Source organism: Catonella sp. (assembly GCF_057250765.1).
Genome location: NZ_DBHIEC010000023.1, coordinates 1 through 41,621, shown reverse-complemented (window position 1 = coordinate 41,621; position 41,621 = coordinate 1). Strand labels below are relative to the sequence as shown.

Sequence of the window (41,621 nt, the reverse complement as noted above, 5' to 3'; positions counted from 1 at the left end):
CACGGTGGTGTGGGAGGTCGGTAGATAAAATAATTATCTACCTCCTACCCGATTATCACAATAAAAATAAACCACTGGCTATGCCGGTGAGTTCCCAAATAGCTTTAGCTTCAAGAAAAGACCTCCTGTGGTTTGATAGGAATTTCGGGGAAATTACCTGCCAAATAAAAATCGCTCCGAGGAATCGCACTGCGGTGGATAAGCAAATGTCGATTAAACTGTAACAAAAGATAATCAATTCTCCAGTAGGTAAGCTATAATATAAATTTTTTAAACTGATGCTTGTTCATTTAATTTAAGGATAGGGGATATAGATGAGAATATTAAATATAATTGCGCAAAAGCCTATGTCTACAGGGAGCGGTATATATCTGACCGAACTGGTGAGAGTAATGGCTGAACAGGGACATACTCAGGGGGTGGTTGCAGGAGTATATAAGGAGGATGTTGTAAATCTTCCTGATTCTGCGAAGTTTTACCCTGTATATTACAATTCGCCTGAACTTCCCTTTAATATATTCGGAATGTCGGATGAGATGCCTTACGAGAGTAGCCGTTATTGTGACATGACTCGCGACATGGAAGATAAGTTCAAGAAGGCATTTTTAACGGTAATTGAAAGGGCTGTGGAGGAGATAAAACCTGATGTTATCTTATGCCACCATCTCTATCTCCTTACAAGTCTTGTGAGGGAGCGCTATCCTAAGGCAAAGGTATATGGCTTTTGCCACAATACTGATATCAGGCAGATGGGCAAACATAATCTTGAAAGAGAGTATATCATTGAAAATGTGAGAAAGCTTGATAGGATATTTGCTCCGCAAAAGGCGCAGGCAGATGAGGTTGTAAGAGCTTACGGAGTCGAGGAAGATAAGATTACTCTCGTGGGAATTGGCTACAATCAGGACATATTTAACGCTGTAGGACGCACAGAAGAAAAGTCTGTTAAACGCCTCCTGTTCACAGGAAAGGTAGCAGAAAAAAAGGGGGTAATGAGTCTTTTAAGATGTCTTAATAAACTTGATATTCCTGAAGATAAACTGGAGCTTACTTTGGTAGGTGGAGTAGGGAATGAAGAAGAGTATGGGATAATAAAAGAATTAGCAAAGAGCTGTAAATATAAGGTGGAGTTCACAGGAAGGCTAACCCCTCTTCAAGTTGCAGACCGATATAGAAGCAGTGATATCTTTGTCCTGCCATCATTTTTTGATGCAATACCTCTTGTTGTTATAGAGGCTCTTGCCTGCGGTATGAAGGTTGTAGTGACAACCCTTCCGGGAGTTCCTGAATTCTTTGGGGATAATGCTCCTGAGGCAAATATAAGATATGTCAAACTTCCAACTCTCGTAAATGTGGATGAGCCGGTTGCGAGTGAGCTTCCTGAGTTTGAAGATAGACTTGCAAAGGCTATTGCAGAATGTGTGAATGATAAAAGCGAGGTTAACCCTGACTGTGTGGCAAATCTCTCTTGGGAGAATATTTTGAATAAGGTGTTAAACTAAGACCAGAAAAAGTAGTTTTGTAAGTGCAAGAAGCTCAGTTTAGTAATTTGTATAATAGGGTGTCAATTTTTTGGCACTCTAATTTTATGTGATGAGGAAAAATTATATTCAATAATAGAAAAATTTAAAAAAAAGAAAGCAGGTTCCCAGATTCCTGCTTTCCCTTATTCACATATGATGGTATTGTGTGAACCAAAGATGATATTATAATATAATATATCCTGTTATTTGTAAAATTGTATTATATGATATCAATGCAGTGTTTATAGATAAAATACTATGAATGAGTATTGTTTTTCACACCTTTTGAAATTATATATTCTGTATAACCATTCCAGCCTCGGCTTATCATCAATTTTAGTTTATTATGTCCTAGTCCACTTTAATTATGAATTCTAAGGTATTCATAAATTTAGAGGTTAATTCATTGATATCTATCTCTTTTTTATCTTTTCTTAAGGCAAGCACCTCTTCTAAAAGGCTCTTAAAATAAGATATGATTAAACAGTTGGCAATAGTAACGTTTTCTTCGTTTAATCTATTACCCTCTATACCTACCAGTGGTTGTAATATATCAAGACATCTGACATTGATGTTTTTCCCAACATACATGCTGTGGATTTTTGAAGAGTGCTTGTACTCTTCATCAGGAAATATACTGTAGTATTCTTCAAATATAGCAGTTAAGTCATCACTGTGCTTGCCAAAGAAAAAGTTGTAGTATATCTCCGGAAACTTAAAAGCATTTAAGCAGAAGAAACGCCATATCTCATAAAAATTATCCTGCTCGCTTAAGTTTTTGTCACTCAAGTCAGCTAAAGAATGGCTGTATTGTTCAAAAAACTTAACAGAAGCCAGAGATATGAGGTATTCTGCATCCTTAAAGTACGAATATATAGTGGAGTTGTGAAAACCTGCTTTCTCCGCTATTTTTCTGATATGGATACTGGAAAAATCATCCTGTTCAATCATTTCCCTAGTTGCAACCACAAAGGAACGAAGTCTCTCATTTCTCTGTTCAGGAGTAGCTTTATGTGCCATATTGTACACCCTCTCTTAACTATGTTATAATTTTAGTTGATAAAATTGGTTTTTGTTTGATTTTATTTTTTTCAATGCGGTGACAAAAGTATAGAAAAAGACCGGCAGCCTTTTGCAAGAAAATGCATTATATTTTTCTCACCACATCATTTTATTATACTAGAAAAAATGCAAATTTCAAATATTAATTATGCTGTTGCTGGCATTGATCGCGATAAAAATCTTAAAAGCCTGAAAAGTATAGTGGTAAGGCACTAAAACAAAAATAGCAGTTTTTGAAAGAAATTGCAAAAAGGAGTCAACATGAACTTAATGGGGATTAGTGAAGAAGAGTATGTAACCCTGTGGACTAGGCAGGTGTCGGAGATATTGGATGAAATAGAGGAAAAGGGAGCTTATAGGGTTAAGGAAGAGTATATAAGGAAAAAGAATGATACTATCTCTGACTATTACCTGAAATTATACAAGTGGTTCACAAAAGAAGCGGGTAAGTACATCGATGTCAATGGGGATTATCCTATTTGGCTAAGTGTGGCGGATGAATTCAGACTAAGGCCTGTTGAAGGAACAGTTACCCTTAGGCTTAGAGTTCCAAGTAAAGAGGTGCTTCTTTGTAACTACGATGCCTGGGGATATATGGTAAATTATTTCTATGTGCCTCTTGATGAGCTTGACAAGGAAAGACATAGAGAAGAACTCACAAAAAACGGGCTTACATCAGATGATGAACTGTTTTTGACCTCGAAGGGAAACTTCTATCCTCTGCTTAAAAGAGAGATTGTAAAAAGCTGGGAAAGAACATTTACACTCAGGCCTACTGATCTAAAGACCTGTCTGGTTGCAACAACCTGGGAGATTAAGAAAGAGTGGATTGAGGAGGTGGAATATTATGAGGGATGATGAGAATATGGCGACGGTATGGACTGCTAAAGAAGCTGTAGTGATGGAAGCTATAGAGAGAGATGGAGTAAGCTATGTAAAGAAAGAGTACCTTGATAAAAAATACGGTGAAACTGCTTGGATATTTAAGACAGCTTATGAGTTTTTTGTTAAAGAGGCAAAAAAGCGTGTAAATAAGCCTGATGAAGCGGAAAGCCCGATATGGGTATTTAAGGATGAGGCAGCTGTATTTAAGAGTAGCGGGACAACGCTTTTGAAGCTTTGTGTACCTAAAGAGGAGGTAATCTTTTTTGATTTAAGGGATTGGAATAAGATACTTAACCTCGGTTATCTGGGTACGGAGGAGGAGACGGCGAGATTTGTGGAGAAAACAAAGGCTCAAGGTGTGAAAGATGTACTGGAGATATTCAAGTCGCCGTTTTATCCTCTGTTAAAGAGAGAGCTTGTGGAAAGCTGGAATAAGCTCTTTGACAGGGAGAAGCTATGTGATAAATATGTAGAAGGTGCACTATGGATGATTAAAAAAGAGTGGATAGTTGAAACTTATGTATTATAAATATAACAAAGACGCTGAGTGCGTCTTTTTTTATTTATCATTTTTTACAATAAATGACAAGATTATATTGACAAAACAGTATAAAATGTTGTATATTAGGTGTTAGTTAATAAGCGCGCTTAATAAAGCTTTTTATTGTAAAAAATTGCAAATGACAACCAAAATGAAAGGAGGATGAAATTCGTGAAACTAGAGATTGGAAATTTTCAAGTAAAAGATATTCAGTTTGGTAGCGAATTATCCTACAAAGATGGTGTTCTCACCATCAACAAAGAAGAAGCACTTAAGATGGTGCGTGAAGATGAGAGAATTACTGAGGCAGAGCTTTATATAGCTAAGCCTGGCGACAAGATTCGTCTTTGTCCTGTAAAAGAGGCTATTGAGCCTCGTGTACGTCTTGATGGAAAGGGACTTTTCCCAGGATACACAAGTCCTTTAAGACAGTCCGGAGAGGGCGCTCTTCATGCTCTTAAGAATTGTAGTGTGCTTGTTGTTGGAAGACATTGGGGCGGTTTCCAGGATGGTCTTATTGATATGAGCGGTCCGGGACAGAAGCTTACATATTTTGGTGGACTTAACAATATCGTGCTTGTTGCTGATACAAATGAAGAATTTGAGAGACACGAGCAGCAGAAGAAAAACGATGCACTCAGACGTGCAGGACATAAGCTCGCAGAGTTTATCGGAAAATGCGTGAAGGATTTAACTCCTGAAAGCAAGGATGTATATGAGACAACTCCTATTACAAAGCGCAGCACTGAGATAAATAAGCTTCCTTCAGTTGTAGCTGTTCTTCAGCCACAGTCACAGATGGAAGCACTTGGATACAATGACCTTATTTACGGATGGGATATGAACAAGTATCTTCCTACTCTTATGAGCCCACAGGAAGTACTTGACGGAGCTTTAGTTTCAGGTTCTTTCATGCCTTGCTCATCAAAGTGGTCAACCTATGATTTCCAGAACTTCCCTATTCTTAGAAGGCTTATGGAAGAAGATGGAAAGGACTATAACTTCTTAGGTGTTATTATGTCTAACTTAAACGTGGCTATGGATCAGAAAGAAAGAGCTATCCAGATGCTTGTTCAGCAGGCTGTTGAACTTGGTGCTGATTTTGCCCTTGTTACAGAAGAAGGTTATGGTAACCCGGATGCTGACTATGTAGGAGCTATTGCTGCTCTTGAGACAGCAGGTATTAAGGTAGTTGGTGTTGCTAATGAGTGTACAGGACGTGACGGTGCTTCTCAGCCTCTTGTTACACTTGATGAGAAGATAGTAGCTATGGTTTCCACAGGTAATGTATCAGAGCTTATTGAACTTCCTCCAATGGAAACAGTCCTTGGGGAGCTTGAGGCACTTGGCAGAGACGGTAACTCAGGTGGCTGGGAAGGTGATGAGGTACTCGGACCTTCAGTAAGACCTGATGGTTCAATCATTATGGAAGACAACGGTCTTTTCTGTGGTGATATGATAGTAGGTTGGTCAACCAAGACAATGAAAGATTTTTAAGGAGGAAACATAGATGAAAAAGGCGATTGTATATATCAATCAGTTCTTCGGTCAGTTAGGTGGAGAAGATACTGCTGATGTAGCACCTGAGCTTCGTGTAGGACAGGTTGGTCCTGCGGTAGAATTTGATAAAGAATTGGAAGATTGTGAAGTAACACATACAATTATTTGTGGTGACAATTTCATGGGTTCAAATACAGAAGAAGCAGTTAAGATCATCTTGGATATGTTAAAGGATCTTGAATTCGATATATTTATAGCTGGTCCTGCATTCCAGGCAGGTCGTTACGGTGTAGCCTGCGGTACTATCTGCAAGGCTGTTAAGGAGAAATTCAATGTACCTGTAATTACTTCAATGAATGTTGAAAACCCTGGTGTTGAAATGTTCAGAAAAGATATGATCATCATGGAGGGTGGCAACATCGCTTCCAAGATGAGGCATGATATCAAGGCTCTTGTAGCTGTTGCCAACAAGATGCTTAAGGGTGAGCCTGTAGGACCTGCTGCAGAAGAGGGATATTTCCCTACCGGTCATCGTCATCAGGTATTCCTTGAGAGCGGCGAGACAGCAGCAGACAGATTTATGAAGATGCTCCACGCGAGAATACATAATGAGCCATATACATCAGAGCTTATTATTCCTAAGCTTGACAGAGTACCTATAGCTGCTCCTGTGAAGGATCTTAAGACAGCTAAAATTGCACTTCTTAATACAGGTGGTATAGTTCCTGTAGATAACCCTGACCGCATCCAGTCAGCTTCCGCTACAAGATGGGGAAGATATGATATCTCCAATATGGACAGGCTTGAGGGTGGCGTATTTAAGACAGTTCACGCAGGTTTTGATCCTGCTGCTGCTGACGCAGATCCTAACGTAATTATGCCTGTAGATGCAATGAAGGTATTGCTTAAGGAAGGCGTATACGGAAGTCTTCACAATTATTTCTATACCACAGTAGGTACAGGTACGACAGAAAAAGAAGCTTCAAGGATGGCAAAGGAGATAATTCCATTATTACAGGAAGATCATGTTGACGCCTGCATTATGGTCAGCACGTGAGGTACCTGTACACGTTGCGCTGCAACGATGGTTAAAGAAATTGAACGTACGGGTATGCCTATTGTACAGATGTGTAACCTTATTCCTGTAGCCAAGACAGTTGGTGCCAATAGAATTGTTCCTACAATCTCTATTCCTTACCCACTGGGAGATCCTGCTACTTCCAAGGAAGATCAGTGGAAGCTTCGTTACCACAGAGTAAAGGTTGCTGTTGAAGCACTTGCTACTCCAATTGAAGAGCAGACAGTTTTTGATGTATAAAAGATAAATATTTTGAGGCGTAGCCACCCCTGCCCCTACGGGATAAACGGGGGTGGCTTTTTCATCTAAAAAAAATAATGGTTGATAGAATCAACGGAGGGATAACTAATGGGGACAAATAAAAAAGACAATACAGTTTTTATATTTTCAATTGTTCTTGCAGTAGTAGTTGCCGGTTGGGCGGTTAAATTCAATGAAAATTTTAAAGAGGTTTCAGGTGCGGCTTTTGCATTCTTAACCAATGACTTTGCTTGGCTTTATCTTTTTGTAGTCTTGGCGTTTGTAGCTTTTTTACTTTTTATAGCTTTCAGTAAGTATGGAAATATTAAACTTGGTGCAGACGATTCCAAACCTGATTATTCAACACTTTCTTGGTTTGCAATGCTATTTGGCTGTGGTATGGGTGTCGGTCTTGTGTTCTACGGAGTGGCAGAACCTGTATCTCATTTTGTAAGTCCTCCTGCAGGAGCCGGCATAGAAGCAGGTACACAGGAAGCTGCAGAATTTGCTATGCGTTCTTCCTTTATGCACTGGGGTTTTGAGCCTTGGGCATGTTATGCGATAGTTGGTCTTGCGCTTGCTTACTTTATGTTCAGAAGAAATAAAGAAGGTCTGCTAAGTACGGTTTTAGAGCCGCTTATTGGTGAAAAGCGAGTAAATGGTACATCGGGAAAGATAGTTGATATACTTGCCACCTTTGCTACGCTTGCCGGTGTGGTTACTTCTCTCGGTCTTGGAACTATGCAGATCAGCAGTGGTCTTAACTACTTATTCGGCATTCCTGCCAATATGATTGTATACATTATCATAATAGTTGCTATCACTGTTATAGTGGTGTGGTCAGCTATGTCAGGACTTGGCAAGGGTATTAAGATAATATCAGATGCAAACCTTTATATAGCTATTGCTTTTATGATTCTTGCATTTATCGTAGGACCTAAGGTGCCTATCTTAAATGACCTTGTTAACGGTCTCGGACAGTATTTACAGAACTTCATACAGGATAGCCTTACAGTTCATCCTTTTGGCGACAATAGCTGGGTAGCGGGCTGGAGAGTGTATTATTGGGCATGGTTTATAGCTTGGGGACCATTTGTAGGTGTATTTATCGCACGTATTTCGAAGGGAAGAACTATACGAGAGTTTATTATGGGTGTTATGCTCGCTCCTGCCCTTGCATCGTTTGTGTGGTTCTCTATTTTTGGAACGCTCGGACTTAATCTTGGAATTAACGGAACACTTTCGATGGAAGAAATGGGTAAGATAGCAGCAGATCCATCAGTTGGGCTTTTCGTAGTATTTAACAAATATCCTATCGGATTTGTACTTTCAATAATTGCGATTGTACTTCTTTGCACCTTCTTCATTACATCTGCAAACTCAGGTACATTTGTATTGTCAATGCTTACATCAAATGGTAACTTGAATCCGCCACAGCGCAATAAGATAATATGGGGTGTACTTCAGGCAGCTACAGCCATAGGGCTCCTTAGAGCGGGTGGTCTCAAACCGTTACAGACAATATCCATCGTTGCAGCCTTCCCGTTCATTTTCATTATGGTAATGACGGCAATTTCTACAATAAAAGCACTTAAAAATGATGAAAAATTACAAAAGTAGAGAATGCGTTTAAAAAGTATTTTACAAATATGGTAGATGTGTTGTATAATAGAATGTGCATGATATTGTAAATCAAATTATTGAATAAAATTTGTGAGATTTTGCAATTTAATGCAAAATCTTGCAATTTTTTGCAAGAAGTTTGGTTTTATCCATTTAACTTGGATTGAAAATGAAAAAAAGGAGTGTGAACTATGAGTAAGCTGTATGATGTAATTATTCTTGGGGCAGGACCGGGTGGTCTTGCAGCAGGTCTTTACAGTGGAAGAGCCAGACTTTCTACTCTTATCATTGAAAAAGGTAGCGATGGTGGACAGATAGCAATCACAGATGAGATTGAGAACTACCCTGGACAGGTGCTTGAAGGAGAGAGCGGTCCTAGTCTTATTGCAAGAATGACAAAACAGTGTGAGCACTTTGGATGTGAACGTGTAAGTGACACAGTTGTTTCTGTTGAACTTAAAGGTGATGTTAAGAAGGTTACCTGTAATAATGGTTCTTATGAAGGAAAGACAGTTATTATTGCAACAGGAGCTTATCCAAGGCCAATTGGCTGTGAGGGAGAGAAAGAATTCGCAAGTAAGGGTGTATCTTACTGTGCTACCTGCGATGCTAACTTCTTCGAAGGATTTGATGTATATGTAGTTGGTGGCGGAGACTCAGCTGTTGAGGAAGCTATGTATCTTACAAAGTTTGCAAGAAATGTTACTATCATTCATAGAAGAGATGAGCTTAGAGCGGCTAAGTCCATTCAGGAGAAGGCTTTCAAGATTGAGAATCTTCACTTTATGTGGGATAGCGCTGTTACAAAGCTTTATGGAGACGGTATCCTCTCAGAGATGGATGTTAAGAATGTAAAGACCGGTGAGGTTACTCATATTGTAGCAAATGAAGAAGACGGCATGTTCGGTCTCTTCGGCTTTATCGGAAGAATTCCTAACTCAGATCTTTTCAAAGATACAGGCCTTGAGCTTGATGAGAGAGGTTACTTCATTACTGATGAAAATATGTGCACCAACATCCCTGGTGTATATGTAGTTGGTGATATCAGAGTGAAAGAGCTTCGCCAGGTTGTAACTGCTGCAGCAGATGGTGCTATTGCAGCAACAATGTGCGATAAGTATGTAAACGGACTTATCTAATGATACAATTGTCAAAAGTGTGAATATTGTTTCAAGGAATGCGAGAGGCATAAGCCATAGCAATTCTGCGTCAATGTTTAATAATTATAAAAAAAATTTTAGGAGGACAGAGATATGTTAGAGGTTAATAAGGACACATTTGGACCAGAGGTACTTGAGGCTGACGGATATGTATTCGTTGATTTTTACGGCGATGGCTGTGTACCATGTCAGGCACTTATGCCATTCGTACACGGACTTGCTGATGAGTTTGAAGGAAAGCTCAAATTCTGTGCACTCAACACAACTCAGGCTCGTCGTCTTGCAATTGGACAGAAGATTTTAGGACTTCCTGTTATGGCTATCTACAAGGGTGGTGAAAAGGTTGAAGAGCTTGCTAAAGAAGATTGTACAGAGCCAGCTATTAGAGCTATGGTTGAGAAGTACGCGAAGTAATTAAAGTTTTTGTAAAAAAGTCTAAAATTAATAGGTTTTTTACATGAATTTTTACAATAAATGTAGTGTATTCCCAGAGTATTGAAATTTTATTGCAACTGTGATAAACTATGAGTTGTATTAAAATGCGTTTAAAGCATGTGCTTTAACGATATATTGAAACACTTTTGAAAGGAGAATATGATGGCTATCTTAAAAGACAAAAAGGTAGTAATCATCGGCGATCGTGACGGTGTACCGGGCCCAGCTATTAGTGCCTGTGTAGAGTCAGCCGGTGGTGAAGTAATTTTTGCATCTACTGAGTGCTTCGTTTGAACGAGCGCAGGTGCAATGGATCTTGAAAACCAGAAAAGAGTAAAGGAATTTTCAGAGAAGTACGGTCCTGAGAACGTAGTAGTAGTTCTTGGTGCAGCAGAGGGTGAGGCAGCAGGCCTTGCAGCTGAGACTGTTACAGCTGGAGATCCTACTTTTGCAGGTCCATTGACAGGAGTTCAGCTTGGACTCACAGTATACCATATTTGCGAACCAGAGATAAAAGCAGAAGTTGATGCAAGCGTTTATGATGACCAGGTTAGTATGATGGAGATGGTTCTTGATGTTGACGGAATCATTGAAGAGATGACTAACATCAGAAACGAGTATTGCAAATATCTATAAATAAGCTTTGCAATTTAAGAGTTAAGAGGTGGCGATGAGGTTTAACTGCCTCATCGCCATTTTTGTGGTTGTAGTTTTTAATGATTCAATTATCATCCATTGAGTATCAAAAATTACTTCAAAAGTATTCTTACAAGAAAAAGAAATTAACATTTGGGGGATATAATTTATATAACCAAGTGCTTAGAAGGTAAAAAACTAATAAAACGAGGTGGAAAGTATGAACAGTATTATTAAAGGAACAGGTTATGCACTTGCGCATACACCAAGCATGATAATTCACAATGGTTCTACAGCTGTAACTGAGAAGATTGTTAACCCTGATTCAGAATTCTTAAAGGGTGTACCAAGTCATCTCAGAAGCTATCAGGATGTTGTTGATTATTGGCCAAATCAGGTTTACATTGGCAATGCTACTCCTGCTCAGTTTAGGGAGGTAGAATTTCCTTACTTTGACAAGAAGATGGCAGGAGCTGAGAGATACGGTAAGTTTGGTGAGATTATGCCAGAGGCAGAGTTCCTTCTCTTAGTTCAGGCTAGTGATGTATTTGAAGTTGTTATGCTTGAAAAAGGCTTTGTAGCAGCTCATAAGGCCGAGCTTGCAGCAGATCCTGTTATCACAGAAGATATAATGGCAAGAGTTCACGAAGGTTTCGAGATTTCAGAAATCGAGCAGTTCGTTAATAATGACGGTGCAGAAGGTCTTTATTATGGGGAGACACTTGTAGGCTGCGTTAAGCGTGCTCACGATATCGACGTTAACCTTTCAGCAGAAGTTATGCACGAGAACCTTGTAAACAAGGCTTCAAGCGTACTTGCAGTTCTTCACTCACTTAAGAGTACAGGAGTAGCTAAAGAAGATGTTGAGTATGTACTTGACTGTTCAGAAGAGGCTTGTGGTGATGTTAACCAGCGTGGTGGCGGTAACTTTGCAAAGGCTGTTGCTGAGATTGCAGGTCTTGTAAATGCTACAGGTTCAGATTCAAGAGGTTTCTGTGCAGGTCCTGCACACGCACTTATTGAGGCTGCCGCTCTTGTTAAGTCAGGTGCTTATAAGACAGTAGCTGTAATCGGTGGTGGCTGCGTACCTAAGCTTGGTATGAATGGTAAGGATCATATTAAGAAAGATGTTCCTCTTCTTGAGGATTGTATTGCTTCTTTCTGTATCCTCATTGCTGAGAATGACGGAGTAAGCCCTGAGATTAACCTTGACATCATCGGACGTCATACTGTTGGTACAGGTTCAGCTCCTCAGAACGTAATCGGAAGCCTTGTAGCTGATCCTCTTGAAAGAGTAGGACTTAAGATTACAGATATAGATAAGTATTCAACAGAGATGCAGAACCCTGATATTACTAAGCCTGCAGGTGCAGGAGATGTTCCTGAGGCTAACTATAAGATGATAGCTGCTCTTGCTGTAAAGAAGGGACAGATTGAAAGAACTGAAATCCCTGCTTTCATTGAGAAGCACGGTCTTGTAGGTTTCGCTCCTACACAGGGACACATCCCTTCAGGTGCTCCATATATCGGATTTGCAAGAGAAGATATCTTAGCCGGCAATATCAAGAAGGCTATGATAGTAGGTAAGGGTTCACTCTTCCTTGGAAGAATGACAAACCTTTTTGACGGTGTATCCTTTGTAATTCAGGCTAATACTTCTGCTGACAGCAAAGAAAGCGGAGTATCAGAGGAAGAAGTAAAGGGACTTATAGCTAAGGCTATGAAAGAGTTTGCAGCATCTTTGGTAACAGAATAATCTGAGGAAGGTGGAAATGTAATGGGAAAAGGAATTGAAAAGATAATTGCCGATACCTTCCTTGAAATGGCTGAAGGCCTTGAAACAGGAAGCTTCGGTAAGAGACCTAAGATTGCACTTACAGGTATGGGTTCTGAGCATGGCGAAGAGACTACAATGAAAGCTGCGATTGAGGCTGCAAGAGACGGAATTGATGTATATTACATCGGTACTCTTGAGGCAGAAGGTGTTACTACTGTAAAGGTTAGTAACGATGAAGAAGGACATGATAAAATGGATGAAATGCTTGCATCAGGTGAGATTGATGGTGCAGTTACCATGCATTATCCATTTCCAATAGGTGTATCTACAGTGGGACGTGCAGTAACTCCTGGCGTTGGTAAGGAATTATTCATTGCCAATACAACTGGTACTTCAAGTACTGACCGTATTGAAGGTATGATAAAGAACGCTATCTATGGTATCATCACAGCTAAGGCTTGTGGAGTTAAAGAGCCAACAGTAGGTATTCTTAACGTAGATGGTGCAAGACAGACCGAAAAAGAGCTTAAGAGACTTCAGGAAGGCGGCTATGACATCCGTTTCACAGAGTCAAGCAGATCTGATGGCGGCTGTGTAATGAGAGGTAACGATGTATTAAGGGCTACTCCTGATATTATGGTTATGGATTCACTTACAGGTAATGTAATGAGCAAGATGCTTTCTTCTTTCACCACAGGTGGAAGTTATGAAGCAAGCGGATTTGGATATGGTCCTGGTATTGGTGAGGGATATAAGAACTTAGTTATGATTATTTCCCGTGCTTCAGGAACTCCTGTTATAGCAAACGCTATCCGCTATGCAGCACAACTTGTAAGAGCCAAAGTTTTTGATGTTGCAGATGCTGAGTTTAAGGCAGCTAAGAAAGCCGGCCTTGATAAGATACTTTCTGAGCTTAAGGCTGCTCGTGAAAAGAGCGCTGCTCCAAGTGAAGACGTAAAAGAGCCTCCAAAGGAAATAGTAACAGCTCAGATTCCTGGTGTTGAAGTTATGGACCTTGAGGATGCTGTTAAGGTACTTTGGAAAGAGAATATCTATGCTGAGAGCGGTATGGGCTGCACAGGTCCTATCATCAGAGTATCTGATACAAACAAGGCTAAGTCAGTTGAAATACTTCAGAAGGCAGGATATGTAAGCTAAGATTAGTTTTACATAGTAAGACAATATATCGGCTGCAGTTTCTTTACCACTAAGATAAAGATGGCTGCAGCCGTAAATTTTCTGCATAAAGGTGAAAATAAATGAAAAAGCAAGAAGTTTTGATAGTTACCAATAACCCATTGGTTAAAGAAAAAATAGAAGGCAATTATAACATTGACTTTGTAGAGGGTGACATTCTAAATGTTATGGAAAAGTTAAGAGACATGATACATAAGGGTTCGGTTCTCCTTACCCATCCTCTCTCGGGAAGTGTTAAACCGGGACAGACTCCTTACAAGTCGGTTATGGTTCATATAGTTGAGGGAAATGTAGATGCAGACTCCCTGCTGATGATAGAAGACGCGATTGATAACTGCAAAAAGTTTGTAAAGAGAGCAGACGAATTTAGAGAAGGAACTGACGAGGACAAACAGTTCATAGATTTTACTTTGATTTCAAGTGGCATTGAATCATTCGAAGCGCTCAAATAGTTATATATTAAGAACCTAAGTTTTGTAAGTAGGGTGTACCTGCTTGTGAAGGGGTTCTTTTTTTTATTGATATTTTACTATAAATAACAAAAAAATATGGTTTAAGATTTAAAGCGAAACTTTAGCGGAAAAAGTTACAAAGTATAAAAAATTACAATCATAGAATTATTTTGTGCAAAAAAATACAATTATCAGAAAATAGTGCAAATAATGGGTATAGCTATAGTAAAAATATACAACGTCCCCTTTTGTGCAATATTTAAAATAAGCACGCTTATGAACGCGATTACATTCTAAAAACTATCGAAAACATAGAAAATACAGAAATAGTGCATTTTTTTGATTACAATATTAGTGAAATGTGATATAATATGGGAGGTTTCAAGTAGGAAAGTATTATTTAATTTTCCTATAAATGATTTAAGTGTTGAATCATGATTTTAGTAATAAGGATAAAAATTATGAGTGGTTGAATCATAATACAGTATCCCTATGATTAAAATAATTTTAGACATTTGAATTGTTTGAAAATAATACACATTATGATTAGGAGGTATGAGTTGTGAAACTGGAACTTGGAAAGATTTTCATCAAAGACATCCAATTTGCAACAACGTCAAAGATTGAAGGCGGAGTTCTCTATGTGAACAAAGAAGAACTTATCAAGATAGTTCTTGAGCAGGAGAAGCTTAAATGTGCTGACTTTGACATTGCTAAACCGGGCGAGTCCGTAAGAATTACTCCTGTTAAGGACGTAATCGAGCCTAGAGTAAAGGTAGAAGGAAACGGAGGCATCTTCCCTGGTGTTGTAGCCCCTGTTGACACAGTTGGTTCAGGAAAGACCTATTGCCTTAAGGATATGGCTGTAGTTACTTGTGGACCTATCGTTGGTTTCCAGGAAGGTATCATTGATATGACCGGTCTTGGAGCACAGTATACACCATATTCAAAGTTACTTAACCTTTGCCTTATCTGCGAAGGCGTTGACGGAGTTGCTCCTCACGACTATGAGCATGCAGTACGTATGGCAGGTCTTAATGTAGCTACATACATTGGTGAACTTGCAAGAAACCTCACACCAGATGAGACAGTAGTATATGAAGCTCCTACACTTAAAGAAGGCTTTGAGAAGTTCCCAGGACTTCCAAGAGTTGGTTACGTGCAGATGCTTCAGAGCCAGGGACTTCTTCACGACACCTATGTATATGGTGTTGATGCTAAGAAGATCCTCCCTACAGTACTCTATCCAACAGAGGATATGGACGGAGCTATCATCTCCGGTAACTGCGTTTCTTCTTGTGATAAGAACCAGACTTATGCACACCAGAACAACCCTGTTATCGAAGACTTATATGCAGAGCACGGAAAGACAATCAACTTTGTAGCGCATATCATTACAAACGAGAACGTATACCTTGCTGATAAGCAGCGTTCATCAAACCAGACAGCAAAGCTTTGTGAGATGCTTGGACTTGATGCTGTTATTATATCTGAGGAAGGTTTTGGTAACCCTGATACAGACCTTATTATGAACTGTACAAAGATTGAGGCTAAGGGAATTAAGACTGTTATTATTACTGATGAGTATGCAGGACGTGATGGTAAGTCACAGTCACTTGCAGATGCAAACGCAGCTGCAAATGCTCTTGTAACCGGCGGTAATGCTAACCAGGTTGTTATTCTTCCTAAGCTTGACAAGGTTATCGGTACTCTTGCTTATGTTGACAAGATTGCCGGCGCTAACGAGCATACACTTAGAGAAGATGGTACACTTGAGGTTGAGCTTCAGGTAATTACCGGAGCTACAAACGAAATGGGATTTAATACACTTAGTGCGAGATAAGGAGAAAATCATGGCAAAACTTAGAGTTGTTCATTATATCAACCAGTTCTTTGCACAGATTGGTGGCGAGGAAAAGGCTGATTATGCAGCTGAGCTCCGCGTAGGAGAAAAGGTAGGTCCTGGTGTGGCACTTGCTGCAGAGTTTGGCGAAGAAGCAGAGATAGTTGCTACTATCATCTGTGGAGATAGTTATTTCAATGAGAATCTTGATAAAGCTAAGGCTGAGATTATCGAGATGGTTAAGTCACAGAAACCTGATTTATTTATAGCAGGACCTGCATTTAACGCAGGACGTTACGGTGTTGCCTGCGCTACTATAGCAGCTGCAGTTAAAGAAGAGTTAAACATTCCTGTTGTAACAGGTATGTATGAAGAGAACCCTGGTGTAGATATGTTCAAGAACCAGGTATATATCGTATCTACCAAGAACAATGCAGCAGGTATGAGAGATGCTGTTAAGAAGATGGCTCCTCTTGCACTTAAGCTTGCTAAGGGTGAGAAGATTGGTGCATCTGTAGAAGAAGGATATTTTAACCAGAATCAGCGTGTTAACTTCTTCGAGTCTAAGAGAGGCTCAAAGAGAGCTGTAGAGATGCTCCTTAAGAAGATAGCTGACAAGCCATTTGTTACAGAGTATCCAATGCCTGTATTCGACAGAGTTGAGCCAGGTAAGGCAATCAAGGATATGAGCAAGGCTACTATAGCTGTAGTTACCTCAGGTGGTATCGTTCCAAAGGGCAACCCTGATCATATTGAAAGCTCAAATGCTTCTAAATATGGTACATACAGTATGGAAGGCCTTAACACTCTTGACAGCACAAATTCAGAGACTGCTCACGGTGGTTACGATCCAGTATATGCTAACGAGTTAGCTGACAGAGTAGTACCTCTTGATGTACTCCGTGATATGGAGAAAGAAGGAGTTATTGGCAAGCTTCACGAGTTCTATTATTCAACAGTTGGTAACGGAACAGCCGTTGCATCAGCTAAGAAATTTGGTGAGGAGATTGGACAGAAACTTCTTGCTGCCGGAGTAGACGCTGTAATTTTAACCAGCACGTGAGGCACCTGTACACGTTGCGGTGCAACGATGGTTAAAGCTATTGAAGCAACAGGTCTTCCTGTAGTTCATATCTGTACAGTAACACCTATTTCACTTACTGTTGGTGCTAACAGAATCGTACCAGCTATCGCTATTCCTCATCCACTTGGTAATCCTGCATTACCTGCAAATGAAGAAAAAGAACTTCGTCGTAGAATCGTTCAGAAGGCTCTTGATGCACTCTGCACAGAGGTTGATAAGCAGACAGTATTTGATAAATAAAGTTTAGTTTTGTATCCCTCCGCAAGACTAAACTTGCGGGGGATACATTCTAATATTAATACCCAATAAGAGTCTCGGATTTGGTTGAGGTCTGAGACAACTGATATTAGGAGGAGGGAAAGGGTATGATAGGTTTAACGAAATTTTTTGTAATGGCTCTGACAACAACAGAGTTAAGCTCTATGGACAAGGCTGCAAAGGTTGTTGATGACATTAGCGGATTTGTGTGGAATAACATTCTGCTTTTTGTTCTTCTCGGAGCAGGTCTTTACTTCACAGTAAGAACAGGTTTTGTTCAGATTCGTCATTTTGGCAGAGCTTGGAACAGAGTATTTGGTGATTTCTCACTCAGTGGCTCTAAGGCAGGTAAAGATGGTATGAGTTCTTTTCAGGCGCTCGCAACTGCTATAGCAGCACAGGTTGGAACTGGTAATATAGCCGGTTGTGCTACAGCTATAGTTGGTGGTGGTCCTGGAGCGATATTCTGGATGTGGCTTGCAGCCTTCTTTGGAATGGCTACAATCTACGGAGAAGCATGTCTAGCACAGGCAACCAAGATAGTTGATAAAGACGGAGAAGTAACAGGTGGACCTGTTTACTATATCACCAAGGCCTTTAAGGGCGGATTCGGTAAGTTCCTTGCTGGTTTCTTCTCTATAGCTATTATCCTTGCACTTGGTTTCATGGGTAACATGGTTCAGTCCAACTCTATAAGTGCTGCATTTAAGACAGCTTTTGGAATACCTACTTGGATAGTGGGTATTGCAGTGGCTATTATAGCAGCTTTCATTTTCTTGGGTGGTATCAGCCGTATCGCATCTTTTACAGAGAAGTGTGTACCTATAATGGCAGCACTCTATCTCTTAGGAGGTCTTATTATTCTTATTATCAATATTAAGAATGTACCTGGCGCATTTGCATCTATCTTTACAGGTGCATTTACACCGGAGGCAATAGTTGGTGGTACAGCAGGTATTGCAATTAGAGAAGCAATTAGAAAGGGTGTAGCAAGAGGTCTCTTCTCTAATGAAGCCGGTATGGGTTCTACACCACATGCACACGCTATAGCTAAGGTTGATAAGCCACAGGATCAGGGTGAAGTTGCTATGGTTGGTGTATTTATTGACACTTTTGTGGTACTTACAATGACAGCGATTGTAATCCTTTCGACAGGTGTACTTCAGAAAGGTACAGCTTTTGGTTTTGGTACGGATAACAAGGAATTTACCGGTACTGTAGTAGCACAGGTGGCTTTTGAGCATGGTTTTGGTAGTATCGGTCCTAAGTTCGTAGCACTTTGCTTATTGTTCTTTGCATTCTCAACAATTATAGGATGGTACTTCTTCGCAAGACAGAACATCAAGTATCTTTTTGGTGACAAAGCTATAATTCCATTTACAATTATAGTTATAGCTTGTGTTTTCTGTGGTTCACTTCTTAAGGTAGAACTTGTTTGGAACCTTTCAGACCTTTTCAACGCTCTGATGGTACTTCCAAATATCCTTGCACTCCTCTTCCTAGGAGGAAAGATTGCTAAGTTTGCTAAGGGTGACAAAGTAGAGATGTAAAACTCTAAATTAAAAATTATTACAGAGGCTAAGAAAATTGGCCTCTGTTTTTTGCTATCTACCTGTTAAAAATATAACAATAAAACAGTTGATTTATTGTAAGAAATTTGCAAAATTGCAGAATACTTGAAAATTTGTAACTTTATATAGTATAATAGTTCAGTATATATATAGACAAATTTATCACTAAGAATATTTTTAGGAGGTTATATGAGTAAAGAAAATGTAAAGCTGACTTCACTTACCAAGGCTTCAGGCTGAGCTGCTAAAATAGGTCCTGAAACCCTTGCTCAGGTTATGAGCAAGTTGCCTAAGTTAAGAAAAGATGAGAACCTTTTAGTAGGTCTTGATACTTCAGATGATGCGGCTGTATATAAAGTTAGTGACGATGTGGCTATTATTCAGACGCTCGATTTCTTCACACCTGTAGTTGATGATCCATACCTCTTTGGACAGATTGCTGCGGCCAATGCCCTTAGTGACATCTATGCTATGGGAGGAACAGCAAAGGTTGCCATGAACATAGTTGCCTTCCCTAACTGCCTGTCTCCAAGTGTACTCGGAGATATAATGAAGGGTGGTGCAGACAAGGTAGCTGAGTCAGGGGCACTCCTTATAGGTGGACATTCAATACAAAATGATGTTCCTCTCTATGGATTAAGTGTAACCGGATTTGTGCATCCGGAGAAAATACAGAAAAACTACGGAGCAAAAGAAGGTGATATCCTTATCATAACCAAGCAGGTTGGTACCGGTATAGTAAGTACCGCAGCTAAGGTAGAAATGGCTTCCGAAGAAGCTTGTGAAGAAGCAATTAAAGTTATGACTACACTTAACCGCCTGCCAAAAGAGATAATGGATAATTACCCTGTTCATGCCTGCACAGATGTAACAGGCTTTGGACTTTTGGGACATGGAATAGAGATGGCTGAGCCAAGTGAGGTTTCTTTTGAATTATATGCTGATGAGATTCCTTATGTTAAGGAGTCTATGAGCCTTGCAGAAATGGGAATGATTCCTGAAGGAGCGTATAAGAATAAAAAATACTTCGATTCAAAGGTTGACCTCAGTGGGGTTAAGGAAGTGTATGGAGACTTACTCTTTGATCCACAGACCTCAGGCGGACTTTTATATGCAGTAGAAGCTAAGTATGGAGAAGAGATTATTAAGGCACTTAAGGGTTCTTCGCTTGCAACCGAGGTAGCTATTATCGGTAAGGTTGTACCAAAGAAGGAAAAAATAATATATGTGAGATAAATCCTAGGGTTCTGGCAGAAAATGTCGGACTTGACCGGATTTTCTGCGCGGAAAGAAGGGGAAATGGATAAGAATGTATTGTATAGGAGTATACCCAAGGTGGATATACTCCTTGAGAAGGATGAGATTAAGGCAGTAATATCTGAATACGGACACGAGATAGTTATGGATATCATAAGGGAGGAGACAGACAGACTCCGCCTTTTGATATCAGAGGCAGATACAGAAACAGGTCTTAAATCTAAGATAGACAATCTTACGGAAACAATTGTAAATGAAGTTAAAAATCTTTTTAAACCAAAAGTTAGAAAAGTAATAAACGGTACAGGAACCATACTACATACCAACCTAGGTCGTGCGCCTATTACCAGGACTCAGGCAGAGATGCTAAAAGACATAGTCTGTGGTTATTCAAACCTTGAATATAACCTTGAATCAGGTAAGAGGGGAGAGCGTTATTCGCATTTTGAAAAACTCTTATGCAGAATAACAGGAGCTGAGGCGGCCATGGTTGTTAACAATAATGCAGCCGCAGTTATGCTCATCCTAAGCACAATGGCAAAAGGCGGAGAAGTAGTTGTATCCCGAGGTGAGCTTATAGAGATAGGTGGTAAGTTTAGAATACCTGATGTTATGGAGCAAAGCGGTGCGAAGCTTGTAGAAATAGGTACTACCAACAAGACACATCTTTCTGACTATGAAGAGGCTGTCACTGAGAATACTAAGGCTTTCTTAAAGGTACATACCAGTAACTACAGTATAGTAGGCTTTACTCAGAGTGTTACGGCAAGTGAGCTTAAGCCTCTTGCTGAAGATAAAGGACTTCCTATTATTGAGGACCTTGGAAGCGGTGTGCTTATCGACCTTGCAAAGTTTGGCCTTACACACGAGCCTACAGTACAGGAAGCAATAGAAGCAGGAGTGGATGTAGTTTGCTTTAGTGGAGACAAGCTTCTTGGAGGACCACAGGCGGGCATCATTATCGGCAAGAAGAAATATATCAACATGATGAAGAAGAATCAGCTGACCAGAGCGCTTAGAGTTGATAAATTCACTGTTACCGCACTTGAACTTGTATTACTTTCATACTTAAATGAAGAAAAAGCTATATCTGAGATACCTGTTCTTAAGATGATTAGCGAGACCTATGACTCGGTTAAGGAAAGAGCAGGAAGGCTTGCAGATATTCTTAGAGATAAGTGTAAATATGCAGAGATAACTATAGAAGACTGTGAATCACAGGTAGGTGGAGGTTCTCTGCCTCTTGAAAGAATAAAGAGTGTATCTGTAGTTATTAAGCCTCATAAAATAAGTGTAAGTTCTTTAGAGGAAATTATGCACCACTCCAGACCTGCAATAGTTGCAAGAACGGCAGAGGATGCTATTTGGATGGATGTACGCACCCTCCTTGATGAAGATTTTGAGACTATTGGCGGCCTTTTTGGAGGTGTGCTTTAATGAAACATATAATAATTGGAACTGCAGGACATATAGACCATGGTAAGACCACCCTCATACACGCACTTACAGGACGTAATACGGACAGACTTAAGGAAGAACAAAAGCGTGGTATTACCATTGAGCTTGGTTTTACCTGGTTTGACCTTAAAGATCATACCAGATGCGGCATCATAGATGTCCCGGGACATGAAAAGTTTATAAACAACATGGTTGCCGGAGTAGTTGGTATGGACCTTGTGCTCATGGTAGTGGCGGCAGATGAGGGAATCATGCCTCAGACTAAGGAACACCTTGACATACTTGGACTCCTTGGTATAGAAAAGACAATTCTGGTGCTTAATAAGTGCGACACTGTGGATGAAGAGTGGCTTAGCATGATGGAGGAAGATGTCAAAGAAGAGCTTAAGGGTACGATAATGGAGGGGGCTCCTGTTGCCAAGGTGTCAGCTATGAATGGCGAAGGTATTGAAGAACTTAAAGAACTTATACTCCACATGGTCAAGGACGATGTTAAGGAAAAGGATGTAAACAGCATACCTCGCCTTCCTGTAGACCGTGTGTTTTCTGTGCCAGGCTTTGGAACTGTTGTTACAGGAACCCTGCTTTCAGGCTCCATAAGTAAAAATGATACGCTTGAAGTATTTCCTGTAGGAAAAGAGTGCAAGATAAGGAATATCCAGGTACACGAGACCAATCAGGACAAATGTGAGGCAGGACAGAGAGTGGCTCTTAACATATCTAACATACACAAGGATGAGCTCCACAGGGGCTGTGTGATTGCACCTGTGGGAAGTATGGAAAATTCACGCCTTATGGATGTAAAGCTCACAGTACTAAAAGATTCCAACAGGAATATTAAAAATAGAGACAGACTCCACCTTTTTACGGGAACCAGTGAAATCCTCTGCAGGGCTATTCTTCTTGACAAGGATGAGCTAACTCCTGGAGAGACCGGGCTTGCACAGCTTCTTTTAGAAGAAGAGCTTGCAACCAAAAGAGGCGACAGGTTCATAGTCCGCTTCTACAGCCCGCTTGAGACTATCGGTGGAGGAGTGGTATTAGAGCCAAATCCTAGAAAGAAAAAGCGTTTTAATGAAGATGCCATAGAAGAATTGCTAAAGAAGGAATCAGGCTCTCTTGCGGATGTCTGTGAGCTTAATATAAGGGCTGAGACTGAGGATTTGATTACCCTTAAAGACCTGGCTAAAAATATGTCGCATTCTGTAGAAGAGCTTCGCCCATATCTGGATGAGCTAATTGCTGATGGAATTATTTATGAATTCCCTAAGAACAAGGATAATTTTTTCTGGCATAGGGACAATGCTTTTATCCTGTCTCAGGAAATAGTCAGGGATTTGAAGAAATTCTATGAAAAATATCCTTACAGGGCAGGAATAAAGAAGGCTGAGATACATTCATCCTATATGAAAAAGGTAAAATTAAATGTATTTGAAGAATGTATCAATAAGCTCGTTTCCGAGAACCTCATAGAAGTAAGAAATGAGTATGTATGCCTGCCTGGTTATGAGATAAATAAGGATGAAACCTACCTTTCTATAGAAAAGCTGCTTACGGATACTTTTGAGACTGCAGGCTATGCTTTTTTAAGATTTTCAGAAATCGACAAGAAAAAGTATAGTGATGAGGTGGCGATGGATGTACTTAGAGTGATGATGGACGAGGAAAAGGCTGTAAAAGTAGGCATCGAGCTTGAAATGTACACTATGAAACACTTTATGGATGTGGCGGAAGCAAGAGTGAGGGAACATTTTAAGACAAATGAAATTATTACTATTTCAGAAGTAAGGGAAATGTTTGAAACAAGTAGAAAATGTGCTAAGCCAATAATAGAATATATGGACGTGATAAAGGTAACAAAGAAGGTTGGCGGTGAGACGGAAAGGGTGGCGTATTAATGACATTAAAACAATTGGAAGCATTCGTAAAGATTGCCAATAATAGAAGCTTTACACTTGCTGCTAAGGAGCTGTTCATTACCCAGCCTACAGTAAGTGCCTATATCAACAACTTGGAAGAAGAGCTGGGAGTCAGGCTGTTTGACAGAACAACCAAAGAGGTTCAGCTATCGGATGAGGGAGACAGAATCTACCTATATGCCAAAGAGATACTCGAGCTTGCTGATAAGATACAGAATTCATTTTCAATGGATGAAGACAATAAGGTGAGACAGGTGGTCATATCTACCTCTTCTATACCGGGCCAGTTCCTTGTACCGGAGATACTTTCAGCATTTAAGAAGAAATTCCCTGATGTGGACTTTAGGGTAAGAGAAACTGACAGTCAGGGAGTGGTAGAGGATATTACCAACCACATGGCAGACATAGGTTTAGCTGGTACGGAAATTAACAGTAACAAGTGTAATTTTATTCCGTTTTATGATGACGAGCTAATCCTCGTAACTGAGAATTCTGAGAAATACAGGAAGATAAAGGAGAGCGAGACTGACCTGAACTGGATAAAAGATGAAGATTTCATTATGAGAGAAAGCGGCTCAGGTACAAGAAAAGAGGCTATTAAGCTTCTTGAAAGTCAGGGTATATCTCAGGATGAACTAAAGGTAAGTGCAACCTTTGGTAAGACAGTTACTGTAATCAATTCTGTTATCAACGGTCTTGGAGTAGCTATGATGTCTAGGCTTGCAGTGACAGGGGAGCTTGAAAGAGGAGAACTCCTTGAATTCAAGATAAGTAAGGAAGGCGGTTACAGAAAGCTTTATATGGTAACAGAGAAGAAGAATAGGCTTTCAGACGGCTGTAAAGACCTTATGGGAGTAATAGCCAAGCTATACAAGATTACTCTCAAAGAAATTTAATTAAATATAGCTGCTTGCTTAAGCCACATACAGGTGTTACACTTGTTATGTGGCTATTTTTGAATGGATAAATTAGGCTAAGAGTACAGCAGGTAAGTGATTAAATAAACGAGAGCTTGTATAGTAAGCTAGGCAAACGGAGGAGAAGTATGAAGAAGTGTTTATTTTACGGCGATTCCAATACCTATGGAGTAGATGTAAGGGGCGGACATAGTGGGGCAAGATATCCTGAGAATCAGAGGTTTACAGGAATCTTAGCCAATGAATTAAAGGGTGAATGGGAATTCATCATAGAAGCTAAGGTAGGCAGATGTATACCATCTATGGACTTTGAACTTGAAGAATTTGAAGAGGTTATAGAGAAGGCGGGGCGTATTGACCTTTTGGCTATTATGCTTGGAACCAATGATTATCTAAGCTATAGCAAGCCTGATGCAGATAGGGTGGCAGGGAGGATGAAGGCTCTGATAGACAGGTTATTTGAAAATGAAGCCTACAGCAGTAGAAAGACAGATATCCTGCTTATAGCTCCTCCTAAACTTGATTTTACAGGTGACAGGTACTATGAAAAGTTTAGCACCTTGGATGGAGGCTTATCTAAGGCTCTTCATAGGGTGGCGGAGGAAGAGGGAGTACATTTTGCTGATGTAGGCAGCCTTGACTTGCCACTTGAAAAGGATGGGATACATCTAACTATAGAGGCTGAGGAGCCTGTGGCTAAGTATTTTTTAGATGTATTTAGAGAATTGAAAGTGTAAAAAGCTTAGTTTACAATGAAGACAGGATAATTATAGAGAATAAAATTTGATATATTGAAGATATAAAAGAGTAGAGAAAATAGGAGATGAATATGGATAAAAAGGCTAATATTTTTTTGGCAAAAAAGCTATTTACAGAGCTGGTTTTTAATACTGCTTACATAGAGGGGGTAAATGTTACATTTCCACAGACTCAAGCAATTATTGATGGTGCAATAGTAAACAATGTACCGGTATCGGACATACAGACAGTATTAAACTTAAGGGATGCCTGGAAATCTATGCTAGATACCCTTGATGAACCACTTACATTAGAATATATATGTAAGATAAACAGCCTGGTATCCAGAAATGAAAGCTTAGAATGGGGAGTGCTTAGAAGCGGTACCGTAGGTGTAGGAGGAACGGATTATCTCCCACCGGTTCCTGATAAAGCAGAAGTAGAAAAGAGAATAGAGGAAATAAAGAATATTCCGGATATCCAAGAGAGGGCGATAGATTATTTTTGTTATTCAGTAAGAGGACAACTTTTCTGGGATGGAAATAAGAGGACTTCAACTATAGTAGCAAGTAAAATCCTGATAAGTGAGGGTAAAGGAGTGCTGACTATAGGAAAGAAAGAAGCTTTAAGCTTTAATGAAGCACTTTTACATTTTTATGATACTGCTGACAGCATTCTGTTAAAAGAATGCCTTATGGGATGTATAAAAGGAGGAAATGGTGGTTTGTAATAACAAAAGTGCCGTCTCACATAATTACAGGGGGTATTAAGTATGGTGAGTATACGAAAATGCAAATTAACAGATAATCCAAGCTACATGCTAAAAAATATAAGAGAAACACTGGGAATCGAAAGAAGTGTAGTATATGAAGGAATATGCAGTGAAGCCACTTATGAAAGATATGAAACGGGAGAAAATGAATTAAACCTTATAAGATTCTTTTTCTTTTTAGAGAGAATGGGAGTATCTAATGAGAGGTTTGAAGTTATGATTCCTGACTATATTTATGAGTTTTATAAATGGTATGGATACTGTATGAAATTAGCAGAGCGAAGAGACTGGGAAGGTTTGAAAGCAGAGAGAAGTAAATTTGATAAGCTGGAGTTAGAAGATAAAGAAATACAGCTTTCATATAGAGATTATATAGATTATATAATAGCCAGGTATGCAGACAAAGATAACGAAAAAGCACATACCTTTATTTATAATGCACTCAGCCATACAGTTAAAGATATAACAGCCATAGATAGAGAGAAAAAGAGATTATCTGTATTTGAGTGGAATATATTTATCAATCTTTATGATTTGAAATATGAAATGAAACCTGAATACAATGCTGAAATAACTGATAAGTTATATGACCTATATAATTATCATAAAGGCAATATGGAAGAAATTATTATAATGTGTAAGATACTTCCCAAACTTGGATTAAACATACTGTTAAATGAGAAAGATAGGCTCCTATCAGCCGAAAGAGTTGAGATAGAAAAAGAAATTCTGAGCATTTTGATTAAATATTATAGCTGGGTGGGAGTGCCTGAAGTGTTGAGACTGCTGTGTATGGACACCAGAACACATCATGAGAAGATACTATACAGTAAGCAGAGGGAAGCATTTGTAAGAACGATAAAAAAATATGGTTTTTCAGAAGAATATAGAATAGAAATGTTTAGAGAAGCTTATCCAATCTATACTCTTTTTAGCGACAATATAAAAGCGCACAGAGAAAAATTGGGGCTTACTACAGAGAAGGTAAGCGAGGGTATCTGTGCTTTTGAAACATATTCAAGATATGAAAGAGGTGTAAAATACCCTAAAAAGAAGAATCTAAGCAGATTAGCTGAAAAACTTGGTATGGAATGGTTTTTAATAAGGGGAGATATGGAAGTAGATGACTATGAGTCTCTGGTTTTAGCCACAGAATGTAGAAGATTAACTGCTACTAAAGAATTGGATGCATTTAGAAAGAATATTAGAGAATTAAAAGATAGGGTTGATATGGAAATTCCAAGGAATAGGCTGGCGGTGGGATTTTTCGAGCCACTCACAAAGAACAGCAGTAAAGTTACGGTAGAAGAAGTAGAGAAATTGCTTTCTATAACAGGCAGGACGTTGGGGGATGGATTATTCTTTTCGAGGATAGAAAATGATATTTTAAATTATATTTTTAGTCTGAAAAGGGAAAAAAGTGGCGAAATAGGAATAAAATTGACAAAGAGCTTAATAGATAATGAGAAAAGAAAGAAAGTAATAGATGGACGTTATACTTCTATAGCCAGAAAAAATCTCGCCTGTCTATATAATGATGTAAGCAAGTATGATAAAAGTTATAAAATATGTATAGAACTTATAAATGAATTAATGGATGGAGATAATATTTTTTTGCTTATGAATTTATTGTCTTGCTTGATAGAAGCAGATGAAGAAAAAGGAAACATAGAACAGGCAGAAGAACTCTGCCATGATTTGTTCTATATTTCCGAGTTATATGAAAGATATGACAGTGTTATGGTGAGAACCTATTATGAAAAACACTTTGATAAAAATATTAGGTGGTATTAGCCTCTTCTACTTCGAATGTCTATACTATCATTTGAAGATGGTCTTTCGCAAATGAGCGTTGGAGCAGAGTGTGAAGGTATTAAGTTTGTACAAACTGGAGCTAAGCTTAATAAAAGCATAGCTGCAAATACAAAAGATAAAACAAGCTTTTTAATAGATACTTTTTTGTTTGATTTAGTTTTCATAATGAAAAACCTCGCTTTCTTTGAATTAAAATTTAATTGCCAGTTGTAATGTGAGCTATAATATCATAATTTTTGGCAAAAGACCATGATATTTTCTGAAGAAAAATAGGCTAGATTTTTTCAGAAAATATCATGGTAATGTTAGTGGGCTTATGGTATGATGTAGGCACTTGATCAAGTATGATTCTGTTAACTATTTTTTGTTGGAGGTTAAGAATGAAAGTAAAAACTGTTAAAAGAATTTGTCTGTCTATTGTAACAGGCGTTGTTATTCTGTCAAATGCTGGTGCTATGATGACTTTTGCAAATAATCATGAAGATCACTCCTATACAGGTTATACAGGAGATGGTAGTGATCTTACCACATTAGTCAGACCAAAAACGGATAGGACAAGTGCTTATGCAAGAAATTTAAATACTAATTTGACACATAGGCTTGGGGTTGGAGGAACAAAAAAGATTTCAGGTCATGGAGATCCTTTTTTGGATGAAAATTGTACAGGAGGTACTTGGGGGTATTATGACTTAAAACCAGGTACATATAAATATCTTAGAAATTCAGTTTATGAAAAGGGTTATAGAAATGCTTTTTTGATTTTTACAGAAGCAAATCATAAATTTGGATGGATAAGAGGAGCGTGGAGTCCTGATAGTATTTAATAATCAAACGAGGTCACTTATTATAGTGACCTCAATTAGAAAGAAGGTAAGATTAGTTGAAAAAAATAAACATTATTAAAATTTCCATAATTACCATAATGGCAATAGTTTTACTCCTAAGTATAGGCAAAAACTTAAACTTAGCTGCAAACAATAATTTATTAGCTAAGTTTATTAATAATGTTTTTGGAAGTGGAGAAAATAATGAAAAAATTATTTCCGAACCTTCTACTAAAGTAGCAAATAAAAATGCAGATAATTCAGTGTCTTCGAGAAATGAAGAAGATAAAAACAGAGCATCCTCTTCACAAAATTCCAATAATGAAGAAAAACGCATGTTTGAAGAGATTAGTAGGGGATGGTACGGCACAAAGGTCATAACACAGAATGATAATATTGTAAGTAAATATTATAAGTTTACAATCCATAACATATCAACTTCAAAAAAACTAGGAGACTTTAATTATTCTGATAATTTAGGGCATGTAGATAAAGATGGAAATACAATGGATGGATATTCTTATTTCATTGTAAATGCAACAATAGAATGTTTAGAAGAAGATAGATTTTTTGAAGCATTAAGCTTAGGAAATTTGTATATATTGGCATATAACGGAACTGAACAGCAAACAGGACATGAACTTCTTACAGCCAATAATGATAAACCGATAAGTAGAAAAAGAGCACTTTGGGTAAAAATGAAAAAGGGAGAAAAAAGAGATTTTAATTTAGTATTTTTAGTAGAGGACAAATTCATAAATGACAAGGCTGTTGATTTTTACCTTTATATTAATGAAAATGGTTCCGCTCAGGGAACCAATGATAAATATAAGTCTTTAGTAAAATTAGATTATAGGAATACATCTTCTGCAACAGATACAAACAAAGATGAAAAACATATTTTTAATGAGATTAGTAAACAACAGTATGGTACAAAGGTTATTACACAGAATGATAATATTGAAAGTAAATATTATAAGTTTACAATCCACAAAACATCAACATCTAAAAAATTAGGTGAGTTTAACTATTGTGATGATTTAGGGCATGTCGATAAAGATGGGAATACAATAGACGGTTATTCATATTTGATTGTAAATGCAACAATAGAATGTTTAGAAGTGGATGAATTTTTTGGAGTATTGAGTTTAAAAAATTTGCAAATGTTTTTTTATAATGATACTAAGTGGGAAGGTGGTACGGAGCTGCTTACTGCCAATAATGATGTGCCAATGAACAGTAAAAGTGCTATGATGGTAAAAATGAAAAAGAGAGAAAAAAGAGATTTTAATTTAGTATTTTTAGTGGAGGATAAATTCATAAATGACAAGGCTGTGGATTTTTATCTTTATATTAATGAAAATGGTTCCGCTCAGGGAACCAATGATAAATATAAGTCTTTAGTAAAATTAGATTATGTAAGGTAGGCAATTAATGAAAACAATTTACACTAACGAAATAAAGAGAGCTTTTAATACAATAGGCATGAAACTGGCTTTGCTTATAGGCTGCGGTTTATCTATATGGCATGTTGTGTCAGTAATAATACCTCAAAGCAGTCAAATTGGTTATGAATTATCTGTTGAAGCTATAGATCCATTATATGTGCCAACAGGCTTATTTAATAACTGGATGGGGAATGAGTTATATCCGATTCAATGCTACATATTTTACCTTATATTGCCGCTTCTTGCAGTACTTCCCTTTGGAAGCTCATTTTTTGAGGACAGGAAAAGTGGATATATTATAAATGTATGTACCAGAGTGGATAAAAAGACTTATTATAAGGCTAAATATCTGGCTGTTTTTTTGTCAGGTGGAGTTGCAGTGGCCACACCATTGCTGCTAAATCTGATAATGTCATCTATGTTTTTACCTGCACTTTTGCCGGACAATGGCTCTAATGGGACAATATCACCTACAACTATGGAATATGAAGTTTTCTTTACACATCCGCTGATTTATATACTTATGTTTATAGTTATTGATTTTATTTTTGCGGGTGTAATAGCTACGCTTTCACTTAGTTATACATATTTTACGGAGCATAAGTTTGGTGTACTTATAGTGCCTTTTGTATTTTATTTTTTTATTTACTCTCTGACAAATTTAATCAATAGAACGGAATATTCCCTGTTCTTTATGCTAAATGGCGGAGCAAACAATAATTACTTGTTGGTATATATACTTTATTTTCTGCTGTTTTTTGTATTATCCTATATAGTTTTTATGTGGAAAGGGAAGAAACAGGATGTTAAAGCGTAATATTAACTTAATTATTATATTCATGTTTTTATTCTGTGTATTATTCCTTTACTATGAGGCAAGTCCTTATAATGGAATATATTATTACAGAGCACTTTACACTTTGGCTGATGCCTATGTTTATTTTTTGGATCCAAGAGTATATGGTATGCTTATCTTGCCTTTTGTCATCATATTATTTACCAATTTAATAAAGTATGATGATGAAGTAAACTGTTTAATTCGACTTGGAAGTGTGAAGAGATTAGTAAACAGAAGAATGAAGAAAGGAATTATATTTTCTGCCATATGCACTGTGTTTGTGATGATAGTGGTGACATTTATTAGCAGTTTACAGACTGGAACTCTTATCAACTGGGGGAGTGAGAGCAGTATTTACTTACTTAAAACTGAACATTCTTCAAATATAGGTTTTATAATAGTTTTTATTATCGCTGTTATTACACTGCTTATAAGAAACTTTTTTGTATGCCTTTGGATTATATTCTTGGATTTGAGGCTTCATAACAGCGTTATAACATTTATAATCCTGATTTCAGTTGTAGTTTTTGAAATGTTTCAGAGGATAATTCCGTTATTTTGTAATTTTTTAACGATTGATTACAGAATGTGGGATAGCACAGGAATTAAGGCCGGTTATTTGTTATACATTATTTTTACCTGTATTATTTATTATGTTTTGATGAAACAGTGTATTAAGAAGAAGGAGTGGATTTAGTGGCTGATAATATCCTTTTATTAAAAAGGCAGATAAAGCATGATGTTAAAAATGGAATTTTCAGAAGATATAAAATATATTTGCTTTTCATCATACTGCTTTCTGTCATTTTAGCATTTTGGAATAAGAAAATTAGCTTGAATATGGATAATAAAGCAGGGCTTATCGACTATCTTATGTATATTTTTTCTGGTAAAGAAGAGGTTAGGGCGCTCACAAATCAGGATGTTTTTGATATACCGATAGCTTGGCTATTTGTACATATATATGTATTATTTGGAATAGGTACTTATCCAAAGACAGAGTATATGGAAAGGGGATACCAGTTTTTAATAAGAGCAGGAAACAAATGGTGCTGGTGGATTGGAAAATGTGTGTATATTTTCTTTAGTGTAATTCTTTATTATTTATGCATAGTATTTACAGGCTTCATATTTTCAGCATTAAATGGCGGCAATAATACTGTAATTAATAAAGAAATTTGTGAAAGAATGTTGAGAGTTGATATTAGCAATATATCTGGTATTAAGATGTATTTATGCCTTGTAATAATGCCGGTATTGCTGTTTTTAGTTATTAGTTTTGCCTGTATGTCCATATCATTTCTTACTAACAATATTTTAGCTATAATAATGCTAATGGGTTATTTATCCGTATCAGCATACTGGTGTAATGCTCTTTTGTTAGGAAATTATACGATGTTATTAAGGGTTCACAAAATGCCATTTACCATAGGAATTATTAATTCTATAATTGTTTTATTCTTATGTGGAGTCTTGGGGTACAGATATTTTAATAAACTGGATATTTATGGCAAAGAACAGGAGGGAATCTAAGATGTATGTAGAAATAGAAGCTTTAACAAAGATAATTGATAAAAACAAAGTATTGGATAATGTTTCCTTGGAAATGGATAAAGGGAATATTTATGGAATAAAAGGTAAGAACGGCAGTGGAAAGACTATGCTGCTTCGTGCTGTCTGTGGTTTAATAAAGCCTACTGAGGGACTGGTAAGGGTTAGCGGGAAGCAGATAGGAAAAGATGTGACATTTCCTGACAGCGTAGGAGTTCTGATTGAAAATCCCGGCTTTATTCCATCATTATCAGGATACGATAATTTAAAAATGCTAGCGGATATAAAGGGGTTAATAGGAAAAGAAGAAATAGAAGCGGCAATGGAAAAGGTCGGACTTGAGAAATCCTGCTTTAAGAAGAAATATAAAACTTATTCTTTGGGAATGAAACAAAAGCTTGGAATTGCAGCTGCTATAATGGAAAGTCCTGAATTAATCCTGCTTGATGAGCCGACTAATGCCTTAGATGAGGAAAGTGTAAGAAAATTACTTGATATTTTAAAAGAGGAAAAGGAAAGAGGAGCCTGCATAATACTGGCTTCGCATGATATGGAGGAGTTAACTTTGTTATCTGACATTATTTTTATAATGGAAGAAGGAAGAGTGAGGAAGGCAGAGTGAAAACAAGGGCTATTGTAGGTGCAGTTATTTTGCTAATTGTATTGTATGCTTTCAGAGTGTATAAAGTAAATAGTGAAATCCGTGCGGTTAAGGAAGATATGATACCATTTGGGACTGAGAGAGAAGTAACTAACGGTGTAACTATGAAGGTAAATGGATACACAGTTCTTTCTAAAGAGGAAGCAAAGGAGAAATATGACTATGATTTGGAAATGGATGAAGAAGTGAAAATAATCTTGGTTAATGTAACATATTTCAACAAGACTAATAAAAGCAAAACTGTGGATACCAGACCTAATTCTATTGAAAAAACAGGATATTCAACAGCAACTGAAATGATGCTTTACTCTTTATGCAATCAATTTGATTTAGATGTCACGTTGAAGTCCGGAGAAGAGAAAGAAGTAATATTGCCTTATATTTTATTTAAGTTTCAATTTGAGCAAGGTGAATGGGAGAAATTAGAAGATGAAGTGTTTTATATCTCTAATTCCAGATATCCCGTAAAGACAAAGTGGATGTTAAAATAAAGAAACGCATAAGTTTACTGATATTTAGGGATAACTCTATCTTTTTGCTAAGTCGGGTTTTACAAAGGGATGTATGAAGAAAGCTGAGAAAATTGACAAGATTAAACCGGTTAGTTATGATATTGTTAAAGCAATTAAGCATTGAGAAAATATCGCTAAGCATAGATATTCTTTTATAGGAGGTTATATGTTTGAACAATTAATTCAAGTAGGAGTGTCTGTTGTTATCTTCGCTATTAGTTTAGATATTATATATAAAAGTAGGAAATTTCTAAAAGAGTATTATGTATGCAGATTTAAAACAAGTACTAAAGTGGTTGTATATATAGTTACAGTAATTATAATTGCTATGTTGATGATGTATTTGAAATCTATTAATGTACATTGGATACTGTATAAAACCTGTAATGCCATTTGTAATGCATTGATGGTATTTCTTATGGTTGCTATAGTATGGAAAAAGTTTTGGCCATCGGATAAAGAATAAAATTGTAAAAAGCCAAATACAATTTAGTTTATTATTTTTGACTAATTGTATTTGACTTAAAAGCTAAGTGAAGATGATATAAATAAGTTTAAGAAGGATTTTAAGCTAATAGCGGATTACATGGTAAAAGGAAGCAAACATAAGGCAGACCGTATAGACCTAAACCACCCTGAGGAAGTGAGTGAACTCATCCAAAGGCTAACAGGTGAGGAGCTGCCTATCCCTATAGAAAGTGAAGAAGGAGGAAAGAACATGGAGAAATTTTTTGAACCGATGTTTGAGAGGGCAGAAGCAAGAGGAGAAGCAAGAGGAAAAGCAAGAGGAAAAGCAGAAGGCGAGAACTGCCTTGCAAGACTAATCAGTCTCTTAATGAGCGAAGGTAAGAACGACAAAATCAAGGATGTAGTAGAAAATGAGGAAATTAGGCATGGGCTGTATAAGGAGTATGGTATACAATAACTGCATGTGATTGATAGATTTCCATGATGCTTAGGAACGCATAATAAACTCAAGTAATAGAATGATTAAGCCATATACGGTGAAGGTATGTATATGGCTTATTTCTTTATGTCAAATTATTAATATTGTGATGTTGAGATCAAAAGTATATGTCGAATTAAACTTTATATAAAGACATGACATTTTAAGGGAAAAAATGTAATAATAATTCCCATAAAATGTCATGGTGTTTATTTATGTTTAGTGGTAATATATAGGTACTTGATCAAGTATTAGGAGAGCATCACATAGAAAGTTGTGGAGTTCCCTGATTGCAACTAATAACAAACATATTATATAGGGAGTCATGCACCATAAAGGAAAAGGTTAAAATATGGATAAAAAAGGTTATGCCGGTCTCATTTCAGCAATGATGGTAGTAATATTATTACAAATAAATAATGTTATTGCGAATGTAGTTGGAATTATAATGGCTTGTCTGAGCATTATCATCAATTCCAGAATAATATATGAAGAACTTGGCAAAGCCAAGAAGAAATGTTGACAAATTTTGTTATGATTAAGGCAATTGTAACGCTTAAAGCAGAATTGCAATTGCCTTAGTCAATGATAAATTTAGGAGGAAAAGTATGGATAATACAATATTAGAAGTAAGTATGTTAAAGGATAAAAGCAAATATAAATCTGCTCTTATCATAAGTATATTATCAATTATAAGTGCGTTATTAATTGCACTTGTAGGAGATATATTGGCGGTAGTTGGGATAACATTATCAATATTAAAAAGAAATGATTATAACACAAAATTATCACTTGTTTTGAGTGTGATAGCTCTAATCTTGGCTATTGCTAATCATGTTTTGGGAGTAATGTTATTAAATGGAACAATTCAATTATAAATCTAAGAATTAACTAAACATCTGTCTAAAAGTCATATACTGGGAAATCTTGGTATATGACTTTTCCATCATGCATTAAGAGGATTTACTATTACTTTTGAATAAGATATATCCGATGTATACTTCAAGAACTGAATTTTGACGATAATTAAGAGATACATTGAGAGGTAAAGATGAACAATAGTAAATGCCAATATACGGATAATCCAAGCTATATACTTAAGAATATAAGGGAAGCCCTTGGAATGTCTGCAAAAGAAATATATGAAGGCTTATGTTGCAGAAGTACATACGAAAGGTATGAAAGTGGAGAAAATGAGATTAGCCTTACCAGGCTGTTCTTTTTATTAGAAAGAATGGGTGTGTCAAATGAAAGATTTGAAGTAATGATACCTGACTATGTATACGAGTTTTACGAGTGGTATGAAAACTGTATGAAGCTTGTCGAAAAGAGAGACTGGGAAGGACTTGTCTGTGAGAGTAAGCGGTTTGATGAGTTAGTGCTTGAAGATGAGGATATCCAGATTGCTTACAGGGATTATATTGAATATATCATAGCGAGGTATGGTGAAAAAGATAATAATAAGGCATATAGCATGATTATGAAGGCTCTAAACCATACTGTAAAGGATGTGGAGGCTATAGTAGAAGAAAAGAAGAGACTTAGTGTATTTGAATGGAATCTGTTTATCAATCTATATGACCTCAAATACGAGATGAATCCTGATAAGAATGCTGACATCACGGACATTTTATATGATGTCTATAACTATTACAGAGTAAATGTGACAGATAAATTCATTATATATAAGACACTGCCACGGCTTGCACTGACAATGTTACTGAATGACAGGGGCAGCCTTACATTACATAAGAGGATTGAATTAGAAGAAGAAAGCCTGAAAGTCTTAACCAAGTACTATTGCTGGGTGGGATTGCCGGAGGTGCTTAGGCTTTTGAGTAATGATGCTAAAACTCTGCACGCTAGGACTGTATACGCTAAACATAGGGAGGCACTTGTAAGCATAGTGAATAAATATGATTTTTCAGAAGACTTCAGAATAGAAGTGTTTAGAGAATCTTATCCTCTGTCTATGCTGCTAAGTGATAACTTAAAGGCATATAGGCAAAAGATGGGACTTACTATGGAAGAGGTAAGTGATGATATATGTGCTTTTGAGTCGTATTCAAGGTATGAAAGGGGAGTCAAATATCCTAAAAGAAAGAAACTGGAAAAACTAGCTGAAAGACTGGGTATGGAGTGGTTCTTAATACGGGCAGAAATAGATGTAGATGATTATGAAAGCTTACTGCTTGCCACAGAATGTAGAAGGCTAATTGCAACACAGGAGATAGATGCTTTTAGAGAAAAGATAGAACTATTAAAAGAAAAAATTGATATGGATATTATAAGAAATCAGATTTTGGTGGTTTTTTTTGAATTACTTACTAAGAAGGACAGGGATGTGTCAAAGGAAGAATTGGATTATTTGTTTTCTATAATAGAATATAAGCTTGAAGAAGATTTATTTCATTCACGAGTAGAAATTGATGCACTGAATTATATAGCTGGTTTTGAAGCGGAGAAGAACCTGGAAACAGGGATAAAAATAGTTAAAGGTATAATAGACAACGAAAAAAGAAAGAGAATGTTAGACTGGCGCTATACCTACATTTCAAAGGGAAGCCTTACATGTATGTATAATGATAGTAGGAGATATGACGAAAGTTATACAATCTGTAGAGAACTTATGGATGAAATGATAATTAAAGATTATACTTTTCCACTTATGAATATATTATCTTGCGTGATAGAAGCTAAAGAAGAGAAAGAAAATATAGAACAGGCAATGGAAATGTGCAAGATACAGTTCTATATTTCAGAATTATATCAAAGACATGATAGTGAAATGATAAGAGAATTTTATGAAAGACACTTTGACAAAGATGCAATATGGTACTAAATCTGTCTGCATCTTGAACCAGTTTTGTCTATTTGACTAGATCTTCCGCAAACAAGAGTTGAATTAGAACGAATGTCTGTTAAGCTTGAACAGACTGGCGCAAGACTTGATAAAAGTATAGCTATAAAGCAAGAAGACAGTATAAGTTTTTTGATAAGTGTTGTGTTAACTAAATGTGATTTCATAATGAAAACCTCTCTTTCTTTAATAAAATTGATTACTTGTACTAATGTTGAGTCTAATAATAACATACTTTTACGTATATGCCCATGACATTTTCTGAAATTAATTCAGCTAAAAATTTGCGGAAAATGTCATGTTTTTTTTGAATGTAAATGCTGTCATATAGCATGAATAAGATGGCTGATTTTTGCATTTGTACTTCTTTACTTTCCGGTGCATTTCTACAGGTGAAGAATGATGTGGTTAATTACATAGGATTTGCATTGGTTGTGGTAACAGTTATAAGCAGTGTGATAGTGATAAGAGAAGAGATTAAGAAAAAACGTAGCAGCAAGAATCCCCACTTGCCAATTTCTGTAAAATAATATATAATAATTACGGAAATGTTACAAAATTATTAAAACATCTAGGGGGGGACAATGAGAACCAAGATAATAACATTCGGTTGTATCCTGCTTGCAGGAATGATGATTAGCAGTGGTACAAGGTCAGTGAAGGCAGAAGAAGTAGTGGCAACAGACGCTGCAATAGAGACTAAGACTAATGAAGTAAAGAGTGAAAAGGTGGAGACCTTACCTGAAGAAAAGGTCGAGGAAGAGGTAAAGGCTGAAGAAGCTGAGGATGAAATCGAAGCAGAGGAAGACGAGATTCCTCTTGGAAGCGCTGATGATAAAAAGCCTCAGTCAAAGAAAAAGACTACAAAGAATATCTCTAAGAAGACAGTAAAAAAGGCTGATAAGACTGAGAAGGCCACAGAGGTCAAGAAACAGTCAAATGATGTAATTAAGTATACAGATGAAGAGTTTAAGATTCTTGTTTGTGTTACCTTCCTTGAGGCAGGGAATCAGTCTTACAAGGGAAAGCTTGCTACAGCAAATGCTGTTATAAACAGAGTACTTAACAAGAGGTTTCCAAATACGATAAAGGGTGTAATCTATCAGAAGTACGCAGGCCGCTACCAGTTTGCTCTCTGTGCTCCGGGAGGTAAACTTGATCAGGCTATGAAGAACTACGGAAAGAATACAGGCTGGAGAGCAGCTTATGAGAAAGCCTGCATCAAAGTGGTTAAGGATGCACTGGCTGGCAAGACTGCTACTGACAGGAGATATCATTTTTTTAGACTTCACTATAAGGGTATTGAGAACTGGAAGTCTGACGGAGTAAAGATTGACGATACTTATTACTACAATTATTAAACCTAACACAGTATGACTGCTAACTTTAAGCATTTTATAATCTTCAGAATGACCTAACGGGGAACCGTAAGTGTATATTCTGAAGATTTTTTTAACAGGAATTTTTCTGTAGCAGTGATTAAAATTACAAAAAATATAGTTTCCCTATAAGAGAAAAGTTATAATTGAGATATCCTATGTAATTTTTTATGAAAAAAAGATAGAATTATTGCGGTAAGTCCATTTTTATGGTACTATAGTTAGGATATGTATATTGAATGGAGGCTTCTTTATGGAAGAGAATACAGAGAGAGTATCAAAGAATTTTATTGAGGATATTATTGATAAGGACATAGCTGAGGGCAGGACCAAGAAGGTAATAACCCGTTTTCCGCCTGAACCCAATGGATATTTACATATAGGACATGCTAAGTCAATTCTTCTTAACTACGGTCTTGCTAAGGAGTATGGCGGACAGTTCAATCTTAGATTTGACGACACCAATCCTACCAAGGAAAAGACTGAGTTTGTAGAGTCTATCAAGGCTGATGTAGAGTGGCTGGGTGCAGACTTTGGTGATAGATGCTTTTTTGCGTCTAATTACTTTGGAGAAATGTATGAAGCTGCGATTAAGCTTATAAAGAAGGGAAAGGCCTTTGTATGCGATTTGTCTGCTGATGAAATAAGAGAATACAGAGGTACTCTTACAGAGCCTGGCAAGAACTCACCATATAGAGAGAGAAGCATAGAAGAGAATCTTGACTTATTTGAGAGAATGAAAAATGGTGAATTCCCTGATGGAAGCAAGGTTCTAAGAGCTAAGATAGACATGAGCTCTCCCAATATGAACATGAGAGATCCTGTCATCTATAGAATTGCGAGGATGACTCATCATAATACAGGTGATGACTGGTGCATTTATCCTATGTATGACTTTGCACACCCTATTGAGGACGCAGTGGAGGGAATTACACATTCTATCTGTACCCTTGAATTTGAAGACCATAGACCTCTCTATGACTGGGTGGTAAGAGAACTTGAGTACGAGAATCCTCCTAAGCAGATAGAGTTTGCCAAGCTTTACCTTACCAATGTGGTAACAGGAAAGAGATATATAAAGAAGCTTGTAGACAATGGAATAGTTGACGGTTGGGATGATCCAAGGCTTGTTACCATAAGCGCACTTAGGAGAAGAGGCTATACTCCTGAATCAATTAAGCTGTTTATGGAGCTTTCAGGTGTAACCAAGAGCAAAGCATCTTCTGACTATGCTATGCTTGAGTATTGTATACGAGAAACTCTTAAGCTAGAGAAGAAGCGTGTAATGGCTATACTTGACCCTGTTAAGCTTGTAATAACTAATTACCCTGAGGGTGAGACAGAGTGGCTGGATGCTCCTAACAACCTTGAAAATGAGGCTCTTGGCAGCAGAAAGCTGGCATTTACAAGAGAGCTTTACATAGAGCGTGAGGACTTCATGATAGATCCTCCTAAGAAATATTTCAGACTCTTCCCAGGCAATGAAGTAAGGCTTATGAATGCTTATTTTGTTACCTGCACAGGCTATGATGTGGATGAAGATGGAAAAGTTACAGAAATAAGATGTACCTACGATCCTGAGACAAAGAGCGGAAACGGCTTTGAAGGCAGGAAGGTAAAAGGTACAATTCACTGGGTAAGTGCATCTCATGCCGTGCCTTGTGAAGTGAGATTATATGAAAATATAGTGGATGAGGAAAAGGGAGTTTACAATGAGGATGGTGAACTTAACCTAAATCCTAATTCATTGACAGTTATCAAGGATGCGCTTGTTGAAGAGAGCCTTAAAGGTACTACTGAAGTAGAACAGTACCAGTTTGTAAGAAATGGATTTTTCTGTCTTGATTCTAAGGATTCGAAGCCGGAAATGCCTGTATTTAACAGAATAGTATCACTTAAGAGCTCTTATAATCCTAACAAGGCTTAACCAATATATTGGTTAGGGCTTAAAGGGTGGATATAGGAGGTATAATTTTGGAAGTATCAGAAGAATCGATTCTTTTTGACAAAACTTATACTTGTCCGTGCTGTGCTACAAAGTTCAAGGCAAAAGCCGTAAGAGTGGGGAGAAACACCTTGGTACGGCTTGATGATGATTTACGCCCTATATATAAATATGTGGATGCGACCAAGTACGACGCAATTATCTGTACAAAGTGCGGGTATGCAGGATTAATCAAGAATTTTGATGCAATAAGTGATAGACATGTAAGGGATATCAGAGAGAAAATTACGGCCAAATTCAAGGGTATAGATGAAACAAAGACACATTATACTTATGAAGAGGCCATTGAAAGAACACAGCTTGCCCTTCTTTCTACGGTCATTAAAGGTGCAAAAATCAGTGACAAGGCTTATATCTGTCTTAAGCTTGCTTGGCTTACAAGAGGAATGAAAGAGGCGTTAGATAAGGAATCGGCTGATTATAAGAAAAAGTATGATGAGCTTGATAAAACTGAAATGAATTACCTAAAAAATGCCTATGACGGTTTTTCGGAAGCCTACATGAATGAGAAGTTCCCTATCTGCGGTATGGATGAGAATGCTCTTTGTATAATAATGGCAGAGACAGGAAGAAAGCTTGGCAAAACCCATGATGCCCTAAGATATGTGGAGACAGTTATTTTATCTAAGAATGCTACTGATAGAATGAAGGATATGGCTAGAGAAATAAGGGCTAAGTGTAAAGAAGAATAATGCATATGATACAATTGTCAAAATTATAAAAATTTGATGCAAGCCTGATTGCAAGAGAATTTATTCTATTTTGACGCGCAAAATCCCCGCTGTAACCAGTGGGGATTTTTGCAGTGTGCCTTGCGGCGCACGTTTCTAAAGGGTGAAAGTCCCTAATCCGCCCT

The 41,621-nt window shown here is 37.5% G+C and carries 39 protein-coding genes; 38 read left to right on the top strand and 1 reads right to left on the bottom strand.

What is annotated here, in order from left to right; translation table 11 throughout:
• Both ACO6HM_RS10955 and ACO6HM_RS10950 read left to right on the top strand, forming a co-directional pair.
• Positions 1–224 (top strand): hypothetical protein (locus tag ACO6HM_RS10955; protein ID WP_485391082.1); only part of this gene is annotated, 224 nt, incomplete at its 5' end.
• Positions 225–314: 90 nt separating this feature from the next.
• Positions 315–1,502, top strand: coding sequence for a glycosyltransferase family 4 protein (locus ACO6HM_RS10950; protein WP_485391081.1), 1,188 nt, complete (start codon positions 315–317; stop codon positions 1,500–1,502).
• A 372-nt stretch (positions 1,503–1,874) separates the two neighbouring features.
• On the opposite strand, the gene ACO6HM_RS10945 is transcribed toward ACO6HM_RS10950, so the two are convergent.
• Positions 1,875–2,543 (bottom strand): TetR/AcrR family transcriptional regulator, encoded by a 669-nt coding sequence (locus tag ACO6HM_RS10945; RefSeq protein WP_485391080.1) that lies wholly within the window; start codon positions 2,541–2,543, stop codon positions 1,875–1,877.
• Positions 2,544–2,846: 303 nt separating this feature from the next.
• On the opposite strand from ACO6HM_RS10945, the gene ACO6HM_RS10940 reads away from it, so the two are divergent.
• The 36 genes from ACO6HM_RS10940 (at position 2,847) to ACO6HM_RS10765 (ending at position 41,457) form a co-directional block, all read left to right on the top strand.
• A complete protein-coding gene (locus ACO6HM_RS10940) occupies positions 2,847–3,443 on the top strand; it encodes a DUF3841 domain-containing protein (protein ID WP_485391079.1) in 597 nt (198 codons plus the stop codon).
• Positions 3,433–3,999, top strand: a complete 567-nt coding sequence (locus ACO6HM_RS10935) for a DUF3841 domain-containing protein (protein WP_485391078.1) — start codon at positions 3,433–3,435, stop codon at positions 3,997–3,999. Before ACO6HM_RS10940 ends, ACO6HM_RS10935 begins: the two co-directional genes overlap by 11 nt.
• A 183-nt stretch (positions 4,000–4,182) precedes the next feature.
• On the top strand, positions 4,183–5,508 hold the full coding sequence (locus ACO6HM_RS10930) for a glycine/sarcosine/betaine reductase component B subunit (protein ID WP_485391077.1): 1,326 nt from the start codon (positions 4,183–4,185) through the stop codon (positions 5,506–5,508).
• A 13-nt stretch (positions 5,509–5,521) separates the two neighbouring features.
• The gene (gene grdH / locus ACO6HM_RS10925) at positions 5,522–6,829 is read left to right on the top strand and encodes a betaine reductase selenoprotein B (protein ID WP_485391076.1); all 1,308 of its coding nucleotides are present in this window, start codon (positions 5,522–5,524) and stop codon (positions 6,827–6,829) included.
• A 108-nt stretch (positions 6,830–6,937) separates the two neighbouring features.
• The gene (locus ACO6HM_RS10920) at positions 6,938–8,449 is read left to right on the top strand and encodes a BCCT family transporter (RefSeq protein ID WP_485391075.1); all 1,512 of its coding nucleotides are present in this window, start codon (positions 6,938–6,940) and stop codon (positions 8,447–8,449) included.
• A gap of 194 nt (positions 8,450–8,643) precedes the next feature.
• Entirely contained in the window at positions 8,644–9,591 is a 948-nt protein-coding gene (locus ACO6HM_RS10915) for an NAD(P)/FAD-dependent oxidoreductase (protein ID WP_485391074.1), read from the top strand.
• Between the two features lie 114 nt (positions 9,592–9,705).
• Positions 9,706–10,026: a thioredoxin TrxA gene (trxA, locus tag ACO6HM_RS10910; protein ID WP_485391073.1), complete on the top strand. Its 321-nt coding sequence runs from the start codon at positions 9,706–9,708 to the stop codon at positions 10,024–10,026.
• A gap of 183 nt (positions 10,027–10,209) precedes the next feature.
• A complete protein-coding gene (grdA, locus tag ACO6HM_RS10905) occupies positions 10,210–10,683 on the top strand; it encodes a glycine/sarcosine/betaine reductase complex selenoprotein A (protein WP_208429181.1) in 474 nt (157 codons plus the stop codon).
• 220 nt (positions 10,684–10,903) lie between these two features.
• Positions 10,904–12,439, top strand: a complete 1,536-nt coding sequence (gene grdC, locus ACO6HM_RS10900; protein ID WP_485391072.1) for a glycine/sarcosine/betaine reductase complex component C subunit beta — start codon at positions 10,904–10,906, stop codon at positions 12,437–12,439.
• A 21-nt stretch (positions 12,440–12,460) separates the two neighbouring features.
• Positions 12,461–13,618, top strand: coding sequence for a glycine/sarcosine/betaine reductase complex component C subunit alpha (gene grdD / locus ACO6HM_RS10895; RefSeq protein WP_485391071.1), 1,158 nt, complete (start codon positions 12,461–12,463; stop codon positions 13,616–13,618).
• A 101-nt stretch (positions 13,619–13,719) separates the two neighbouring features.
• Positions 13,720–14,109, top strand: a complete 390-nt coding sequence (locus tag ACO6HM_RS10890; RefSeq protein ID WP_485378884.1) for a GrdX family protein — start codon at positions 13,720–13,722, stop codon at positions 14,107–14,109.
• A gap of 562 nt (positions 14,110–14,671) precedes the next feature.
• A complete protein-coding gene (locus ACO6HM_RS10885) occupies positions 14,672–15,952 on the top strand; it encodes a glycine/sarcosine/betaine reductase component B subunit (RefSeq protein WP_485378885.1) in 1,281 nt (426 codons plus the stop codon).
• A gap of 10 nt (positions 15,953–15,962) precedes the next feature.
• Positions 15,963–17,276, top strand: coding sequence for a glycine reductase complex selenoprotein B (grdB, locus tag ACO6HM_RS10880; RefSeq protein WP_485391070.1), 1,314 nt, complete (start codon positions 15,963–15,965; stop codon positions 17,274–17,276).
• Positions 17,277–17,458: 182 nt separating this feature from the next.
• A complete protein-coding gene (locus ACO6HM_RS10875; RefSeq protein ID WP_485391083.1) occupies positions 17,459–18,844 on the top strand; it encodes an alanine/glycine:cation symporter family protein in 1,386 nt (461 codons plus the stop codon).
• 210 nt (positions 18,845–19,054) lie between these two features.
• On the top strand, positions 19,055–20,101 hold the full coding sequence (gene selD / locus ACO6HM_RS10870) for a selenide, water dikinase SelD (RefSeq protein ID WP_485391069.1): 1,047 nt from the start codon (positions 19,055–19,057) through the stop codon (positions 20,099–20,101).
• Positions 20,102–20,164: 63 nt separating this feature from the next.
• Complete coding sequence (selA, locus tag ACO6HM_RS10865) at positions 20,165–21,559, top strand: L-seryl-tRNA(Sec) selenium transferase (RefSeq protein WP_485391068.1); 1,395 nt, start codon at positions 20,165–20,167, stop codon at positions 21,557–21,559.
• Entirely contained in the window at positions 21,559–23,478 is a 1,920-nt protein-coding gene (selB, locus tag ACO6HM_RS10860; protein WP_485391067.1) for a selenocysteine-specific translation elongation factor, read from the top strand. Before selA ends, selB begins: the two co-directional genes overlap by 1 nt.
• Positions 23,478–24,395 carry a selenium metabolism-associated LysR family transcriptional regulator gene (locus ACO6HM_RS10855; RefSeq protein ID WP_485391066.1) on the top strand — a complete coding sequence of 306 codons (918 nt, stop codon included), beginning with the start codon at positions 23,478–23,480 and terminating at the stop codon, positions 24,393–24,395. The genes selB and ACO6HM_RS10855 overlap by 1 nt, the downstream gene beginning before the upstream one ends.
• Positions 24,396–24,544: 149 nt before the next feature.
• Positions 24,545–25,153 (top strand): GDSL-type esterase/lipase family protein, encoded by a 609-nt coding sequence (locus ACO6HM_RS10850; RefSeq protein ID WP_485391065.1) that lies wholly within the window; start codon positions 24,545–24,547, stop codon positions 25,151–25,153.
• A 92-nt stretch (positions 25,154–25,245) separates the two neighbouring features.
• Positions 25,246–25,884: a Fic family protein gene (locus ACO6HM_RS10845; protein WP_485391064.1), complete on the top strand. Its 639-nt coding sequence runs from the start codon at positions 25,246–25,248 to the stop codon at positions 25,882–25,884.
• A 42-nt stretch (positions 25,885–25,926) separates the two neighbouring features.
• Positions 25,927–27,720, top strand: coding sequence for a helix-turn-helix domain-containing protein (locus ACO6HM_RS10840; RefSeq protein WP_485391063.1), 1,794 nt, complete (start codon positions 25,927–25,929; stop codon positions 27,718–27,720).
• A gap of 401 nt (positions 27,721–28,121) precedes the next feature.
• The gene (locus ACO6HM_RS10835; RefSeq protein WP_485391062.1) at positions 28,122–28,565 is read left to right on the top strand and encodes a DUF2712 domain-containing protein; all 444 of its coding nucleotides are present in this window, start codon (positions 28,122–28,124) and stop codon (positions 28,563–28,565) included.
• Between the two features lie 56 nt (positions 28,566–28,621).
• Positions 28,622–29,992, top strand: a complete 1,371-nt coding sequence (locus tag ACO6HM_RS10830) for a hypothetical protein (RefSeq protein WP_485391061.1) — start codon at positions 28,622–28,624, stop codon at positions 29,990–29,992.
• A 7-nt stretch (positions 29,993–29,999) separates the two neighbouring features.
• Positions 30,000–30,830, top strand: a complete 831-nt coding sequence (locus tag ACO6HM_RS10825) for a hypothetical protein (RefSeq protein ID WP_485391060.1) — start codon at positions 30,000–30,002, stop codon at positions 30,828–30,830.
• Positions 30,817–31,548: a hypothetical protein gene (locus ACO6HM_RS10820; RefSeq protein WP_485391059.1), complete on the top strand. Its 732-nt coding sequence runs from the start codon at positions 30,817–30,819 to the stop codon at positions 31,546–31,548. Before ACO6HM_RS10825 ends, ACO6HM_RS10820 begins: the two co-directional genes overlap by 14 nt.
• The gene (locus tag ACO6HM_RS10815; protein WP_485391058.1) at positions 31,548–32,384 is read left to right on the top strand and encodes a hypothetical protein; all 837 of its coding nucleotides are present in this window, start codon (positions 31,548–31,550) and stop codon (positions 32,382–32,384) included. Before ACO6HM_RS10820 ends, ACO6HM_RS10815 begins: the two co-directional genes overlap by 1 nt.
• A gap of 1 nt (position 32,385) precedes the next feature.
• A complete protein-coding gene (locus ACO6HM_RS10810) occupies positions 32,386–33,024 on the top strand; it encodes an ABC transporter ATP-binding protein (RefSeq protein WP_485391057.1) in 639 nt (212 codons plus the stop codon).
• Positions 33,021–33,554: a DUF5028 domain-containing protein gene (locus ACO6HM_RS10805; protein WP_485391056.1), complete on the top strand. Its 534-nt coding sequence runs from the start codon at positions 33,021–33,023 to the stop codon at positions 33,552–33,554. The genes ACO6HM_RS10810 and ACO6HM_RS10805 overlap by 4 nt, the downstream gene beginning before the upstream one ends.
• Positions 33,555–34,161: 607 nt before the next feature.
• The gene (locus ACO6HM_RS10800; protein WP_485391055.1) at positions 34,162–34,500 is read left to right on the top strand and encodes a hypothetical protein; all 339 of its coding nucleotides are present in this window, start codon (positions 34,162–34,164) and stop codon (positions 34,498–34,500) included.
• 373 nt (positions 34,501–34,873) lie between these two features.
• Positions 34,874–35,044, top strand: a complete 171-nt coding sequence (locus ACO6HM_RS10795) for a hypothetical protein (RefSeq protein ID WP_485391054.1) — start codon at positions 34,874–34,876, stop codon at positions 35,042–35,044.
• Between the two features lie 85 nt (positions 35,045–35,129).
• Positions 35,130–35,399, top strand: a complete 270-nt coding sequence (locus ACO6HM_RS10790; protein WP_485391053.1) for a hypothetical protein — start codon at positions 35,130–35,132, stop codon at positions 35,397–35,399.
• A 173-nt stretch (positions 35,400–35,572) separates the two neighbouring features.
• Positions 35,573–37,363, top strand: a complete 1,791-nt coding sequence (locus ACO6HM_RS10785) for a helix-turn-helix transcriptional regulator (RefSeq protein ID WP_485391052.1) — start codon at positions 35,573–35,575, stop codon at positions 37,361–37,363.
• A 359-nt stretch (positions 37,364–37,722) separates the two neighbouring features.
• Positions 37,723–37,911 carry a hypothetical protein gene (locus tag ACO6HM_RS10780; protein ID WP_485391051.1) on the top strand — a complete coding sequence of 63 codons (189 nt, stop codon included), beginning with the start codon at positions 37,723–37,725 and terminating at the stop codon, positions 37,909–37,911.
• Between the two features lie 54 nt (positions 37,912–37,965).
• A complete protein-coding gene (locus tag ACO6HM_RS10775) occupies positions 37,966–38,742 on the top strand; it encodes a cell wall hydrolase (protein WP_485391050.1) in 777 nt (258 codons plus the stop codon).
• A gap of 271 nt (positions 38,743–39,013) precedes the next feature.
• Positions 39,014–40,687 carry a glutamine--tRNA ligase/YqeY domain fusion protein gene (locus tag ACO6HM_RS10770; protein WP_485391049.1) on the top strand — a complete coding sequence of 558 codons (1,674 nt, stop codon included), beginning with the start codon at positions 39,014–39,016 and terminating at the stop codon, positions 40,685–40,687.
• 47 nt (positions 40,688–40,734) lie between these two features.
• Positions 40,735–41,457, top strand: a complete 723-nt coding sequence (locus ACO6HM_RS10765; protein WP_485391048.1) for a DUF2225 domain-containing protein — start codon at positions 40,735–40,737, stop codon at positions 41,455–41,457.
• Positions 41,458–41,621 lie beyond the last annotated feature (164 nt).

Excerpts from the sequence above, each read along its gene's own strand:
- ACO6HM_RS10940 (WP_485391079.1), top strand. The coding sequence starts at position 2,847 with ATGAACTTAATGGGGATTAGTGAAGAAGAGTATGTAACCCTGTGGACT.
- selA (WP_485391068.1), top strand. The coding sequence starts at position 20,165 with ATGGATAAGAATGTATTGTATAGGAGTATACCCAAGGTGGATATACTC.
- ACO6HM_RS10935 (WP_485391078.1), top strand. The coding sequence starts at position 3,433 with ATGAGGGATGATGAGAATATGGCGACGGTATGGACTGCTAAAGAAGCT.
- ACO6HM_RS10800 (WP_485391055.1), top strand. The coding sequence starts at position 34,162 with ATGGTAAAAGGAAGCAAACATAAGGCAGACCGTATAGACCTAAACCAC.
- ACO6HM_RS10950 (WP_485391081.1), top strand. The coding sequence starts at position 315 with ATGAGAATATTAAATATAATTGCGCAAAAGCCTATGTCTACAGGGAGC.
- ACO6HM_RS10770 (WP_485391049.1), top strand. The coding sequence starts at position 39,014 with ATGGAAGAGAATACAGAGAGAGTATCAAAGAATTTTATTGAGGATATT.
- ACO6HM_RS10835 (WP_485391062.1), top strand. The coding sequence starts at position 28,122 with ATGAAAGTAAAAACTGTTAAAAGAATTTGTCTGTCTATTGTAACAGGC.
- ACO6HM_RS10845 (WP_485391064.1), top strand. The coding sequence starts at position 25,246 with ATGGATAAAAAGGCTAATATTTTTTTGGCAAAAAAGCTATTTACAGAG.
- ACO6HM_RS10795 (WP_485391054.1), top strand. The coding sequence starts at position 34,874 with ATGGATAAAAAAGGTTATGCCGGTCTCATTTCAGCAATGATGGTAGTA.
- ACO6HM_RS10825 (WP_485391060.1), top strand. The coding sequence starts at position 30,000 with ATGAAAACAATTTACACTAACGAAATAAAGAGAGCTTTTAATACAATA.
- ACO6HM_RS10840 (WP_485391063.1), top strand. The coding sequence starts at position 25,927 with ATGGTGAGTATACGAAAATGCAAATTAACAGATAATCCAAGCTACATG.
- ACO6HM_RS10915 (WP_485391074.1), top strand. The coding sequence starts at position 8,644 with ATGAGTAAGCTGTATGATGTAATTATTCTTGGGGCAGGACCGGGTGGT.
- grdC (WP_485391072.1), top strand. The coding sequence starts at position 10,904 with ATGAACAGTATTATTAAAGGAACAGGTTATGCACTTGCGCATACACCA.
- trxA (WP_485391073.1), top strand. The coding sequence starts at position 9,706 with ATGTTAGAGGTTAATAAGGACACATTTGGACCAGAGGTACTTGAGGCT.
- ACO6HM_RS10875 (WP_485391083.1), top strand. The coding sequence starts at position 17,459 with ATGGACAAGGCTGCAAAGGTTGTTGATGACATTAGCGGATTTGTGTGG.
- ACO6HM_RS10890 (WP_485378884.1), top strand. The coding sequence starts at position 13,720 with ATGAAAAAGCAAGAAGTTTTGATAGTTACCAATAACCCATTGGTTAAA.
- selB (WP_485391067.1), top strand. The coding sequence starts at position 21,559 with ATGAAACATATAATAATTGGAACTGCAGGACATATAGACCATGGTAAG.
- ACO6HM_RS10785 (WP_485391052.1), top strand. The coding sequence starts at position 35,573 with ATGAACAATAGTAAATGCCAATATACGGATAATCCAAGCTATATACTT.
- ACO6HM_RS10790 (WP_485391053.1), top strand. The coding sequence starts at position 35,130 with ATGGATAATACAATATTAGAAGTAAGTATGTTAAAGGATAAAAGCAAA.
- grdD (WP_485391071.1), top strand. The coding sequence starts at position 12,461 with ATGGGAAAAGGAATTGAAAAGATAATTGCCGATACCTTCCTTGAAATG.
- ACO6HM_RS10945 (WP_485391080.1), bottom strand. The coding sequence starts at position 2,543 with ATGGCACATAAAGCTACTCCTGAACAGAGAAATGAGAGACTTCGTTCC.
- ACO6HM_RS10850 (WP_485391065.1), top strand. The coding sequence starts at position 24,545 with ATGAAGAAGTGTTTATTTTACGGCGATTCCAATACCTATGGAGTAGAT.
- ACO6HM_RS10820 (WP_485391059.1), top strand. The coding sequence starts at position 30,817 with ATGTTAAAGCGTAATATTAACTTAATTATTATATTCATGTTTTTATTC.
- ACO6HM_RS10780 (WP_485391051.1), top strand. The coding sequence starts at position 37,723 with ATGGCTGATTTTTGCATTTGTACTTCTTTACTTTCCGGTGCATTTCTA.
- ACO6HM_RS10775 (WP_485391050.1), top strand. The coding sequence starts at position 37,966 with ATGAGAACCAAGATAATAACATTCGGTTGTATCCTGCTTGCAGGAATG.
- ACO6HM_RS10920 (WP_485391075.1), top strand. The coding sequence starts at position 6,938 with ATGGGGACAAATAAAAAAGACAATACAGTTTTTATATTTTCAATTGTT.
- ACO6HM_RS10855 (WP_485391066.1), top strand. The coding sequence starts at position 23,478 with ATGACATTAAAACAATTGGAAGCATTCGTAAAGATTGCCAATAATAGA.
- ACO6HM_RS10810 (WP_485391057.1), top strand. The coding sequence starts at position 32,386 with ATGTATGTAGAAATAGAAGCTTTAACAAAGATAATTGATAAAAACAAA.